General features: G+C 73.9%; 56 protein-coding genes (2 of these 56 cut by a window edge). 21 read left to right on the top strand and 35 right to left on the bottom strand.

Annotated features, from left to right (window positions below):
* Positions 1-872: the 5' portion of a cell wall metabolism sensor histidine kinase WalK gene (locus IRY44_RS27035; RefSeq protein WP_194803014.1), read on the bottom strand. Its footprint begins 295 nt before the window's first position; only the first 872 of its 1,167 coding nucleotides appear in the window; it begins with the start codon at positions 870-872; its stop codon lies beyond the left edge, outside the window.
* The gene (locus IRY44_RS27030) at positions 869-1,537 is read right to left on the bottom strand and encodes a response regulator transcription factor (RefSeq protein ID WP_194803013.1); all 669 of its coding nucleotides are present in this window, start codon (positions 1,535-1,537) and stop codon (positions 869-871) included. Before IRY44_RS27030 ends, IRY44_RS27035 begins: the two co-directional genes overlap by 4 nt.
* A 419-nt stretch (positions 1,538-1,956) precedes the next feature.
* Between IRY44_RS27030 and IRY44_RS27025 the strand changes: the two genes are divergently transcribed.
* On the top strand, positions 1,957-3,135 hold the full coding sequence (locus IRY44_RS27025; protein WP_228532876.1) for a peptidase C39 family protein: 1,179 nt from the start codon (positions 1,957-1,959) through the stop codon (positions 3,133-3,135).
* Here IRY44_RS27025 and IRY44_RS27020 read toward each other — a convergent pair whose 3' ends face one another.
* Complete coding sequence (locus tag IRY44_RS27020) at positions 3,136-4,428, bottom strand: PQQ-binding-like beta-propeller repeat protein (protein WP_194803012.1); 1,293 nt, start codon at positions 4,426-4,428, stop codon at positions 3,136-3,138.
* On the bottom strand, positions 4,425-5,687 hold the full coding sequence (locus IRY44_RS27015; RefSeq protein WP_228532875.1) for a PQQ-binding-like beta-propeller repeat protein: 1,263 nt from the start codon (positions 5,685-5,687) through the stop codon (positions 4,425-4,427). Before IRY44_RS27015 ends, IRY44_RS27020 begins: the two co-directional genes overlap by 4 nt.
* 72 nt (positions 5,688-5,759) lie before the next feature.
* Here IRY44_RS27015 and IRY44_RS27010 point away from each other — a divergent pair, with 72 nt between their 5' ends.
* Complete coding sequence (locus IRY44_RS27010) at positions 5,760-7,646, top strand: hypothetical protein (protein ID WP_370585023.1); 1,887 nt, start codon at positions 5,760-5,762, stop codon at positions 7,644-7,646.
* Between the two features lie 11 nt (positions 7,647-7,657).
* Here the strand turns inward: IRY44_RS27010 and IRY44_RS27005 are convergent, their stop codons facing one another.
* Both IRY44_RS27005 and IRY44_RS27000 read right to left on the bottom strand, forming a co-directional pair.
* A complete protein-coding gene (locus tag IRY44_RS27005) occupies positions 7,658-9,442 on the bottom strand; it encodes a hypothetical protein (RefSeq protein ID WP_194803010.1) in 1,785 nt (594 codons plus the stop codon).
* Entirely contained in the window at positions 9,400-11,229 is a 1,830-nt protein-coding gene (locus IRY44_RS27000) for a hypothetical protein (protein WP_370585025.1), read from the bottom strand. The genes IRY44_RS27005 and IRY44_RS27000 overlap by 43 nt, the downstream gene beginning before the upstream one ends.
* Positions 11,230-11,478: 249 nt before the next feature.
* Between IRY44_RS27000 and IRY44_RS26995 the strand changes: the two genes are divergently transcribed.
* Complete coding sequence (locus IRY44_RS26995; RefSeq protein WP_194803008.1) at positions 11,479-12,669, top strand: hypothetical protein; 1,191 nt, start codon at positions 11,479-11,481, stop codon at positions 12,667-12,669.
* Between the two features lie 94 nt (positions 12,670-12,763).
* Here IRY44_RS26995 and IRY44_RS26990 read toward each other — a convergent pair whose 3' ends face one another.
* The 5 genes from IRY44_RS26990 to IRY44_RS26970 form a co-directional block, all read right to left on the bottom strand.
* Positions 12,764-13,270 (bottom strand): N-acetyltransferase family protein, encoded by a 507-nt coding sequence (locus IRY44_RS26990; protein WP_370585022.1) that lies wholly within the window; start codon positions 13,268-13,270, stop codon positions 12,764-12,766.
* 120 nt (positions 13,271-13,390) lie between these two features.
* Entirely contained in the window at positions 13,391-15,334 is a 1,944-nt protein-coding gene (gene dxs / locus IRY44_RS26985) for a 1-deoxy-D-xylulose-5-phosphate synthase (protein WP_194803007.1), read from the bottom strand.
* A gap of 58 nt (positions 15,335-15,392) precedes the next feature.
* Positions 15,393-16,559, bottom strand: a complete 1,167-nt coding sequence (locus IRY44_RS26980) for an anhydro-N-acetylmuramic acid kinase (RefSeq protein WP_194803006.1) — start codon at positions 16,557-16,559, stop codon at positions 15,393-15,395.
* 9 nt (positions 16,560-16,568) lie between these two features.
* Positions 16,569-17,828, bottom strand: coding sequence for a class I SAM-dependent RNA methyltransferase (locus IRY44_RS26975; RefSeq protein ID WP_269696353.1), 1,260 nt, complete (start codon positions 17,826-17,828; stop codon positions 16,569-16,571).
* The gene (locus tag IRY44_RS26970) at positions 17,825-19,885 is read right to left on the bottom strand and encodes an APC family permease (RefSeq protein WP_194803005.1); all 2,061 of its coding nucleotides are present in this window, start codon (positions 19,883-19,885) and stop codon (positions 17,825-17,827) included. Before IRY44_RS26970 ends, IRY44_RS26975 begins: the two co-directional genes overlap by 4 nt.
* Positions 19,886-20,037: 152 nt before the next feature.
* Between IRY44_RS26970 and IRY44_RS26965 the strand changes: the two genes are divergently transcribed.
* Complete coding sequence (locus tag IRY44_RS26965) at positions 20,038-20,703, top strand: TrkA family potassium uptake protein (RefSeq protein WP_194803004.1); 666 nt, start codon at positions 20,038-20,040, stop codon at positions 20,701-20,703.
* 3 nt (positions 20,704-20,706) lie between these two features.
* Positions 20,707-21,396, top strand: coding sequence for a TrkA family potassium uptake protein (locus tag IRY44_RS26960; protein WP_194803003.1), 690 nt, complete (start codon positions 20,707-20,709; stop codon positions 21,394-21,396).
* A 7-nt stretch (positions 21,397-21,403) separates the two neighbouring features.
* On the opposite strand, the gene IRY44_RS26955 is transcribed toward IRY44_RS26960, so the two are convergent.
* The 4 genes from IRY44_RS26955 to dut form a co-directional block, all read right to left on the bottom strand.
* Complete coding sequence (locus IRY44_RS26955) at positions 21,404-22,084, bottom strand: DUF3159 domain-containing protein (protein WP_194803002.1); 681 nt, start codon at positions 22,082-22,084, stop codon at positions 21,404-21,406.
* Positions 22,081-22,461, bottom strand: a complete 381-nt coding sequence (locus IRY44_RS26950; RefSeq protein WP_013284795.1) for an OB-fold nucleic acid binding domain-containing protein — start codon at positions 22,459-22,461, stop codon at positions 22,081-22,083. Before IRY44_RS26950 ends, IRY44_RS26955 begins: the two co-directional genes overlap by 4 nt.
* 172 nt (positions 22,462-22,633) lie before the next feature.
* On the bottom strand, positions 22,634-23,254 hold the full coding sequence (locus IRY44_RS26945) for a DUF3710 domain-containing protein (RefSeq protein ID WP_194803001.1): 621 nt from the start codon (positions 23,252-23,254) through the stop codon (positions 22,634-22,636).
* A 25-nt stretch (positions 23,255-23,279) separates the two neighbouring features.
* The gene (gene dut, locus IRY44_RS26940) at positions 23,280-23,777 is read right to left on the bottom strand and encodes a dUTP diphosphatase (protein ID WP_181726802.1); all 498 of its coding nucleotides are present in this window, start codon (positions 23,775-23,777) and stop codon (positions 23,280-23,282) included.
* A gap of 85 nt (positions 23,778-23,862) precedes the next feature.
* On the opposite strand from dut, the gene IRY44_RS26935 reads away from it, so the two are divergent.
* Positions 23,863-24,354, top strand: coding sequence for a DUF3093 domain-containing protein (locus IRY44_RS26935; protein WP_194803000.1), 492 nt, complete (start codon positions 23,863-23,865; stop codon positions 24,352-24,354).
* A gap of 51 nt (positions 24,355-24,405) precedes the next feature.
* Here the strand turns inward: IRY44_RS26935 and IRY44_RS26930 are convergent, their stop codons facing one another.
* Positions 24,406-25,134: a hypothetical protein gene (locus IRY44_RS26930; RefSeq protein ID WP_194803039.1), complete on the bottom strand. Its 729-nt coding sequence runs from the start codon at positions 25,132-25,134 to the stop codon at positions 24,406-24,408.
* Positions 25,135-25,350: 216 nt separating this feature from the next.
* Complete coding sequence (locus IRY44_RS26925; RefSeq protein WP_013284790.1) at positions 25,351-25,647, bottom strand: DUF4193 domain-containing protein; 297 nt, start codon at positions 25,645-25,647, stop codon at positions 25,351-25,353.
* A gap of 438 nt (positions 25,648-26,085) precedes the next feature.
* Here IRY44_RS26925 and IRY44_RS26920 point away from each other — a divergent pair, with 438 nt between their 5' ends.
* A complete protein-coding gene (locus IRY44_RS26920) occupies positions 26,086-26,601 on the top strand; it encodes a LytR C-terminal domain-containing protein (RefSeq protein ID WP_194803038.1) in 516 nt (171 codons plus the stop codon).
* Between the two features lie 71 nt (positions 26,602-26,672).
* On the opposite strand, the gene IRY44_RS26915 is transcribed toward IRY44_RS26920, so the two are convergent.
* Complete coding sequence (locus IRY44_RS26915; protein ID WP_194802999.1) at positions 26,673-27,494, bottom strand: inositol monophosphatase family protein; 822 nt, start codon at positions 27,492-27,494, stop codon at positions 26,673-26,675.
* A 286-nt stretch (positions 27,495-27,780) separates the two neighbouring features.
* Here IRY44_RS26915 and IRY44_RS26910 point away from each other — a divergent pair, with 286 nt between their 5' ends.
* Positions 27,781-29,382, top strand: coding sequence for an RNA polymerase sigma factor (locus tag IRY44_RS26910; RefSeq protein WP_194802998.1), 1,602 nt, complete (start codon positions 27,781-27,783; stop codon positions 29,380-29,382).
* Between the two features lie 244 nt (positions 29,383-29,626).
* Positions 29,627-29,860 (top strand): hypothetical protein, encoded by a 234-nt coding sequence (locus IRY44_RS26905; protein WP_013284786.1) that lies wholly within the window; start codon positions 29,627-29,629, stop codon positions 29,858-29,860.
* A gap of 99 nt (positions 29,861-29,959) precedes the next feature.
* Here the strand turns inward: IRY44_RS26905 and IRY44_RS26900 are convergent, their stop codons facing one another.
* The 3 genes from IRY44_RS26900 to IRY44_RS26890 all read right to left on the bottom strand — a co-directional run bounded on the left by IRY44_RS26900 (position 29,960) and on the right by IRY44_RS26890 (position 32,782).
* The gene (locus IRY44_RS26900; protein ID WP_194803037.1) at positions 29,960-31,681 is read right to left on the bottom strand and encodes a DEAD/DEAH box helicase; all 1,722 of its coding nucleotides are present in this window, start codon (positions 31,679-31,681) and stop codon (positions 29,960-29,962) included.
* Between the two features lie 191 nt (positions 31,682-31,872).
* Complete coding sequence (locus IRY44_RS26895) at positions 31,873-32,523, bottom strand: trimeric intracellular cation channel family protein (RefSeq protein WP_194802997.1); 651 nt, start codon at positions 32,521-32,523, stop codon at positions 31,873-31,875.
* 40 nt (positions 32,524-32,563) lie between these two features.
* Complete coding sequence (locus tag IRY44_RS26890) at positions 32,564-32,782, bottom strand: DUF3039 domain-containing protein (RefSeq protein ID WP_013284783.1); 219 nt, start codon at positions 32,780-32,782, stop codon at positions 32,564-32,566.
* A gap of 88 nt (positions 32,783-32,870) precedes the next feature.
* On the opposite strand from IRY44_RS26890, the gene IRY44_RS26885 reads away from it, so the two are divergent.
* Together IRY44_RS26885 and IRY44_RS26880 are read left to right on the top strand one after the other, a co-directional pair.
* Positions 32,871-33,797 (top strand): pseudouridine-5'-phosphate glycosidase, encoded by a 927-nt coding sequence (locus IRY44_RS26885; protein ID WP_194802996.1) that lies wholly within the window; start codon positions 32,871-32,873, stop codon positions 33,795-33,797.
* Complete coding sequence (locus IRY44_RS26880) at positions 33,794-34,690, top strand: carbohydrate kinase family protein (RefSeq protein WP_194802995.1); 897 nt, start codon at positions 33,794-33,796, stop codon at positions 34,688-34,690. Before IRY44_RS26885 ends, IRY44_RS26880 begins: the two co-directional genes overlap by 4 nt.
* Positions 34,691-34,729: 39 nt before the next feature.
* Here the strand turns inward: IRY44_RS26880 and IRY44_RS26875 are convergent, their stop codons facing one another.
* Positions 34,730-35,086, bottom strand: coding sequence for a DUF3099 domain-containing protein (locus tag IRY44_RS26875; RefSeq protein ID WP_194803036.1), 357 nt, complete (start codon positions 35,084-35,086; stop codon positions 34,730-34,732).
* Between the two features lie 106 nt (positions 35,087-35,192).
* On the opposite strand from IRY44_RS26875, the gene IRY44_RS26870 reads away from it, so the two are divergent.
* Both IRY44_RS26870 and IRY44_RS26865 read left to right on the top strand, forming a co-directional pair.
* Positions 35,193-35,504, top strand: a complete 312-nt coding sequence (locus IRY44_RS26870) for a hypothetical protein (protein ID WP_269696350.1) — start codon at positions 35,193-35,195, stop codon at positions 35,502-35,504.
* Positions 35,494-35,805, top strand: a complete 312-nt coding sequence (locus IRY44_RS26865; protein WP_013284778.1) for a hypothetical protein — start codon at positions 35,494-35,496, stop codon at positions 35,803-35,805. Before IRY44_RS26870 ends, IRY44_RS26865 begins: the two co-directional genes overlap by 11 nt.
* A gap of 4 nt (positions 35,806-35,809) precedes the next feature.
* Here IRY44_RS26865 and IRY44_RS26860 read toward each other — a convergent pair whose 3' ends face one another.
* From IRY44_RS26860 to IRY44_RS26850, 3 genes are all read right to left on the bottom strand, one after another.
* On the bottom strand, positions 35,810-37,042 hold the full coding sequence (locus IRY44_RS26860) for a low temperature requirement protein A (protein ID WP_194802993.1): 1,233 nt from the start codon (positions 37,040-37,042) through the stop codon (positions 35,810-35,812).
* 72 nt (positions 37,043-37,114) lie between these two features.
* A complete protein-coding gene (locus IRY44_RS26855; protein ID WP_194802992.1) occupies positions 37,115-37,699 on the bottom strand; it encodes an HhH-GPD-type base excision DNA repair protein in 585 nt (194 codons plus the stop codon).
* A 118-nt stretch (positions 37,700-37,817) separates the two neighbouring features.
* Positions 37,818-39,038, bottom strand: a complete 1,221-nt coding sequence (locus IRY44_RS26850; protein ID WP_194802991.1) for a S8 family peptidase — start codon at positions 39,036-39,038, stop codon at positions 37,818-37,820.
* Positions 39,039-39,218: 180 nt separating this feature from the next.
* Between IRY44_RS26850 and IRY44_RS26845 the strand changes: the two genes are divergently transcribed.
* Complete coding sequence (locus IRY44_RS26845; protein WP_194802990.1) at positions 39,219-40,703, top strand: methyltransferase; 1,485 nt, start codon at positions 39,219-39,221, stop codon at positions 40,701-40,703.
* The gene (dtd, locus tag IRY44_RS26840) at positions 40,703-41,125 is read left to right on the top strand and encodes a D-aminoacyl-tRNA deacylase (RefSeq protein ID WP_194802989.1); all 423 of its coding nucleotides are present in this window, start codon (positions 40,703-40,705) and stop codon (positions 41,123-41,125) included. Before IRY44_RS26845 ends, dtd begins: the two co-directional genes overlap by 1 nt.
* Here the strand turns inward: dtd and IRY44_RS26835 are convergent.
* On the bottom strand, positions 41,122-41,910 hold the full coding sequence (locus tag IRY44_RS26835; RefSeq protein WP_194803035.1) for a sporulation protein: 789 nt from the start codon (positions 41,908-41,910) through the stop codon (positions 41,122-41,124). The two genes, dtd and IRY44_RS26835, sit on opposite strands and share 4 nt — an antisense overlap.
* Positions 41,911-42,130: 220 nt before the next feature.
* On the opposite strand from IRY44_RS26835, the gene sigB reads away from it, so the two are divergent.
* From sigB to IRY44_RS26815, 4 genes are all read left to right on the top strand, one after another.
* On the top strand, positions 42,131-43,117 hold the full coding sequence (gene sigB / locus IRY44_RS26830) for an RNA polymerase sigma factor SigB (protein WP_194802988.1): 987 nt from the start codon (positions 42,131-42,133) through the stop codon (positions 43,115-43,117).
* Positions 43,118-43,220: 103 nt separating this feature from the next.
* On the top strand, positions 43,221-43,562 hold the full coding sequence (locus tag IRY44_RS26825; RefSeq protein WP_370585021.1) for an ArsR/SmtB family transcription factor: 342 nt from the start codon (positions 43,221-43,223) through the stop codon (positions 43,560-43,562).
* Positions 43,559-44,050: an SRPBCC family protein gene (locus tag IRY44_RS26820; RefSeq protein WP_194802986.1), complete on the top strand. Its 492-nt coding sequence runs from the start codon at positions 43,559-43,561 to the stop codon at positions 44,048-44,050. The genes IRY44_RS26825 and IRY44_RS26820 overlap by 4 nt, the downstream gene beginning before the upstream one ends.
* On the top strand, positions 44,047-44,454 hold the full coding sequence (locus IRY44_RS26815) for a VOC family protein (protein WP_194802985.1): 408 nt from the start codon (positions 44,047-44,049) through the stop codon (positions 44,452-44,454). Before IRY44_RS26820 ends, IRY44_RS26815 begins: the two co-directional genes overlap by 4 nt.
* A 3-nt stretch (positions 44,455-44,457) precedes the next feature.
* On the opposite strand, the gene IRY44_RS26810 is transcribed toward IRY44_RS26815, so the two are convergent.
* The 3 genes from IRY44_RS26810 to IRY44_RS26800 are packed head-to-tail and all read right to left on the bottom strand — an operon-like array spanning position 44,458 to position 49,125.
* The gene (locus tag IRY44_RS26810) at positions 44,458-47,013 is read right to left on the bottom strand and encodes a bifunctional GNAT family N-acetyltransferase/acetate--CoA ligase family protein (RefSeq protein ID WP_194802984.1); all 2,556 of its coding nucleotides are present in this window, start codon (positions 47,011-47,013) and stop codon (positions 44,458-44,460) included.
* A 25-nt stretch (positions 47,014-47,038) separates the two neighbouring features.
* Complete coding sequence (locus IRY44_RS26805) at positions 47,039-48,220, bottom strand: acetoin utilization protein AcuC (RefSeq protein WP_194802983.1); 1,182 nt, start codon at positions 48,218-48,220, stop codon at positions 47,039-47,041.
* A gap of 47 nt (positions 48,221-48,267) precedes the next feature.
* Complete coding sequence (locus IRY44_RS26800; RefSeq protein ID WP_194802982.1) at positions 48,268-49,125, bottom strand: sulfurtransferase; 858 nt, start codon at positions 49,123-49,125, stop codon at positions 48,268-48,270.
* Between the two features lie 97 nt (positions 49,126-49,222).
* Between IRY44_RS26800 and IRY44_RS26795 the strand changes: the two genes are divergently transcribed.
* A complete protein-coding gene (locus IRY44_RS26795) occupies positions 49,223-49,909 on the top strand; it encodes a metal-dependent transcriptional regulator (RefSeq protein ID WP_135238925.1) in 687 nt (228 codons plus the stop codon).
* Between the two features lie 12 nt (positions 49,910-49,921).
* On the opposite strand, the gene IRY44_RS26790 is transcribed toward IRY44_RS26795, so the two are convergent.
* From IRY44_RS26790 to IRY44_RS26770, 5 genes are all read right to left on the bottom strand, one after another.
* Positions 49,922-50,470, bottom strand: a complete 549-nt coding sequence (locus IRY44_RS26790) for a hypothetical protein (protein ID WP_135238924.1) — start codon at positions 50,468-50,470, stop codon at positions 49,922-49,924.
* Between the two features lie 87 nt (positions 50,471-50,557).
* Positions 50,558-50,791, bottom strand: coding sequence for a DUF5522 domain-containing protein (locus tag IRY44_RS26785; protein ID WP_366620828.1), 234 nt, complete (start codon positions 50,789-50,791; stop codon positions 50,558-50,560).
* 29 nt (positions 50,792-50,820) lie between these two features.
* Positions 50,821-52,263 (bottom strand): alpha/beta hydrolase, encoded by a 1,443-nt coding sequence (locus IRY44_RS26780; protein ID WP_194802981.1) that lies wholly within the window; start codon positions 52,261-52,263, stop codon positions 50,821-50,823.
* A gap of 102 nt (positions 52,264-52,365) precedes the next feature.
* Complete coding sequence (locus tag IRY44_RS26775; protein ID WP_194802980.1) at positions 52,366-53,007, bottom strand: class I SAM-dependent methyltransferase; 642 nt, start codon at positions 53,005-53,007, stop codon at positions 52,366-52,368.
* Positions 53,008-53,154: 147 nt separating this feature from the next.
* Positions 53,155-54,090: a DUF2332 domain-containing protein gene (locus IRY44_RS26770; protein WP_194802979.1), complete on the bottom strand. Its 936-nt coding sequence runs from the start codon at positions 54,088-54,090 to the stop codon at positions 53,155-53,157.
* A gap of 113 nt (positions 54,091-54,203) precedes the next feature.
* Here IRY44_RS26770 and IRY44_RS26765 point away from each other — a divergent pair, with 113 nt between their 5' ends.
* Positions 54,204-55,004, top strand: a complete 801-nt coding sequence (locus IRY44_RS26765; protein ID WP_194802978.1) for a maleylpyruvate isomerase N-terminal domain-containing protein — start codon at positions 54,204-54,206, stop codon at positions 55,002-55,004.
* 92 nt (positions 55,005-55,096) lie between these two features.
* Here IRY44_RS26765 and IRY44_RS26760 read toward each other — a convergent pair whose 3' ends face one another.
* On the bottom strand, positions 55,097-56,717 hold the 3' portion of the coding sequence (locus IRY44_RS26760) for a vitamin B12-dependent ribonucleotide reductase (RefSeq protein WP_194802977.1). The gene runs 1,274 nt beyond the window's last position; the window shows 1,621 of its 2,895 coding nt (coding positions 1,275-2,895); its start codon lies beyond the right edge, outside the window; its stop codon occupies positions 55,097-55,099.

Raw genomic sequence — 56,717 nt, 5'->3', positions numbered from 1 at the left:
TAGCGGACCGCGTTCTCCACCAGGTTGCCGGCGAGCCGGTCCAGCAGGCCCGGGTCGCCGACCACCGGCGCCGGGCGCAGCGAGGTGTGCACCTTCAGGCCGATGCGCTCGACCTCCCGGGAGACCGCGGAGAGGGCGTTGGCGGTGCCGATGGCGAGGTCCGACTCGGCGCGCCGGCCCAGCCGCCGGCCGGTCTGTGCCTCGCTGCGCGCCAGGACCAGCAGCGCGTCGACCAGGCCGTTGGCGCGCTCCGAGGCGTCGCGCACCACGCCGGCCATGCGGCGGTACTCGGCGAGGTCGGCGTCGTCGTCGCTGAGCGTCACGTCGATTTCGGTACGCATCACCGCCAGCGGCGTCCGCAGCTCGTGCGAGGCGTTCGCGACGAACCGTTTCTGCGCCTCGAAGGCGCCGCTGATCCGGTCGAGCATCGCGTCGAACGTCTCGGCCAGCTCGGCCACCTCGTCGTCGGCGCCGGACCAGCCGATCCGCTCGTCGAGCGTGGCCTCGCCGAGCCGGCGGGCGGTGGCGGTGACCTGGTGCAGCGGGCGCAGCGCCCGCCCGGCCACCAGGTACGCCCCGGCCACCCCGACCACGCTGATCGCCGCCAGCGCGAGCAGCCCCTTGACCAGCAGTTCCTGCGACGCCGCGTCGACGAGCTGCCGCTGCCACTCCCCGGCGTCGAGGGTGCGCCCGTCGCTGAGCACCACTGTGGTGCCGGGTAGCAGCTCGTCGGTGGGGCGCAGCGCGTCGCGGACCAGCAGCCAGGCCAGCAGCACCAGGATCGCCCCGGCGCCGACCAGCAGCACGCCGTTGAGCAGGGTCAGCCGCAGCCGCAGCGTCGGCCGTACCCGGCGCGTGGCCGGCGCGCTCACTGCCGTACCCCACCGATGCGGTACCCCGCGCCCACGACCGTGTCGATGAGCGGCGGATCGCCGAGCTTCTTGCGCAGTGTCATCACGGTGACCCGGACGATAGTGGTGAACGGGTCGGTGTTGGCGTCCCACACCCGTTCCAGCAGTTCCTCGCTGGACACCACCGCGCCGCGCGCCTTGAGCAGTTCGGCGAGCACGCCGAACTCCTTGTTGGTGAGGTCGAGCGGCACGTCGCCCCGGCTCACCACCCGGCGGGCCGGGTCGAGCACCAGATCGGCCACCTCCAGCACCGGCGGCGCGGCCGGGGTGGCGCGGCGGCCGAGCGCCTGCACCCGGGCCACCAGCTCGTCGAACGCGAAGGGCTTGGCCAGGTAGTCGTCGGCGCCGAGCTGCAGCCCCTCCACCCGGTCGGCGACGGTGCCGCTGGCGGTCAGCATCAGCACCCGGGTCAGCGCGCCGGAGGTGGCCAGGTCGGCGCAGATCCGGTCGCCGTGCACGCCGGGCAGGTCACGGTCCAGGATCACCACGTCGTAGCGGGTGACGAACGCCGCCTCGTGCCCGGCGTCGCCGTCGTAGGCGACGTCCACAGCCATGCCGCGCTTGCGCAGCCCGCGCGCGATCGCGTCGGCGAGGTTGCGCTCGTCCTCGACCACCAGTACCCGCATCCCGGCCTCCCACCTCGTGACCCCTGACAACCTAGTGCGGCAGGCAAAACCGGCAGCCGCAGGAGCCGACGGCCACCGGCACGCGGATCACGATTGTCACTCGCCGTAACACCGAGGACGATTCGGCGTGGTATCACGCACCGTGATGTAGGCCCACAGGGCACATCGAACGCCCCGTCGATTCGAATCGCCTTGACCAGGGGAAACAGCCGACCGCTCCGCAGCGCCGGAGATACCGCTGCGCGGTGACTCTGCCGGGGTCGGGCTGCAACCACGGTCCGTGACCGCGGGGCGGGTCGGTGGGTTACGGCCCACGGCGCGTGCGGCCGTTGCAGAAAACCTTCGGGTACGCGATGCTCGGCGGCGATGATCGACACGCACTCCAGCCGGCTGCCACGTCCGTGCCGGGCGGGTTCCCGATGACCGGCCGCGACATCGCGTACCGCCGGTTCCGCTTCCCGGCGGACCGCGACCTGGGTCGTGTGGACGGGCTGCGCGACGGGCCGGACGGGCTCACGCCCGACGGCGCGGCCGGCCCGGTCGCGCACACCGACCCGCACTCCGGGACCACAGCCGAGTACGCGGCCGGCACCTGGACCTCCCCAGTGACGTCCGCCGGCTTCGGCGTCACCGAGCTGGTGCCCTCGTGGACCGCCGACACCCCGCCCGGCTGCTGGCTGCGGGTCGAGCTGCGCGGCTGGGCCGGCGGCACTGCCACCACCGGCTGGTACGACCTGGGCCACTGGGGGGCCGACGACAGCGCCGTGCACCGCGCCTCGGTACCCGGGCAGGAGGACGACCGGGCGCGGGTCGCCGCGGACACGCTGCGGGTGACCGGCGCGACGGTGACCGGCTGGCAGGTCCGGGTGACCCTGCTGCGCCGCCTCGACGCGCCCGACGGCCCGGTGCTGCGCACGGTGGGCGTGGTCGCCTCGGCCGACCCGCCCACCGGCACGGAGGCCACGGGCGCCGGGGATGCGCGCGCGTGGGGGCGGGTGCTGGACGTGCCGCGTTACGCGCAGCGGCTGCACGCCGCCGGGGAGACCCGCTGGGGTGGCGGCGGCGACTCCTGGTGCAGCCCCACCTGCGTGTCGATGGTGCTCGACTTCTGGGACGCCGGCCCCGCCCCGGACCGGTACGCCTGGGTGGCGCCGCCCGGCCCCCGCCCGCAGGTGGTGCACGCCGCCCGGCACTGCTACGACCACGCCTACGGCGGGCCGGGCAACTGGCCGTTCAACACCGCGTACGCGGCGACGCACGGGGTGGACGCCTTCGTCACCCGGCTGCGCTCGCTGGCCGAGGCGGAACTGTTCGTGGCCGCCGGCATCCCGCTGATCGTCTCGGCCGCGTTCACCGCCGGTCAGGTACCCGGACTGGACTACGACACCCGGGGACACCTCATGGTGCTGGCCGGTTTCACCGCCGACGGCGACCCGGTACTGAACGACCCGTACGCGCCGGACGACGAGCGGGTCCGCCGCACCGTGCCGCGCGCGCCGTTCGAGCGCGCCTGGCAGGTGGGCAGCGGCGGGATCGCGTACGTGCTGCGGCCCGAGTCGACGCCGCTGCCGCCGGCCCCGGCGCAGGCCAACTGGTGATCAGCGCCCGGCCGGCCAGATCGCCATGCCACCGGTCGGGCGCAGGCACACCAGTTGCGTACCCGTGTCCGCGCACTCGGACCAGGCGCCGGGCAGGATCCCCCGGATCCGCACCTGCCCGGCCGCCACGTCGAGCGCGCCGACCAGCGTGCGGTCCTCGGTGAGCGTGCGCAGCCCGAGCAGCGGCCCGGACGGGAGGTCGTTGCCGGAGACGCGCCAGCGGCCCAGCCGGGCCAGCACGCGGCCGGTCGGCGGGTCCAGCGCCGACAGTTCCAGTTCCTCCCCGACGCCGCGTTCGGCCGCGATGAGCCGGTCGCCGACCGGTCCCATCCCCAGCCAGCGCTCGTCCGTCCAGGCCGGACGGCCGGTGGCCGGGTCGAGGGCCTGCGCGCCGCCCACCTGGTCGCGCAGGCACACCATCCCGGCGCAGTCGGCGAACCAGAGCCCGGCGCGGGAGCCGACCGGCAGGCTCCACCGCTCGTCGAGCCGGTCCAGGCCGTACCCGGTGACAGTGCCCCGGGCGTCCTCGACCAGCAGGAGGTCGGCCACGACCTGCGCGTACCGGTAGGCGGCGCGATCGGCCGCGGGCGCCACCCGGCCGGTGTGCGCGACCGCGCCGGAGTCCGCGTCGTACACGGTCACCCGGCCCTGCGGGGTGACCAGCACGAGTTGCGTCACCCCGTGGTCGTCGCGGCGGTACCCCACCTCCTGGCCGGGTACGGGCAGCGTCCACCGCACCTCGCCGGAGGCCGGGTCCACGGCCCGCACTGTGCCCGCACCGGGCGGGCGGGGGTTCTCCAGCAGCAGCCCGCCTGACGCGGTCCGGACCGGGTAGCCGGGTTGCCGCCAGCGCAGCGTGCCGGTGGCCGGGTCGAGCATCGCCGACACGGAGTCGCCGTCCCCGGCCGGGCTGCTCGTCACCAGCAGTCCCCCGGCCACTGCGGTGAGGCCGAGCACGTGGTCGCCGTCGGTCAGCGCGAACCGCCACGCCGGGTCCCCACCGGGCAGCCGGTACGCGGCGACCACCCGCCCACCCCGGCCGATCGCGCCCGGGCCGTCGGCCACCACCACGCGGTCCGGCAGGACCACGAACGCCGCGCCCTGCGGGGCGGGCACCCGGATCGGCTCGGGCCGTCGCGGCGGCCCGGCGGCAGCGGTGACCACGAGCAGCACCAGGCAGCCGAGCAGCGCCACCCGCGCGGTGGGGCCCGGCGGCCGGCGGGGCGGTGCGGCGACCGGCTCGTCGGCGGACTCGCCGTGCCGCATCTCCCCCAGCTCGATCACCGGGCTCACGTCAGCCGCCGCACCATGTAGTCGCCACCGGGCCGGCGGCAGACCAGAAGCGTCACGCCGGTGGTGCAGTCGGTGCCGGTGAGCGCGCCCCGGATCGAGGGCGCATCGCCGGACAGTCCCACCTCGGCCAGGGGCCGTCTGCCGCCGCCCAGCGGCCGTGTCGCCAGCAGCGGCCCGCCCGACTCGTGCTGCGGGACCGGTCTCCAGCCGCCCAGGTCGGCGATCAGCCGCCCGTCGTCCTGGTCGAGCACCGCCAGGCCGTCGTCGCTGGCGGTGTCGGGGACGCCGACGAGCAGCCGCCCGCCACGCTCCGCCGCCACGCCCGCCCACCGGTCCACGTTCCAGCGCACGGCGCCGGTCGCCGGGTCGAGCGCGGTCATCCCGCCGGCCGGCCCGACGGCGCAGAGCAGGGCGCCGCAACCCTCGACGTGGCCGACGAGCTTCCGCGCGACGGTCCAGCGCGACCGGAGCGTGCCCAGGTCGTACGCCTCGATGGCCCCGTCGCCGTCGCGGAACTCCAGCAGCAGCCCGCGGGCGATCTGCAACCGGCGCGGGCCGGGCCGTCGTACCGGGTACAGGTCGCGGGCCACGAGCCGCGCGCCGGTGCGCACGTCCACGACCACCGTCTCCCCGGTCGCCGGGGACAACACCATGCGTACCGGCCCGGCCGGCTCGGCGTCGAACCCCAGCGCGCCCGTCATGGGCGCCGTCCACACCGTACGGCCGTCGGCCGGGTCCAGCCCTCCGATCGACGTCGTGGTGTCGGATGCGGCCGACTGGATCAGCAGCACCCGGCCCACCGCGAACGCGATCCCGGGCCGGCGCCAGACGTCCGCGCCGGTGGCCGCGTCGTACGTGATTGTCTGCCAGTCCGTGTCGTCGACGCCCCGGCCGGCCACGATCACCCGGTCGTCCTGCTCCCACACCGACACGGCGGTGCCCACGCCGGGTAGCGGGCTGCGCCACCGCTCCCGGTCGCCCCGGTACGCGAGGAGTTCCCGCCCGCCGCCGGCGCCTGCGCGGTCCGGCCGTACCACGTACACCACGTCGCCGGAGACGAACACGGCCGATCCCAGCCCGCCGGGCAGCGTCCACTCGGCCGGACCTCGCGGCGGCGTCGCGGCGGTGAGCGTGAGCAACGCCACCAACAGCACCACGAGAAGGCGGAACGGCCGTCCGACGGCACGCGGGGGGCGGGGCACCGGGCCGGGCGGTGCGTCGTCGCGCAGCTCCCCCAGATCGATGACGGTCACGACCATCCTCTCCCGCGCGCCGAGCCGCCGCCCGACCGTGACCGGCCGTGTGACGAACCGCCTGTACGATGGCGCGTCGTGGCCGTGCCCGTGGTGGACCCCTCGTTGAACCCCTCGCCCGTCGAGGCGGACGCCGTCGTGGCCGACCCGCCACGCCGAGCACGTCGCCGGCCGGCCCGCGCCGACGTGCTGGCCATCGGAGCCTATGTGTTGCTCGGCGTTCTCGTCTGCCTCAACTACTGGGGCGACGTCGAGAACCGGGTCTCCTCGCACCTGCCCACCGACCACAGCTGGTTCGAGTGGCTGTTCGCGCACGGCGCGTACTCGGTGCAGCACCTGGAGAACCCGCTTTTCACCACCCGGCAGAACGCGCCGGACGGGGTGAACATGATGGCGAACACCTCGCTGCTCGGGGTGACGCTGCCGCTGGCGCCGCTGACGCTGCTGCTCGGCCCGCAGGTGATGTACGCGCTCTACCTGGGCGCCGCGCTGTCCGCGACCGCGGCAACGTCGTACTGGGTGCTGTCCCGGCACCTGGTCCGGTCCCGGGCCGGGGCGTTCGTCGGCGGCGCGTTCCTCGGTTTCGCGCCGGGCATCGTGCACCACGCCAACGGCCAGCCCAACTTCGTGTCGAACTTCCTGCTGCCGCTGATCGTGGCCCGGGTGCTGCGGCTGGGCGAGCCGGGCCGCTGGCGGCGCAACGGGCCGGCGCTCGGGTTGCTGGTCGCGTACCAGATCTTCATCAACGAGGAGATGCTGCTGCTGACCGCGCTGGCCTGCCTGGTCGTCGTGGTGGCGTACGCGGTGCAGCGGCCCCGCGCGGCCCGCGAGCGGGCCGGGTCGTTCGTGGCCGCGCTCGGTCTCGGCGGCGGCCTGGCGCTGCTGCTGACCGCGTACCCGATCTGGTTCCAGTTCAACGGCCCGCAGTCCTACCGCGGGTTGCAGGGCGGCGTCTTCCACAACTGGGGCGAGGACCTGGTCGCCTTCGTCACGTTCGCCCGGGACACGATCGCCGGTGACGAGGCGGTGGAGAAGACCATCGGGCTGACCGAGCAGAACACCTGGTTCGGCTGGCCGCTGGTGCTGGTGGCGCTGGCCGCGCTGGTGCTGCTGGTCCGCCGGTCGGTGCCGGCGCGGATCCTGGCCGTGCTGGTGGTGCTGTTCACGATCGCCTCGATCGGCCCGGTCGTCCGGTTCAACGGCGCGGAGACCGACATCGACGGCCCGTGGGCGTACGTGCCGGACGACCTGCCGCTGGTCGAGATGATGATGCCGACGCGGTTGAGCCTGGTCGTGGTGGCCGCCGTCGGTGTCCTGCTCGCCCTGGCGTGGGACGCGCTGGCCGGTGCCGGCCGCCCGCCGGTGCCCGCCCCCCGCTCCGGCGCCGACGACGGCGGAGACGACGACGGTGACGGCGGGACGGCCGCGCGCGAAACGCGCCGCCGGGTGCTGCGCCTGGCCGGGCTCGTGGCCATCGCCGCCGCCGTGCTGCCGCTGATCCCGCGTCCGCTGCCGGCCGAGCGGATCGACCCGCCGCCGCACTTCATCACCGCGGGCGGCTGGCGGCCGTACGTGCCGGAGGGCCGTACGCTCGTGCCGGTGCCGATCCCGAGCAACGTCCACGGGCTGCACACGCTGCGCTGGAGCGCGCTGACCGGGCACGAGTTCCCGATCCCGGGTGGCTACTTCATCGGCCCGAACGAGCGCGGCGAGGGCGTGTTCGGCGCTCCGAACCGGCCCACCAGCACGCTCATCTACTCCACGATGGACGCGAACGAGGTTCCGGAGATCACCGAGGAGAACCGCCGCCAAGCCGTGGACGACCTGCGCTTCTGGCGGGCCTCGGTGGTGGTGCTCGGGGCCGGCCCGCGTGAGGCGGTGCTGCGCGACCTGATGGCCGAGCTGCTCGGCCCGCCGCAGCGGGTCGACGACGTGTGGATCTGGGACGTCCGCGACCGGGTGTGACTCCGCGCCGGTCAGCCGACGAGCGGGCGGACGTCCCACAGGTGTCCGCCGGGCACGTCCCGGCCGGGGCCGACCAACAGGTCCACTGTGGCGCGTACCGGGTCGCCGGGTGACGAGTCGCCCTGCACGAGTGCCGCCGCGCGCCAGTGCCGCAGGTCGTCGACCGCCTGCCGGCGTTCCGTCTCGCCGACCGGCGGCACCCGGCCGGTCTCGGCGGCCCGGCGCAGCAGCAGCGACGTGGGCCGGTCCGGCGCGCCCCAGCGGGCCGCCGGGTCGCCGGCCGAGCGCGGGCCGATGAAGTAGCCGCCCGGCGCGTCGAACGCCAGCCCGGTGCGCGCCGACCAGAACATGGCGGGGCTGACCGCCGCCCCGGTCACCGGCGGCACCGGCACCAGCGTCCGGCCCGCCGGCACGTACTCCCGCCAGCCGCCGCCGGACACCACGGCCGGGACCGGCGCGACCGGCACCGTGCGGATCGGCGTCGGCGCCAGCGGCAGCAGCGCCGCGGCGACCGCGCCGGCCCACGGCGCCCAGGTGCGGACGCCGCCGTGCCGGACCCGGTCCAGCGCGAGCGCCAGCAGCACCCCGAGCACCGGTACGCAGACCAGCGCGAACCGCGCCGGCACCACCAGGTCCAGCAGCGGCACCCCGGCGAGCAGACGGTACGGGCCGGGCAGCCCGGTGTCGTGCCGGTTCACCACCATCGGGGAACCGAGCGACAGCAGCGCGAACAGCAGGCCGCACGCGGCGAGCGCGCGCACCAGCGGCCGCCGCCACAGCCGCACCACCACGAGGACGGCCAGCAGCGGCAGGAACGGGCCGAAGAACGAGTTCTGCTCGGTCGGGTTCGGCGACAGCAGCCCGGCCCGGCGGGCGTCCCCGACGACGCTCTGCCGGGCGGTGGTGACGAACGAGACCACGTCCAGCCGGTAGCCCTCGGTGTGGAACGGCATCCCCCGGTAGTGGCCCGGCCCGGCGAACTGGAACCACAGGGGGTACGCCAGCAGCACGCCCGCCACCAGCGCGCCGACGCCCAGCCGGCGGGCCACCACCGGTGCCAGGCGGCGGGCGGCGGCCCGGTCGGCGAGCGCGTACGCCCCGGCGAACACCCCGGCTGCGAGCGCCAGGAAGACCAGCACCTCCTCGCCGAGGAACACCTGGTACGCGACGGCGAGCCCGAGCAGCACGCCGTCGCGCCGGACCCGATCGCCGGCCGGGCGGAACACCAGCGCGAGGATCACCGGCACCAGGAACTGCGCGGCCATGTGCAGGTGCGCCCCGGCCTGCGCCACCATGCCCGGGGCGAAGCCGCAGAACAGGCCGCCCACCGCGGCGGCGGCCCGGGAGCGGACCAGCCGGCGGGCGAGCAGCGCGTACCAGGCGGTGGCGGTGCCGGCGAGGCTGAGCGTCACGGCGACGAGGAAGGCCGCCTGGGAGCCGAAGACGACGGTGACCGGGGTGAGCGGCACGCCCAGTCCGAGCACCGACGTGTTCGCCATCAGGTTCACCCCGTCCGGGGCGTTCAGCGCGCCGCTGTACAGCGGGTTCTCGCCGCCGGTGACCGCGCGGGCGGCCCGGGCCAGCATCCACTCGAACAGCATCTGGTCGCCGGCCTGGTGGAACAGCCGTTCCGGCCGGCGCCACTGGCCGGTGGTGAGCAGGACGGCGAGACCGAGGTAGCCGGCCACCACCAGCACGTCGACCGGGCGGGGCCGGCGGCGGCGGGGCGCGGGGGCGGGGACCGCCGGTTCGGTCAGGCGGACCGGCTGGTCAGTTTCCGCACGTCCCACAGCCACACGTCCAGCTCCTGCCGTCCGGGGCCGACCAGCTGCTCCACGGTGCGGCGCAGCGGCTCGGCGTTCTGCTCGTCGCGCGGCAGCACCACCACCGCCGCGTTCCAGTGCCGCAGCTCGTCCAGGTAGCGGCGCCGCTGGCGGTCGTCCAGCTTCGGCGTGCGGCCGGTGGACGATACCTCCCGCAGCATCTCGCCGATGCCGCTGGGGCGGCCGCCGAAGCGCCCGGGGTCGCCGGTGACGCCGTTGCGCGGCGCGAGGAAGTAGCCGCCGGGGATCTTGAAGTCGAGGTTGGTGCTGGCCGCCCAGCGCATCGGGTCGGTGTTGCCCATCGCGGGCACCGGCACGGAGACGAGCGTCTGATCCGGACCGACGTACTTGCGCCACCTGTCGGCGGTGATGAACTCCGGCACCGGCTCCCGCGTGGTGACCTGCAACGGCATCGGCGCGATCGGCAGCAGCGCGAGGACCAGGCCCGCGGCGGTGAGCTTGCGGGCGGTCCGCCGGTCCACGCCGCGCAGCGCCCAGGCGCGCCGGACCGCGTACGCGAGCAGGATCGCCACCGTCACGCCGGTGATCAGGCCGAATCGGGTCGGCACCACGGCGTCGAGCAGCGGCAGCCGTACCAGCAGCTCCCACGGGCCGGTGGCGATCTCCCGGTCCCACCAGGAGATCCGCTCGCCGAGGGAGAGCACGGCGAAGAACAGCCCGGTGGCGGCGAGCGCGCGGACGATCACGTCCCGCCGCAGCCACACCACGATGCCCACGACGAGCAGCGACAGGCTCCAGCCGAAGAACGCGTTCTCCTCCGAGTAGTTCGGCGCGAGGTTGACGTTGGCGCGCTCGTTGCCGCCGAACGTGGGCGAGCCGGGGGCGAAGAACGCGGCGATGTCGTTGCCGTAGTCGCGCACCGCGTCGCTGAGCCCGTGGTACGCCATCGGGCCGGCGAACTGCACCCACAGCGGGTACGCCAGCAGCGCCCCGGCCAGCGCCGCGCAGACCGCCAGCCCGGCGCCGAGCGGTCGCCACGCGGTGCTCCACCGCTCCCGCTGCTGCACCACCACGGCGATCAGGAACACGCCCAGCGCGAGCGCGGTGAAGAGCAGGATCTCCTCGTTGATGAACGCCTGCGCGGTGACCAGCAGCGCCAGCAGCACGCCGTCGCGGACCGGCCGGGCTGACCGGGTCAGCACCAGCACCCGCCACACGATGAACGGCAGCAGGAACTGGCTGATGATGTTCGGGTGCCAGTTGGCGTGCGACAGCATGGCCGGTGAGAAGCCGCAGAACCAGGCCGCCACGGCGGCGGCCGGGCGGTGCCGGATCAGGTGCCGGGACAGCACCCGGTACCAGGCGGCGGCGGTGCCGGCCAGGCCGAGCGTGACCAGCGTGACGAAGGAGACCGCCGGTCCGAACAGGAGGGTCACCGGCACCATCGGGATGCCGAGCGCCAGGATGGCGGTGTTCGCCATCAGGTTCACGCCGTCGGGGTAGTTGAACTGCTCGGTGAAGAACGGGAACTCGCCGTGCAGCACCACCCGTACCGAGTGGGCCAGGAAGAACTGCACCTGCGCCGGGTCGCTGCTGTAGAGCGCGGCGACCCGCCCGGCCGGGTCGACCCAGATGCCGCTGGTGACCCAGATCGCGGCGAGCAGGAATCCGCCGTACACGGTGAGGTCGATCCGGCGGCGCGTCCACCGCCACCGGCGCGCGCGCCGTGCGCCCGGCGCCTCCGGCTCGGCCGGCGCTTCGGGCGGGGTGGTGGTCGCCGGCTCCGGCTCGGCGGTGATGGTGACCGATGGTGGGTCCAGGGTGACGGCGCGGTGGCCCGTCGGTGCGGCGGCGTCCGGCGTCGAGGCGCCGCGGGTCTCGGCAGGCGTCACAGTCGGCGGAGTCTACCGGAGCCGGATATTGGTACCCGAATCGCCCGTCACGTTCCGCAGTGGCCGATCGGCCGAAAGGGTGAGCCGGGCGCGGCCGGGTGACCGGCCGTCTCGTACCATGTGGGCTTCCGACCGACGACCGGCGAGGGGATCAGGGTGCTTTCAGCCCGCCGAGGCGCTACGACGGGCATCGCACTGGCAGCTCTGCTGCTGGTCACGGCCGGTTGCGGACCGGTCGCCGAGCGGCGGCCGGCGGACCTGCGGGTCGGCTACGACAGTCTGGACGGCACCCTCGCGGTGTGGCCGCCGCGCGGCAGCCTGGCCCGCGACGCCGCGGCCACCGCCGCGATCACCACAGCGGTACGCGACTGGCGCTCCCCGGTGGACGACCGGGTGCACGTGCCCACGTCCGGCATCCTCTTCTCCGGTCAGGTCGCCGGGTCGGCGCTCGCGCTGGTCGCCGCCGACGTGCCCGGTGACGCCGCCTCGTGGCTGCTGCAACTCGACCGGGACGGGCAGCGCTGGCGGGTCGTCCACGCCACCGAGTACACCGACCCCGGCTACCTGGTCTACTCCGACGTGCTGCCGGTGCGGGAGCCGTCCGGCCGCCGCTACCTCACCTCGGCCCGCGTCGAACGCCTGACCGGCCCCGACGGCAAGGTGCTCGGCGGCACCGACGGCGTCAGCGACCCGGTCGCCGTACCGGCCTGCCGGGCCGTCGAACTGACCGCGACGCTGCGGGCCACGCCGTCGCTGCCGCGCGGCCGGGCCGCGGACCGCGTCCTCGACCTGGGTACGGCCACCGAAGCGCCCCGCTACCCCCTGGTACGCGACGAGACGGGTGCCGGGAAGCGCGCGCTGACCGGGCTGGACACCTGTGTGCTCGCCGGTGAGCGGGGCCCGTTCGGCAGTGTGCCGCGCCGCATCGGCGACCGGGAGGCGCCCCGCTCCGCGCCGGAGTCCTGGCCGATGGCGAAGATCGCGACGCGTTCGCTCGGTTCGGTGGCCCTCGGTGACGGGGAGCCGGGCGAGTTGGAGCAGCTCAGCTGGGAGACGCCGGGCGCGACCATGACGGCGGTGGTCTACCGGCCCGCCGACGGCGGCACCCCGGTGGTCTCCCCCGCCGACCGGTCCACCACGCTTCAGGCGTACCACCTGCCGATGCCGGGCCGGCCGCTGGCGGTGCTGTCCTGGCGTACCCGGGACGCCTCGTTCTCCGCCCCGCCCGGCACGACGCGTCTGGTGGACCGTCCCGGCCTGGTGGTGGTGGAGCACACCGACCAGAGGCAGACGTTCAGCCTGGCCGGCACCGAGAAGACCTGGTACCGCTCCCTCCCCACCCCCTGACCGGCCCCCGTGGTCGGCCCACCCCGTCGATCATGAAGTTGACCGCGACAAACCGGACACGAACCACCGCCAACCTCATGATCACCCCACCGGGTCAACGGGGGCTGAGTTGCATGCCCAGGTAGGGGGTCTCGGCTGGGCCGGGGCGGGAGGTGCCGTCGGGGCGCCAGCCGTGGCGGGTGTAGAACGCGCGAGCCCGGGTGTTGCGCTCCCACACCTCCAGCACGCCCAGCACCAGCCCCTCGTCCGCCAGGTGACGCACGAACTGCGCGTGCAGCGCACTGCCCACGCCTCGGCTCCAGCGCTGCGGGTCGACGTGGATCTGGTAGAGCTGCGCCGTCGTCCGCGGATCCAGGTCGGACGAGTGCGGCGGCCCCACGGCCAGCACACCGGCCAGGGCGCCGTCCACGATGGCGACTCGCACCCGCTTGTGCGCCGAGCTGATCGCCGCCGCCCAGCCCTCCCGCTGCTCCCGGGCCAGCTCCGGAGTGAGGATCTCCCCGACCGGCAGCCCACCGGCCCCGTAGTAGGCCACCCGCGCCCGGCTGTGCAGCCCGACGATCCCCGAGAGATCCCCCAACCCAGCCTCGCGAATCTCCACAACACCCTCCCTCGACCCCAGACACCCCGCGATCTTGCGGTTGCGGCCCTCCTTTATCGGGCGAAACCGACATCAGGAGGGCCGCAAGTGCAAGATCGACGAGTCAGGCGGGGCGGTGGCTCAGCTCTGGGCTCGGGCTCCGTTCGTGGCCGGGTCCACCGGGGCGGCGTCCAGGCCGGAGATCCAGCCGGTGACGTCGCGCGCCACGTCCTGCGCGGTCAGCCGCAGATCGGCCAGGATCTGCGCGCGGGTGCCGTGCGGGTGCCAGTCGGCCGGTACGCCCATGTCCTTGACCGGTACGCGGACGTCGGCGTCGCGCATCGCCTGGGCGAGCGCGGAACCGACGCCACCGATGCGTACGCCGTCCTCCACGGTGACCACGAGCCGGTGCGCGGACGCCAGCTCGACCAGTTCGGCCGGCACCGGGCGCACCCAGCGCGGGTCGACCACAGTCACGCCGTAGCCCTGCTCGGCGACCCGGGCGGCGACCTCGACGCCGAGGCCGGCGAACGAGCCGACCGCTACCAGCAGTACGTCGGTACGCGCCGACTCGGCCAGCACGTCGACCGGGCCGACCCGGCGTACCGCCGGCAGGTCGGCGGCGACGGTGCCGGTCGGGAAGCGCAGGATGGTCGGGCCGTCGTCCACGGCGACCGCCTCGCGCAGCTCCTCGCGCAGCGTGGCCGAGTCGCGGGGCGCGGCGATCCGCAGGCCGGGCACCACACCGAAGACCGACATGTCCCAGATGCCGTAGTGGCTGGGCCCATCCGGGCCGGTGATGCCGGCCCGGTCCAGCACGAACGTGACGGGCAGCTTGTGCATGGCCACGTCCAGCAGGACCTGGTCGAACGCGCGGTTGAGGAACGTGGCGTAGACCGCCACGACCGGGTGCAGCCCGCCCATCGCCAGGCCGGCGGCGGAGGTGGCGGCGTGCTGCTCGGCGATGCCCACGTCGTACACCCGCTCCGGGTACTTGCGGGCGAGCGTGGCGATGCCGGTGGGCTCGGCCATGGCGGCGGTGATGCCGACCACGTCGGGGCGCTCGTCGGCGATCGCGACCAGCTCGTCGGCGAAGACGTTCGTCCACTTCACCGACGGCACGGCGAGCAGCTTGCCGGTCTCGGCGTCGAACGCGCCGGGGCCGTGCAGGCAGTCGGCCTCGTCGTCCTCGGCGGGGCGGTAGCCGTAGCCCTTGCGGGTGACCGCGTGCACGATCACCGGGCCGCCGAAGTTCTTCGCGGCGCGCAGTGCCGCCTCGACCGCCGGCACGTCGTGGCCGTCGACCGGGCCGACGTACTTGATGCCGAGGTCCTCGAACATGGCCTGCGGGGCGACCGCGTCCTTGATGCCCTTCTTGACCGCATGCAGCACCTCGTACATCGGCTTGCCGACGAACGGCGTGTTGCCCAGCGCGTCCTTGACCGTGTCGAGCACCTTCTCGTAGCCGGGGTTGAGCCGCAGCGACGACAGGTGGTCGGCGAGGCCGCCGATGGTCGGCGAGTAGGACCGGCCGTTGTCGTTGACGACGATCACCAGCGGGTTGCCGGCGGTCGCGATGTTGTTCAACGCCTCCCAGCACATGCCGCCGGTGAGCGCGCCGTCGCCGACCACGGCGACCACCGAGCGCTTCTCGCCGCGCAGCGCGTACGCCTTCGCGAGGCCGTCGGCGTACGACAGGGCGGTCGAGGCGTGCGAGTTCTCGATCAGGTCGTGCTCGCTCTCCGCCTGGCTGGGGTAGCCGGAGAGGCCACCACGCTGGCGGAGCTTGTCGAAGCCCTCCTGCCGGCCGGTGAGGATCTTGTGCACGTACGCCTGGTGGCCGGTGTCGAAGAGGAGCCGGTCACGCGGGGAGTCGAAGACCCGGTGCATCGCCAGGGTCAGCTCGACCACACCGAGGTTGGGGCCGACGTGGCCGCCGGTGCGGGAGACCTTGGCGATCAGGAAGTCACGGATCTCGGCGGCGAGGATGTCCAGCTGCTCGGCGGTCATCCGCTTCACGTCCTGCGGGCCGCGGACGGTGCCCAGCAGCCGACCGTGGTTGGCCGTGCCCTCTTCAACACTCATGACCGGAGAGTCTATCGGCCGCGGAACAGTCCGCAGCCCGGCCGTGCATCGACCCAGGTCAGGCGTCGACCACCAGCCGCCGGGGCGCGGGTGGGCGGGGCGCTGTGACGGACGGGCCCGCCGGGGTCCAGGAGCCGAGCACGGCGGCCCGGGACGCCCCGGTCACCGAGGGCACCGCGCCCGGCAGCCCGTGCCAGGACAGCCAGCCCAGCAGCGCGAACGCGTACGCCTCCTTGGCCTGGGCCGGTACGCCCAGCTCGTCGGTGGTGCGCAGCCGCCAGCGTCCCGCACCCAGGGCGGCCAGCCGTGCCCGGAGTGTGGGATTGCGCACTCCCCCGCCGGCGGCCACCACCTCGGTGACCCGGTGCCGGTCGCAGGCGTCGGCCACCGTGCGGGCGGTCAGCTCGGTGAGCGTGGCCAGCACGTCGTCGGCGGCCACCGGCTCGCCCAGCCCGGTCAGCGCGGCGTCCAGGTAGCCACCGTGGAACAGCTCCTTACCGGTCGACTTGGGCGGCGGCGCGGCGTAGTACGGCTCGGCGAGCAGCCGGGCCAGCAGCGCCTCGTGCACCCGCCCGGCAGCGGCGCGGGCGCCGTCGGCGTCGCACGGCCGGTCCAGGAAACGCCGGGCGGCGGCGTCCAGCAGCGCGTTGGCCGGGCCCACGTCGTACCCGAGGACGGGGGCGCCGGGCGCGACCACCGTCAGGTTCGCGATCCCGCCGAGGTTCAACGCGGCGCGGGGTGCAGCACCAGCGGCCGGGTCGAGCAGCAGCGCGTCGAACGCCGGGACCAGCGGCGCGCCCTGGCCGCCTGCGGCGACGTCCGCCGAGCGCAGGTCGTGCAGCACCGGTACGCCCACCCGGGCGGCCACCCGGGCCGGCGCGCCGAGCTGGAGCGTGCCGCGCACCCGGCCGTCCTCGACCCAGTGGAAGACCGTCTGCCCGGGCGACACGACCGCGTCGGCGGTGCCCCCGGCCAGCTCGACGCCGGCCGCGGCCGCCTCGGCGAACACCTCGCCGAGCCGGTTGTCCAGCCGGCAGACCGCCTCGATCGTGGTGGCCGCCGGGGGCAGCAGCGCGGCGATCTCGGCCCGCAGGTCGTCCGGGTACGCCAGCTCGCGGTGCCCGAGCGGGCGCAGCCGCAGCGTGTCGCCGTCGGCGGTGAACTCGGCGGCCACCACGTCCACCCCGTCGTAGGAGGTGCCCGACATCAGCCCGACGATCTTCATCGGGTCAGGCTAGCCAGGCAGGAACAGGCCCACCAGCTCCACGTGCTGGGTCATCGGGAACAGGTCGAAGCCGCGCAGCGCGGCCAGCCGCCAGCCCTCCTGGGCGAACGTGCGCACGTCCCGGGCGAACGCGGCCGGGTCGCAGGCCACGTAGGCGACAGCGCGCGGCCCGGCGCCCGCCACCGCACGGACCACCGGCGCGCCCGCGCCGGAGCGCGGCGGGTCGAGCACCACGAGGTCGACCGGTCCGGTGATCCGGCGCCGGGACAGCGCCGCCTCCACCCGCGCGGCGACCACCTCGACGGCGCGCAGGTCGGCCAGGTTCTGCCGGGCCGCGGCCACCCCGTCCGGCGCCGACTCGACGAGCGTCACTCGGGCCCCGTCGACCCGTTCGGCGAGCGCGGCGGCGAACAGGCCGGCCCCGCCGTACAGGTCCCAGGCCGTCTCACCGGGCCGCGGGTCGAGCAGGTCGAGGACCGCGCCGGTCAGCGCGTCCGCCGCGGCCGGGTGCACCTGCCAGAACCCGGAGGCGGGCAGCGTGAAGGACCGCCCGGCCGCCGTCTCCCGGACCCGCTCCGGCCCGCTCACCGCCGTCGGAACCCCATCGGTGTACGCGACCACGGCGACGTCCCCGCCGGTGCTGGCGACCGTCTCCACCGCGTCGGCGTCGGGCCAGCGGGCACCGGTGGGCGGTAGCACCGGCAGGTCCTGGATCGCCGGGTGTGCGATCAGGCACCTGTCGATCGGCACCACCTCGTGCGAGCGGTGCTTGAGCAGCCCGGCCCGGCCGGCCGCGTCGACCGCGTAGCGGACCCGGGAGCGCCAGCCCAGCGGCCCGCCGGGCAGCGCCTCGACGTGGACGCCGAGCGCGTCGATCTGCTCCGCGGTGAGTCCCCCCAGCCGGGTGAGCTGCTCACGCACCACTGCGAGCTTCCAGTCGAGCTGGGCGGCCGGGGCGACGTGCTGGAGGTCGCAGCCGCCGCACCGGCCCGGCCGGGCGTACGGGCACGGCGGGGTGACCCGGTCCGGTGCGGCGTCCAGGATCTCCACCGCGTCGGCGCGGGCGAAGCCCCGGTGCAGCTCGGTCACCTCGGCGACCACCCGCTCGCCGGGCAGCGCGTGCCGGACGAAGACCACCTGCCCGCCGACGCGGGCCACGCAGTGCCCGCCCGGCGCGACCGCGTCGACTGTCAGCTCGACCCGCTCGGCCTCCTCCAGCCCGGGCCGCTGCGCCGTCGGCACAGGAACGGGACGCTCGTCGGCGCTCACGATCGCTCCTCCCGTTCGGCGGAGGGCGCGGACGGCGTGGACGCCACCGGCGGCGGCAGCGTGCTCTGCGGTGCCACCCGGGGGCCGCGCGCCGGTCCCCGGCTCAACGTGGCGTCCAGCCGGTCCAGGTTCTTGCTGGCGGTGGACGCGAGCTGCCACGGCACGCTGGTCACCATCACGCCCGGCTCGAACAGCAGCCGCCCCTTGAGCCGCAGCGCGCTCTGGTTGTGCAGAAGGTTCTCCCACCAGCGGCCCACCACGTACTCGGGGATGAAGACGGTGACCACGTCGCGCGGCGACTCCCGGCGCACCGACGCGACGAAGTTGAGGATCGGGCGGGTGATCTCCCGGTACGGGGAGTCGATCACGGTGAGCGGCACCGGCAGCTCGCGGCGCTCCCAGTCGGCCTGGAGATCGCGGGTGTCCTGCTCGTCCACGTTCACGGTGACGGCGGTGAGCGTGTCCGGCCGGGTGGCCCGGGCGTACGCGACGGCCCGCAGCGTCGGCTTGTGCAGCTTGCTGACCAGCACGATGGCGTGGTTGCGGGCCGGCAGGACGCCGCGCTGCTCGGTCGGTTCCAGTTCCTCGGCGATCCGGTCGTAGTGCCGGCGGATGCCGAGCATCACCACGTACATCACGGCCATCGCGACGATCGCGATCCACGCCCCGAGCAGGAACTTCGTGGCCAGCACGATGATCAGCACGACGCCGGTCATGACCATGCCGAACGTGTTGATCGCCCGGGAGCGGACCATCCGCCGGCGCGCCTCCGGGTCGCGCTCGCGGCGCAGGTGCCGGTTCCAGTGCCGGATCATGCCGGCCTGGGAGAGCGTGAACGAGACGAACACCCCGACGATGTAGAGCTGGATGAGCTTCGTCACCTCGGCCTGGAAACCGACGATCAGCACGATCGCGAAGACGGCCAGGAAGAGGATGCCGTTGGAGAACGCCAGCCGGTCGCCGCGGGTGTGCAGCTGGCGGGGCAGGTAGCGGTCCTGCGCGAGGATCGAGCCGAGCACCGGGAAGCCGTTGAAGGCGGTGTTGGCGGCCAGGAACAGGATCAGCGCGGTCATCCCGGCGACCACGTAGAGCAGCACCGAGCCGCCGCCGAACACGGTCTCGCCGAGCTGGGTGGTGACCGTCTTCTGCACGTACCCGTCCGGGCCGGAGACGATCTGCCTGCCCGGGTCCTCGACGAACTGCAGGCCGGTGAGGCGGGCCAGCCAGATGATGCCGACCAGCATCGCCACCGCGATGCCGCCGAGCAGCAGCAGCGTGGTCGCCGCGTTCTTCGACTTCGGGCTCTTGAACGCCGGTACGCCGTTGGAGATCGCCTCCACGCCGGTGAGCGCGGCGCAGCCGGAGGAGAACGTGCGCAGCAGCAGGAACACCAGCGCGAACCCGGTGACGCTGTGCTCGGCCTGGATCTCCAGGCCGGCGCTCGGCGCGCGCAGGTCGTCGCCGAGCACGAAGATGCGGACCAGGCCGGTCAGCAGCATGCCGCCGATGACGATCACGAAGCCGTACGTGGGGATGGCGAAGGCGGTGCCGGACTCGCGCAGGCCGCGCAGGTTGATCGCGGTGAGCAGCACCACCGCGCTGACCGCGATGAGCACCTTGTGGGTCGCCACGAACGGCACCACCGAGCCGAGGTTCGCCACGCCGGAGGAGACCGAGACGGCGACGGTGAGCACGTAGTCGACGAGCAGCGCGCTCGCCACCGCCAGGCCGGCCTTGGGACCGAGGTTGACCGTCGCCACCTCGTAGTCGCCGCCGCCGGAGGGGTAGGCGTGCACGTTCTGCCGGTAGCTCGCCACCACGGTCAGCATGACCACGACGACCGCGAGCGCCACCCACGGCGAGAAGAAGAACGCCGAGGCACCGGCGATGGACAGCGTCAGGAGGATCTCGTCCGGGGCGTACGCCACGCTGGAGAGCGCATCCGAGGCGAAGACCGGCAGCGCGATGCGCTTCGGCAGCAGGGTGTGCTGGAGGCGGTCGGACCGGAACGGTCGACCGAGGAGGAGTCGCTTCAGCAGCGAGGTGGGTCGGGCCACAACCGCCAAGCGTACGACCACCGGGTCCGGGGCGCGGGGGTGGTCGATCTCCCCCGCGTGCGGCCGCGCGGTACGGTTCGGTCCCCCGTCCCGTGGGAGGACGTGGCAGGCTCGCAGGGTCGGCGGGCGGCGCCGTGGGAGGAGCGGACACCGTGCATGTGGTGATCATGGGCTGCGGCCGGGTCGGGTCGACCCTGGCCCACAGCCTGGAGTCGCGTGGGCACTCGGTGGCGGTGATCGACCAGGACGCGGACGCGTTCCGCCGTCTCGGGCCGGACTTCGCCGGCATCACGGTCACCGGTGCGGGCTTCGACGGCGAGGTGCTGCGCCAGGCCGGCATCGAGCGGGCCGACGCGTTCGCGGCGGTGTCCAGCGGCGACAACTCCAACATCATCTCGGCCCGGCTGGCGCGGGAGACGTTCGGCGTGTCCCGGGTCGCCGCCCGCATCTACGACCAGCGCCGCGCCCAGGTCTACGAGCGGCTCGGCATCCCGACCGTGGCGACCGTCCGGTGGACCGCCGACCGGATGCTGCGCCACCTGGTCCCCGAGGGCAACGTGGAGATCTTCCGCGACCCGACGAGCACCGTCTCGATCATCGAGGTTCCGGTGCACAAGGACTGGATCGGCCGGCCGCTGCGGCAGCTGGAGCAGGCCGTCGGCGCCCGGGTGGCCTACCTGAACCGGTTCGGGATCGGCACCCTGCCCACCACCTCCACGGTGATCCAGGAGGGCGACCAGGTCTACATGCTGGTGACCGACGACATCAACGGCCCGGTCACGTCGGTGGCGGCGGCGCCGCCGGAAGGGGGGCACTGAGCCATGCGGATCGCCATCGCCGGCGCCGGCAACGTCGGCCGCTCGATCGCCCAGGAGCTGATCGACAACGGCCACCAGGTGATGCTGATCGAGCGGCAGCCGAAGATGCTGCGGCCCGACCGGGTGCCGGCCGCCGACTGGGTGCTCGCCGACGCGTGCGAGCTGGCCAGCCTGGAGGAGGCCGACGTGGCCGGGTGCGACGTGGTGGTGGCCGCCACCGGCGACGACAAGGTCAACCTGGTGGTGTCGCTGCTGGCCAAGACCGAGTTCGCGGTGCCCCGCGTGGTCGCCCGGGTCAACCGGGCGGAGAACGAGTGGCTGTTCACCGAGCAGTGGGGCGTGGACGTCGCGGTGAGCAAGCCGCGGGTGATGGCGGCGCTGGTCGAGGAGGCGGTCACCGTCGGCGACCTGGTCCGGCTGATGACGTTCCGCCAGGGCGAGGCGAACCTGGTCGAGATCACGTTGCCGCCGACAGCGCCCTACGTGGGGCAGCCGATCCACGCGGTGCCGATCCCCCGGGACGCGGCGCTGGTGGCGATCGTGCGCGGCAAGCGGGTGCTGGTGCCCACCCCGGACGACCCGATCGAGGCCGGCGACGAGCTGGTGTTCGTCTGCACCACCGCGGTGGAGGACGACGTGCGGACGGTCATCCTCGGCCCGGCCAGCGCGGACCGGCACCGCGACCGCGCCTGAGGCGGCCTCAGGAGCCGGGTAGCGGGGTGGGCGCGGTCTCCCGGGTGACCCGGCGCACCACCCACACCGTGATCAGCAGCAGCAGCGCGTACGGCGGGTAGCCCAGGGCGAGCCGGGCCACGCCGAGCGCGGTGTCCTGGTGGGCCAGGTAGAGCCCGGCCTGTACGCCGACCTTGGCCAGCCAGACCACGCCCCAGAGCACGGTGAGCTGGGTGAAGGTGCGGACCAGCTTGGGGTCGTCGCGCCACTCGGAGCGGCCCTTGGCCACCAGCACCGACCAGATCCAGCCGACCAACGGCTGCCGGATCGCGGCCGACAGCAGCAGCGCCAGGCCGTACCCGATGCCGTAGAGGATGCCCGGCAGGTAGAAGTCGCGCTCGTCGCCGGTGCGCAGCGCCAGCAACGCGCCGATGCCGACGCCGAACAGCCCGTTGACGGCGTGCCGCACCGGCTTGCGCTGGGCCAGCCGCAGCCCGGCGATCAGCAGCGCCACCGCCACCGAGGCGTACACCGCGGGGCGCAGCTCGCCGATCACGTTGGCGATCACGAAGACCACCACCGGGATGCTCGACTCGACCAGCCCGCGCCATCCGCCGAGCTGGTCGGCCATCTGCTCGGCGAGGCTGGGCAGCCGCTCCTCGTCCTGCGGGCCGAGGCCCGACGGGGTGTGCTGCTGTCCGGTCGTCACTTCGGCGACTCCAGCTCGTAGTACGGGTTGTAGATCACCTTGCGGTCGTCACGCACCGCCACCCGGCCGCGCGCGGTCAGGTGCCGGCCCGGCTCGATCCCGGCGATGTGCCGGCGGCCCAGCCAGACCAGCGTCACCACGTCGTTGCCGTCGTAGAGGTCGGCCTCCAGCGTGGGCAGGTTCGTGCGGGGCGTGTAGACGACGGTACGCAGCCTTCCGGCCACCGACACCACCTGACCCCTGTTGCACTGGTGGGCGGGCGTGCCGCCGGACTCGGCGCTCTCCCGGCGCAGCTCCTGCGCCTCGATCTCGGCCTCGCTCGCGGTGAGCCGGTGCAGGAGCCGCCGCAGCGACCCCCGGCTCTCGTCGGTCGTCATGACCTCCGCGTCACCCTCTCCACAGCGGGGCCCCGCGGGCGGCGGAACCGTCCCGCCAGCGTACGCCGGTGTGGCCCGCCGGCGGGAGCGGCGTGTCGCGCGTACCGCCGCCGGCGAACCGGACACGGCGCGGGCCCGGCGCCGATCGGCGCCGGGCCCGGGCACGTGTGGCTCAGACCTCCTGCTGGTCGGCGGCCTGCTGCTCGGCGACCTCGCGGGGCAGCCGCAGCGGCAGCGGCTCGCGCACCGGCTTGGCCTCCTGCCCGCGGTCGACGACCAGGCCGTCCAGGCAGGCCGCGAGCGGGCCGGCCGCGGCCGGGTCGGTGGCGGCCGCGCCCTGGAAGACGCCACGCACCATCCAGCGCGGGCCGTCGATGCCGACGAACCGCAGGTCGGTCGGCCCGTCCGGGGTACCCACGCGGGCGCGCAGCTCGGGCCCGTGCTCGCCCTCGACCTCCCGGGCGGTCGCGCCGTCGTTCACGAGCGACTGGCGGATCTCCTCGCGCACCTCGTCCCAGATGCCCTCGGACCGGGGCGCGGCGAAGACGCCGAGCTGGAGCGCGTTCTGCCCGTGCACGAGCACGACCTGCTGGATCACGCCCTGCGGGTCGGCCTGGACCCGCACCTCGACGTCCGGCACCGCCGGGATCTGCAGGCTGCCCAGGTCGAGGCGAGGCGCGTCCGGCGCCTCGCTGACGTCGTACGGGCCGCGGTCCGGCGCCGACGGGGTCTCCTCGGCGTCGAGGACCCCATTGTCACGCGCCTCGTCGGCCCGCTTCCGGGAGAAGATCACTGCGCCCACCCTCCGCTGTTCACACTCACCCTGCCACCTCTTCGCTCTGCCCGCCGGACGGCGCCGGGACCAACCCGGCGTGCCCGCCGGTGGATCCGTGCCCGCCCGTGCCACGCCGGGACCCGGGCAGCTCGGCCACCGGCCGGAACTCGGCCCGGGCGACCCGCTGGACCACGAGCTGCGCGATGCGGTCACCCCGGCTGATCCTGGCCGGTGTGTCCCGGTCGTGGTTGATCAGGTTGACCAGGATCTCACCCCGGTAGCCGGCGTCGACCGTACCGGGCGCGTTGAGCACCGTCACGCCGAGTCTGGCCGCGAGTCCGGATCGGGGGTGCACCAGCCCGACGTAGCCGTCCGGCAGCGCCACCGCCACGCCGGTGGGGACCAGGGCCCGGCCGCCGGGGGGCAGCTCGACGTCTGCGGCGGCCACCAGGTCCGCCCCGGCGTCGCCGGGATGGGCGTACGCCGGCAGTGGCAGCTCCGGGTCGAGCAGCCGCACGGGCACGGGTACGACATCTGTCACGGTCATCCTCTTCCGTCCGGTCCTGCGGGGTGCCCCTGCCATCCTGCCGGTTGCCGGGCCGCCTGCGCGCCGTACCCTCGTCTGTGTGCGTCAGTCGTCATCTCCGGCCGCCCCGACGGCCACCGCCGCGCCGTACGCGGAGCGCCTCGGGCTGCCCTGGTGGGCCTGGCCGGCCGGGCTGGCCGCGGCCGTCCTGCTCGCGGTCGAGCTGTGGATGGGCGCGACCGGGGTACGCGCCTGGCTGCCGTTCGTCCTGCTGATCCCCGCCGCCGTGGCCGGCCTGTGGTGGCTGGGCCGGATCCGGGTCGAGGTGCGTGACGGCGAGCTGCGGGTGGACGACGCCCACCTGCCGGTGCGGTACGTCGCGGATGTGGTGCCGCTGGACGCGGCCGGCCGGCGCGAGGTGCTCGGTGTCGGCTCCGACCCGCTGGCCTTCGTGGTGCAGCGGCCGTGGATCGGCGGTGCGGTGCAGGTGGTGCTGGACGACCCGGCCGACCCGACTCCGTTCTGGGTGGTCAGCACCCGGCATCCGGTCCAGCTGGCGACCGCCCTGCTGGCCGCCCGCGACGCGGCCTGACGGTCCTTCGCGGCCCGGCCCGGCGCTGCCGCCGAGGCTCGGCGCCGCCGGTCAGGACGGCTTGTCCGGCAGGGCCCGCGCGGTCCGCCGCAGGTCCTTGCGCAGCTGCTCGCCGAGCGCGCGGGTGGCCCGGCGGTTGAGGTAGCCGGCCACGGCGGCGCCGGTCAGGAACGGCCCGAGCGTGGTGAGGTTGCGCCCGAAACGGCGCATCAGGCTGTCGCGTAGTTCGCGGCGGGCGGCGGTGCCGAGCACCGCGCTGACCCCGACACCGGGCATCATCGGGTTGATCCCCCGCTGGGTGGCCCAGGACTGCACGAGCGCCACGGCACGGCCGGTGCCGCCGGCCGGCAGCGCCACCCGGTGGACCTCGTGCAGCTCGCCGATCAGCTTCAGCTCGATCGCCACCACTGCCACCGTCTCGGCGGCCAGCAGCACGGGTGCGGAGAGCAGGGTGGGCGTCACCGCCCACTCGACGGCGGCGACCCCGCCGCCCGCGGCGCCGACCCCGGCGGTGGCGCGGGACGCGTTGCGGACCAGCCGGTCGGCGAGCGCCTCGTCGTCCAGGCCGGGGAAGTGCCGCCGCAGCGTGGCGAGGTCACGGATCGGCACGTGCGGTGCGACCTCGGCGACCGTGTCGGTCATCCAGCGCACCGCGGCACGGGGCTTGAACAGGTCGCTGATCCCGCGGGCGCGTGCCTGTCCGACCAGCCGGGTGAGCAGCTGCCGCCGGCGGGCGGGCGCGATGTCGTCGGCGGTCAGGGCGGCGACGGTGGCGCCCAGCTCCTCGGTGTCCGGGCTGTCCGGGCCGGGTACCTCCGGGCCGGGCGTGTCCGGGCCGACTTGTTCGCTGCGCTCGCTCACCCGTCCGCCCTCCTGCTCCGCGCGGCGTGGCAGCCGCCCGTACGAGTCAAGCAGCTCCCGGCCACGCGCGCACGGCGGCGGCTCGAACAGCGGCGGCCCCGTCGAGGAGGCCGCCGCTGGTGTCCCCGGTCGGGATCAGACGCACTCGCGGCAGATCAGGTCGCCGTTGCGCTCGACCGCCAGCTGGCTGCGGTGGTGGACCAGGAAGCAGCGGGCGCACCGGAACTCGTCCTGCTGCATCGGGAGGACCTTGACCGTGAGCTCCTCGTCGGCCAGATCGGCGCCGGGCAGCTCGAAGCTCTCGGCCACCTCGGCCTCGTCGACGTCCACGGCGCCCGACTGTGAGTCGACCCGCCGGGCCTTGAGCTCTTCCAGGCTGTCCTCGCCGAGGTCGACCTCGTCGCGACGCGGGGCGTCGTAGTCGGTGGCCATCGGTTTCACTCTCCAATATCGATATTGTCGCTGCCGGTTGTAACGCCGGACGACGCCGTTTCGGTTCCCCTGACCGGCCACCATCTCTGTCGGGCACCCGACCCGACGAGCGGTGGGCCGGGCCCGCCGGTGCGAAATGCCCCCGGTGAGCGCGGAACCTTACCCCCCCTGTGGGCGAGGCATGTATACCGCCCTCGCGGGAGAGATGTACGCCTCTGCGCCCGAAGTTGTTCCCAATGTGACTCAGGCGACACGAAGATAGGGGTAGTCCTACCGGTTCACCGCCCGGCGCGCCGGTATGTCGGACTGTTTCCACGCCTGAGCCGGACAAGCGTTAACCTCAGCGGCGTACTGACGGCCGACCGGTCGCGGCCCGGCCGCGTCGCCCGCCACCACCCAATCACTGTCCGGGGAGCGCCCAGGATGAGTTTTGCGCGAGTGCGAGCACTCGTTGTCGTCGGACTGCTGGCGGCTGTCGCCCTGGTCGTCGTGGTCGTCGCCGTGCTGAAGGACAGCCAGGGCACAGCCGGTACGGCGGCCGCCTGCCCGGACGGCTGGCCGCTGGTCGACCTGCGGCTGCGGGAGCAGAAGGACGTCAAGATCAACGTCTACAACGCCACCGACGAGGCCGGCCGGGCCGGCAGCGTCGCGGACGACTTCCGCAACCGCAAGTTCCAGGTCAAGAAGGTCGGCAACGAGAAGAAGGCGTTCGACGGCGTGGCCCAGTTGCGGTTCGGGCCCAAGGCCGTCGGCTCGGCGCACCTGCTGCGCGCGTACTTCCTGAACGAGGCCAACCAGGACTTCGACGCGAACCGCAAGGACGACGTGGTCGACGTGGTCCTGGGCAACCAGTTCCAGCAGCTCGCCACCACCACCGAGGTCAACCAGTCGCTCGGCGACCTGGGCGCGCCGCAGGCGCCGCCCGAGACCTGCCCGATGCCGATCGAGAAGTAGCCGACGGCGGCCCGGCGACGCGGGGCGGTCTCCCTGCGGGGGAGGCCGCCCCGTCGCGTGCCTGGTGCCGGTCACGGCCCGCCGGAGGCGTCCAGGTCGGCCAGCCGGTCGTGCAGCGGCCCGTGCAGCGCCGGCGGTGCCGCGAGCACCATGTCCGGTCCGGCCGGGCGGCCGGACAGGCCGGTCACCAGCAGCCCGGCCTCCCGGGCGACCAGCCCGCCGGCGGCCAGGTCCCAGTCGGCCAGCCCCTTCTCGTAGTACGCGTCCACCCGCCCCTCGGCGGCCAGGCAGAGATCGAGCGCGGCGGCGCCCATCCGGCGGATGTCCCGGATGTGCGGGATCAGCTCGGTCACCACCCGCGCCTGGTGCGCCCGGCGGCCGGCGTCGTAGCCGAACCCGGTGGCGACGAGCGCCTGCCCGAGATCGGTCGCGGTGGAACCCTGCAGCCGCTGACCGTCGCGCCACGCGCCGCCGCCGAGCGTCGCGGTCCACTCCTCGCCGGTGACGACGTTGCGAACCACCCCGGCGACCACCTCACCGGCCACCTCGGCGGCCAGCGAGACGGCGCAGTAGGGCAGCCCGTACAGGTAGTTCACGGTTCCGTCGATCGGGTCGAGGATCCAGCGCACGCCGTCGTCGCCGGCCGGGCCGGTCTCCCCCGCGCCGTACTCCTCGCCCAGCACCGCGTCGCCGGGCCGCCGCTGCCGCAGCGCGGCGACCACCTGCCGCTCCACCGCCCGGTCGGCGGCGGTGACCACGTCGGTCACCGTGCTCTTGGTCGCGGCCACCGAGACACCCTCGACCCGCATCCGGTACGCGGTGGCGGCGGCCTCCCGGGCCACGTCGACAGCGATCGTGAGCAACTCCCGCGCCGTGGGCGTCGAGGTGATCATGTTTCTCCCCTTCCCGCACGATCGGGACCGGCCGTCTCGCGCGCGGGTATCATCCTTACAAAGTCCACATCTGCGCCGAATCTGCGGTCCCGGACCGCGGGTCCGCCGTGCGGCGCGGGATGATCGCGGCAGACGGCGTTACAATTCACCCTGCCCACGCGCCACGGACCGCCAGCGACCGGACGGGCCGGGACACGGGGGTCCTCAACGACTCGCCCGGCGCGGCCGTCCCATGCTGCGCCGGACGACCCGGCCGTGCTCGCTCTTTCGCCTCCGGAAGGTCTTCGTGACAGATCCCCGCCAGACCGGCGCCGACGTTCGCTCGCTCACCGACACCCTGATCGCCCACGCGCAGAGCGCCGGCGGCCAGCTCACGTCGGCCCAGCTCGCGCGCACCGTCGAGTCCGCTGAGGTGACCCCGGCCCAGGCCAAGAAGATCCTCCGCGCACTCTCCGAGGCGGGCGTGACGGTGGTGGTGGACGGCTCGGCGAGCACCCGCCGCCGCGTCGCCGCCGCCCGGTCCGCCACCCCGGCCTCCCGCGCGACCACCGCCAAGACCACCAAGAAGGCCGCCGCGCCCGCCCCGAAGCAGGCTCCGGCCGCCGAGGAGTCGCCCGCACCGGCCCCCCGGAAGGCGACCGCGCGCAAGGCCACCACCGCCGACGTGGCGAAGGCCGCGGCCCCGGCGAAGGCCACCAAGGCGACCCGCGCCACCAAGGCCACGGTGGCGGCGAAGACCGCCGCGGCCAAGCCGGCCAAGGCCGGTGGCAAGGCCGAGGGCCCCGACGGTGAGATCGACCCGGAGGAACTGGCTGCCGCGATCGAGGACGTGGTGGTCGAGGAGCCGGCCGAGCTGACCCAGGCCGCCGAGGCCGACGCGGCCAGCTCCGCCACCGACAACGACTTCGAGTGGGACGACGAGGAGTCCGAGGCGCTCAAGCAGGCGCGCCGGGACGCCGAGCTGACCGCCTCCGCCGACTCCGTGCGGGCGTACCTGAAGCAGATCGGCAAGGTGCCGCTGCTCAACGCCGAGCAGGAGGTCGAGCTGGCCAAGCGGATCGAGGCCGGCCTCTACGCCGCCGAGCGGCTGCGCGCCGCCGACGAGGGCGAGGAGAAGCTGGTCCGCGATCTCCAGCGCGACCTGATGTGGATCTCCCGGGACGGCGAGCGCGCCAAGAACCACCTGCTGGAGGCCAACCTCCGCCTGGTGGTCTCCCTGGCCAAGCGCTACACCGGTCGCGGCATGGCCTTCCTCGACCTCATCCAGGAGGGCAACCTCGGCCTCATCCGCGCCGTCGAGAAGTTCGACTACACCAAGGGCTACAAGTTCTCCACCTACGCCACCTGGTGGATCCGCCAGGCCATCACCCGCGCCATGGCCGACCAGGCCCGCACCATCCGCATCCCGGTGCACATGGTCGAGGTGATCAACAAGCTCGGCCGCATCCAGCGTGAGCTGCTCCAGGACCTGGGCCGCGAGCCCACCCCGGAGGAGCTGGCCAAGGAGATGGACATCACACCGGAGAAGGTGCTGGAGATCCAGCAGTACGCCCGGGAGCCCATCTCGCTCGACCAGACCATCGGCGACGAGGGTGACAGCCAGCTCGGCGACTTCATCGAGGACTCCGAGGCGGTCGTCGCCGTCGACGCGGTGTCGTTCTCGCTGCTGCAGGACCAGCTCCAGCAGGTCCTGCAGACGCTGTCCGAGCGTGAGGCGGGCGTGGTGCGCCTGCGTTTCGGCCTCACCGACGGCCAGCCGCGCACTCTGGACGAGATCGGCCAGGTGTACGGCGTGACCCGGGAACGCATCCGGCAGATCGAATCCAAGACCATGTCCAAGTTGCGGCACCCCTCGCGTTCCCAGGTGCTCCGCGACTACCTGGACTGACCGCGCACGTCAACAAATCGTGCCGGTTTGATCACCAGCCGTAGAACACTCTTTGGTGATCGTTCGGTTGCCTGTTTGTGATCGTTGACGTGGCACCCTTGGTGCACGGCACACTGTCCTCCACGCCAGGTGTGACCTCGGTCCCCCGCGGGCACACAGGGAAGGCAGGGCCCGAGATGGGTGTTGCACGATAGGTGAGCAACCGAAGAGAGTGTTCATCGGTGACGACCAGAGGAGGAAGGCGATGACCCCGACCCTCACGCCGCCGCCCGAGACGGTGAGCCCCCCGGCCGCCGATGAACGGTGCGACCGCTGCAATGCTGCCGGCAAGCTCCGCATCACTCTGGCGGGTGGGAGCGAGCTGGTGTTCTGTGGGCACCACGCGAACAAGTACGCGGAGGATCTCGTCAAGATCACCGTGCGCTACGCGTCGGACCCGGAGTTCAGCTGGCGAGGCGCCGATCTGATGGCGAACTGAGGTCCGACAACAAGTCCACAACCCGACATGACCGGCCGGAGGCACCCGCAAGGGGAGCCTCCGGCCGGTTTTTCGTGCCCGGTCGTCCCGGCCGACCCGTCAGAGGGTCTGCACGGTGGCGATGCGCTCCTCGAGCTGCTCGATCGTGGCCTGCGCGCTGGGCGGGCCGCCGCAGATCCGGCGCAGCTCGGCGTGGATCTTGCCGTGCGGCTGGCCGGTGTGGTGGTGCCGCGCGGCCACCAGGGCGTTCAGTTGCCGCCGTAACGCCACCCGGCGCTGGGCGGCACTCATCGGTGGGGGCGCCGCCGCCGGGACCGCAGCGGCCGGCTCAGCGGTCCGCTGGGCGGCCCGGCGCTTCTGCGCGGCGAGTTGCTCGGCCTGCCGCTTGGTCAGCAGCAGCGAGACCTGGTCGGCGGTGAGCAGACCGGGCAGACCGAGGTATTCCTCCTCCTCGGGCGTGCCGGCCTGGGCGGCGGTGCCGAACGAGGCGCCGTCGAAGATCACCTGGTCCAGCTCGGCGGTCGCGGAGAGCGCCGCGAAACGCTTCTCCAGCTCCCCGCTGGCGCCGTCGTCGCGCTGGGCGCGCTCCAGCAGGTCGTCGTCGAAACCCTCGCGGTCCTTCGGCTTGCCGAGCACGTGGTCCCGCTCGGCCTCCATCTCGCTGGCGAGCCCGAGCAGGTGCGGCACGCTGGGCAGGAAGACCGACGCGGTCTCGCCGGAACGGCGGGCCCGGACGAACCGGCCGATCGCCTGCGCGAAGTACAGCGGGGTGCTGGCACTCGTCGCGTACACGCCGACGGCGAGCCGGGGGATGTCGACGCCCTCGGAGACCATCCGCACCGCGACCAGCCACCGCTGCCGGGAGGCGGCGAACGTCGCGATCCGCGCGGACGCGCCCTGGTCGTCCGAGAGCACCACGGCGGCCTTCTCACCGGTCACCTGCTCCAGCAGCTTCGCGTACGAGCGGGCCACCTGCTGGTCGCTGGCGATGACCAGGCCGCCCGCATCAGGCATGCCGTTGGCGCGCAGCACGCTCAGCCGGGCGTCGGCGGCGCGCAGCACCTGCGGCATCCAGTCGCCGGCCGGGTCCAGCGCGGTACGCCACGCCTGGGCGATCAGGTCCTGCGTCATCGGCTCGCCGAGGCGGGCGGCCAGTTCCTCACCGGCGTTCGTGCGCCAGCGGGTCTCCCCCGAGTACGCCAGGAACAGCACCGGCCGGACCACACCCTCGCGCAGCGCGTCGGAGTAGCCGTAGACCGAGTCGGCACGGGAGCGCAGCAGCCCGTCGCCGCCGCGCTCGTAGCTGACGAACGGGATCGGGTTGTCGTCGGAGCGGAACGGCGTACCGGTGAGCATCAGCCGGCGTACCGCGGGCTCGAACGCCGCCTTCACACCGTCGCCCCAGGTACGCGAGTCGCCGGCGTGGTGGATCTCGTCCAGGATGACGAGCGTGCGGCGGGTCATGGTGCGCCGGCGGTGCACCTGCGGCGCCATGCCCACCTGGGCGTAGGTGACCACCGCGCCGTGGAAGTCGGCGGCGGAGTGCAGGTCGGCGTTGCGGAACGCGGCGTCGAGCTGGATGCCGACCCGGGCGGCGGCCTGCGCCCACTGGGTCTTCAGGTGCTCGGTCGGCGCGACCACGGTGACCGCCTCGACGGTGCCGTCGGCGAGCAGCTCGGCGGCGATGCGCAGCGCGAACGTGGTCTTACCGGCGCCGGGCGTGGCGACCGCGGTGAAGTCCTCGGTCCGGCGGCGCAGGTATTCCACGAGCGCCTTGCGTTGCCACGCGCGCAGGGGCGGGAACGTGTCGAGCGCCGGCATCCGCGGTGGCACGCGTAGCTCCTCTCCGCCGCGGACGGCGGCGGGCCCGACCGGGGCCACGGGAGCCGCCGCCCATGAAAACGCCCTCGCGCATCCGGTGCCGCGAAGGCCGGTTCAGCATAACCAGCGCGGGCCGTACGCCCCACTCGACGCCACGCCTGTCACATCCGCCCACCCCGGCGGGAGGCGGGTCAGGTCAGTGGTCCCCGGGTGCCGGTGCGTGGCGGCCGCATCGTCGCCACCGGGGCGGACCAGCGCCGGCGCAGCGCGATCAGGCGCAGCCCGAACACGAACAGCGCGGCGCCGGTGAGCGGCACGGCGGTGGCCTGTCCGCACGCCGACAGCAGCGCCACCGCGATCGAACCGGCGAGCGCGGCCAGGGCGTAGATCTCGCGGCGCAGCACCACCGGGATCTCGCCGGTGAGCAGGTCCCGGCCGAGCCCGCCGCCGATCGCGGTGAGCATGCCGATCATGCAGGCGCCCACGGCCGGCACGGCGGCGTCGAGGGCCTTGAGCGTGCCGGTGACGGTGAACAGGCCGAGGCCCGCCGCGTCCAGCACCAGCACCGTGGTGCGCAGCCGGGCGAGCTGGGGGTGCAGCCAGAACACGGCGGTGGCGGTGACCGCCGCGGTGGCGGCGTAGCGCCAGTCGGCGAACGCCAGTGGGGGCACCTCGTCGATGGCCAGGTCGCGGAAGATGCCGCCGCCGAGCGCGGCGACCACGCCGACGAATACCACCCCGAACAGGTCGAGCCGTTTCGCCACCGCCGCGGAGGCGCCGGAGGCGGCGAAGACCGCCACGCCGGTCAGGTCGGCGAGGAGCAGGGCGGTGGAGGTGGTCACCGCCGCAGGTTACGTCCAGGGGCGGCGGAGCCGCCCGGGATCACTCGGCGTACGAGTCGTAGATCTCCTTGCACTTCGGGCACACGGGCGAGCCCGGCTTGGCCGCCTTGGTGACCGGGAACGTCTCGCCGCAGAGCGCGACCACGTAGGTGCCCATGACGGCACTCTCGGCGATCTTCTCCTTGCGGACGTAGTGGAACATCTCCGGACCAGTGTCCGCGTCCTTCAGCTCGGGACGCTCGAGAACCTCTGTGCTCACGACTCCACCTCCGGCGTTCCAGTTTTGCAGGTCGGTCCGCCCCGGTCCACCTGGGCCCCGGCCGGAAGCGGCCCGTACGGTAACCGACGTGACCAACTTTCACATCAGTCTCGGTAGTGAGGTGGCCGACGCCCTGCGGGACGGCCGCCCGGTCGTGGCGTTGGAGAGCACGATCGTCTCGCACGGGCTGCCCCGCCCGGACAACCTGCGGGTGGCGCGCGAGATCGAGCAGGCGGTACGGGACGCGGGGGCGGTGCCGGCCACCATCGGCATGGTCGCCGGCGAGCTGCGGGTGGGGCTGGACGACGCCCAGCTCACCCGGCTCGCCACCGTCGACGGCGTGAACAAGCTCTCGGTCCGTGATCTGGCCCCGGCGGCGGCGACCGGCGCCGACGGCGCCACCACGGTGGCGGCCACGAGCGCTGTCGCGGCGGCGGCCGGGATCGGCGTGTTCGCCACCGGTGGGCTCGGCGGCGTGCACCGGGAGGCGGCGCAGACCTTCGACGAGTCGGCCGACCTGGTCACGCTGGCCCGGACGCCGATCGCCGTGGTCTGCGCCGGGGTGAAGTCGATCCTCGACGTGGGCGCCACGCTGGAGCGGCTGGAGACGCTCGGGGTGGGCGTGGTCGGCTACCGCACCCGCCGCTTCCCCGGCTTCTACCTCACCGACGCGGGCTTCGACCTGGACTGGTCGGTCGAGTCGCCGGAGCAGGTGGCGGACGTGCTGGCCGCCCGCGCGGCGCACGGCGTGCACCACGGCGGCCTGGTGGTGGCCAACCCGTTGCCCGCCGACGAGCAGCTCGACCCGGCGCTGCACGACCGCACGCTCGCCGAGGGACTGGCCGCGCTGGCCCGCGAGGGGATCACCGGCAAGGCCGTCACCCCGTTCCTGCTGTCGCACTTCCACTCCGCGACAGAGGGCGCCAGCCTGGCGGTGAATGTCCGGATCATCCTGCGCAACGCCGACCTCGCGGCCCGGATCGCGGTCGCCGCGGCGACCCGCCGCGTCCCATGAGCGCCACGCCGCGGATAGTCGTCGTCGGCGACGTGATCACCGACGTGCTCGCGGTGCTGTCCGGGCCGCTCGCCACCGGCTCGGACACCCCGGCCGGGATCCGGTTCAGCGGCGGCGGGCAGGCGGCGAACACCGCGGCCTGGCTCGCCGGGCAGGGCGCCGCGGTGACGCTTGTCGCCGCCGTCGGCGACGACGAGACCGGCCGGGAGCGGGTGGCCGAGCTGACCCGCATCGGTGTCGACTGCGCGGTCGAGCGGCACGAGGGCTACCCGACCGGCACCGTCATCGTGCTCGCCCACGACGGGGAGCGCACGATGATCAGCCAGCGGGGCGCGAACCTGCGGCTGACCGCCGCGCACGTGGACGCGGCGCTGGCCGCCGCGCCCGACGCCGGGCATCTGCACCTGTCCGCGTACGCCCTGTTGGACGTCGGGTCGCGCGGCGCCGGCCTGCGCGCGCTGGCCACCGCCCGCGAGCGCGGGCTGACCGTCAGCGTCGACGCGGCGTCCGCGGCGCCGCTGCGGCGCGTCGGCGGGGCGTTCCTGACCTGGGTACGCGACGTCGACCTGCTGCTGGTCAACACGGACGAGGCGACGGTGCTGGCCGGCGGGCTGGACCCGGCGGCGCAGGCGCGGGCGCTGACCGCTGTGGCGCACCGGGTGGTGGTCAAGCGCGGCGCGGCGGGCGCGGTGTGGGTGGAGCGCGGCGGCGTGGTGGAGTTCGCGCCGGCGCCAGGCGTGGACGTGGTGGACGTGACCGGGGCCGGGGACGCGTTCGCGGCCGGGCTGCTCACCGCGTGGCTGGCCGGGGCCGACCCGCGGGCCGCGCTGGCCCGCGCCGGTGACCTGGGCGCGCTGGCCGTGACGACGGTGGGCGCCCGCCCGGCTCCCTGACGGCGGTGGCCGGTCCGGGCGGTGCTCCGCCCGGGCCGGTCAGGGCTCGGCGTCGATGATCTTGTGCGGGTTCTCCTCGGCGGTCAGAGCAGTGGGCGCGGGCTCCTCGCGGCGCCGCTTTTGGAACCGGTTCGCCAGCCGGTGCTCCTCCTTGGGCGGCCGGTCGTTGGCGAGCAGCACGGCGAGCCAGGGCACGAGCACCATGCCGAGCGCGCACAGCGGCAGCCAGAGCCAGAGCAGCGGGGCCTTCGCGCCGACCAGGATCGCGCCCGCCACCAGACACGCGACCCGGATGGCCATCATCAGCACGTATCGCTTCTGCCGGCTGTTGAGCTGGTCGTCCTGGCTGCGCGGGGCGTCGGTGATCAGTATCGGCTGGTACGCCTGACGCTTCACCACGGACCTCCTACGAGGGGATAGGGCCCATCCTGTCACTCCGGACGGATGATCGGCGAAATTCGTGACAGCCGGACGCGTGTTACGTGCGTGGTACGCTTCGCCCGTGGCCAACCGGTTCAGCTTCACCGACGAGGCGCTGGCTAACCTGCGGGTCTACGACGTCACGCCCGGGGAAGTCTGGGAGGCCCTGCACAGCAACCGCCGGGTCATCCGGCACCTCGGTGACGACGTGATGGTGGTCTACGCCACCGACCACCGGGGCCGGCGGCTCGCCGTGCTGCTGGCCGAGGCCGACAGCACCGACAACGACTGGGACATCCTCTCCGCCCGCGAGCTGAGCGACGTCGAGGCCAAGCGCTACGACGAGGTGGTGCGGAGATCACGCCGACGAGGAGGCGGTCACGATGCACCGTGACGAGGCGACCAAGCGGTTCCACGCCGGAGGCGACGCGTTCGCCGACCTGATCGACGACACGTCACCGGCGCAGCTGCCCACCCCGGACACCGACGTGCCGATGGTCAGCCGGTCGGTCCGGCTCCCGCTGGAGACGTACGAGCGGGTCCGTGCCGCCGCCGACGCGCGCGGCATCGGCGTGACCACGCTGATGCGGCAGTGGATCGAGGCCGGCCTGGCCGACCTGGACGACTCGGCCACCGTCTCGCTGGCCGACGTACGCCGCGCGCTGGCGTCGCTGTCCCGCCCGACCGCCGCCTGACGGCTCACGCCTCGGGGCCGGCCTCGTCGAGCGCCTCCCGCCCGATCGGCGAGGCGGAGGGCTCCGGCGGCCGGTGCCAGGCCCGGCGGGCGTCGGCGAACGCGACGAGCGCCAGCACGAGGGCCACCGCGCCGAGCGCGAACATCGCCGGCACGGTCGCCAGCGCGGGCAGGAGCAGCACCAGGACCAGCAGCCCGGCCAGCCGGGGTCGGGACACCCGGCCGAAGATCTCGTACTCGAACCGGGAGCGGGCGGCCAGGAACAGCGCCGGGCCGCCCACCACGAAGACCAGCCAGTTCGGCCGGGCCGTGTCGTACGGGTGGGTGATGACCAGTTCGTAGCCGACCGCGGCACTGAGCACGCCGAGCACCATGAACAGGTGGGTCTGCGCCGCCGACTCGGCCAGCCGCCCCGGCGTGCCGGCCATCCGCAGCGCCTCCGCCAGCAGGTGACCGGCCCGGTAGAAGTAGATCCGCCAGAGCAACGCCGTGATCACGAACGAGATCGCGAACGCCACCGCCGCTTCGCCGGAGAACTCCTTCCCGCTGTAGGTCACGCCGATCACCAGAATCGACTCACCGAGCGCGATGAGGAAGATCTGCTGGTAGCGCTCGGCGAGGTGCTCCCCGGTGACCTGCCACCGGCGAACCCGCGACGCCCCGAGCCGGGGCAGCGGCCAGCCCAGCAACGTGCCCGCCTGGTCCACGGCGAGCGCGAAGACCCACAGCGCGAGGCGCGGGCCGGGCAACAGCGCGCCGGCGATCCAGAGCGGGGCGCTGAATCCGGCCCAGGCGGCCAGCCGCAGCGGAACCATCCGGCGCGGATGCCTCCGCAGCGCCGCCGCGATCAGCAGCGGCCGGCCGACCATCACCGCCACGTACGCGAGCGCGAACGGCAGCGCCCGCTCCTCAAGCGCCCGGGGCAGCGTCACCCCCAGCACCAGGCTGCCGAACATGGTGCCGACCACCACGAACTGGATGACCATGCGCTCCGGCTCGTACCGGCTGGTCACCCAGGTGGTGAGGGTCCAGACCTGCCAGAGCACCAGGAACAGCAGCAGGGTCTTGCCCACCTCGGCGGCGACCGCCCCGGCGGAGCCCTCGATGCCGTTGATCAGGCGCTGCGAGACCCGGGTCAGCGCGAACACGAAGACCAGGTCGAAGAAGAGTTCCAGGAACGTGGCCCGCCCCGGGCTGGACCCGGTACGCAGCAGCGCCCCGCCCCGCTGCTCGGTCATCGTCCGCCCCCGTCCCCCGTCCTGGCGACAAACGACAGGGACGGCGGGCCGGTTGCGGCGGCGGGCGGCGGATCAGCCCTTCGCGGCCTTCGCCTCCGCCTTCATCCGCTGCTTGAACTCGCGTACGCGGCGCAGCGAGTCCGGATCGGTCACGTCGGCCACGGACCGGTGGGCGTCCGCGTCGCCGTAGTCGCCGGCCGCCTCGCGCCAGCCGTCCGGGGTGATCCCGAACCGCTTGCCGAGCAGCGCGACGAAGATCTGTGCCTTCTGCCGGCCGAACCCGGGCAGCTCACCCACCCGGCGCAGCAGCTCCCGGCCGTCGGTCACGTCGGACCAGAGCCGGGCCGGGTCACCGTCGTAGCGCTCGACGAGCGCCCGGCACACCTCCTGCACCCGGGCCGCCATCGCCTTGGGGAAGCGGTGCAGCGCGGGCGGCCGGGCGAAGATCTCCACCAGGGCCTCGGGGTCGTACCCGGCCAGCTCCGCGGCGTCGGGCTCGTGGCCGAGCCGCTGTGCCAGCACGTACGGGGAGGAGAACGCCTTCTCCATCGGCACCTGCTGGTCCAGCACCATGCCGAGGAGCAGGGCCAGCGGGCTGCGTGCCAGCAGCTCGCTCGCCTGCGGGTCGATGGGCAGTGACAGCGTCATGGGGACCATAGTGCCGCGCCGTACGCCGGTCGGGGGCGGCGACTCCCCGGCGACGTGACGCGGCCCGGCGGACCCCTGGGAGGTCCACCGGGCCGCGGCCCACGGTGTGGTCAGGTCACCGGTGCCGTCAGTTGACGACGAAGAGCAGCCGGTTCGGCGAGCCCGAGCCCGGGCTGGTCACCTTGCCGGTGGTGGCGTTGCTGGTCAGGTAGCTGGCCACCTGAGCCGGGGTGTAGGAGGTGTTGGCGGACAGGACGAGCGCCGCCGCGCCGGCCACGTGCGGGGACGCCATCGAGGTGCCGCTGATCGTGTTGGTGGCGGTGTCGCTGGTACGCCACGCCGAGGTGATCGACGAACCCGGGGCGAAGATGTCCACGCAGGAGCCGTAGTTGGAGTAGGAGGCACGGGCGTCGGTGCTGGTGGTGGCGCCCACCGTGATCGCCGAGGCGACCCGGGCCGGCGACGAGTTGCACGCGTTGGCGCTGGAGTTGCCGGCCGCGAGCGCGTACGTGATGCCGGAGTTGATCGAGTTGGCCACCGCGTTGTCCAGCGTGGTGCTGGCGCCGCCGCCGAGGCTCATGTTCGCCACGGCGGGCTTCACCGCGTTCGAGGTGACCCAGTTGACGCCGCTGATCACGCCGGCGGTGGTGCCGCTGCCGGAGCAGTTGAGCACCTTGACGGCCACCAGGCGCACGCCCTTGGCCACGCCGTACTTGGTGCCGCCGACAGTGCCGGCGACGTGGGTGCCGTGGCCGTTGCAGTCGGTGTTGTTGGTGTCGACCGTGTTGGTGCCCCAGGTGGCCCGGCCGCCGAAGTCGCTGTGCGTGGTGCGGATGCCCGTGTCGATGATGTAGGCGCGCACGTTGCTGGCGGTGTTCGGGTAGGTGAAGGTGCTGTTCAGCGGCAGGTTGCGCTGGTCGATCCGGTCCAGGCCCCAGGTGGCGCCGGTCTGGGTGCCCTGGGTGGTCATGACGCGGTCCTGCTCGACGTACGCGACGGACGGGTCGGCGGCGAGCCGGCGCGCCTGGGCGGGGGTCATCTTCGCGCTGTAGCCGGTGAGAGCGGAGCTCCACACCGTGCCGACGTTGCCACCGTAGCGCTTGGCCAGGCCGGCGGCCCGGTCCGGCACGGCGGTACGGGCGGCGAGGGTGTTCGCGGTGCCGACCGCGTCGCCCTTGAGCACGACCACGTAGCTGCCGCTGACGGCGTCGGCGGCACCGGCGTACCGGATCTCCCCGGTGGGCGCGGCGAGAGCGGGCGTGGAGGCGGCGGCGGCGAAGGCCGCGGCGGCGGCCGTGACGGCGAGCGCACGCAGCGCGCGGCGCCGGGGAAGGGACACGTCGGGCATCGTCTGGCTCCCTACCGGGGCAGCCCGGTTTGTGGCCGGATCACCCCATCGACGGATGTTGGCAGGAATGCTAACCAGAGATCGACAAACATGAAAGAGATAGTTGCCGATAGATACGGTCCACGTTATGGATCGGCGGGTGCTCGCCACGCCGGACGACGCCCGAGGCAGGATGAGCACGTGGACCGTCACGACATGCTGCTCTCCCCCGCCGGGGTCGACGCGCTGCGCACCGCGCTGACGCTCGCCCGCTTCACCGCCAACGGGATCGCCGACCGCCTGGGCCCGCAGACCACCGGCGCGGTGGCCCGCAACGACTACCGGGCCGCGCTGCGCGCCACCGAGGACCGGGACCGGCTGGCCACGCTGATCCGCGTCTTCATCTGCGACCAGACCGAGCCGGAGGCGGCGCTCGCCGACGCGCTGGCTCCGCTGGCGCTGGACGAGGCGCTGGCCGGGGGCATCGTGGAGCGGCACGGCGACGGCCTGCGCGCCGGGGTCGACCTGGAGCCGTACGGCGACGACTGGTGGGTGCTCGCCGACGTGCCCGCAAGTGCCCGGCCCGGGCGCCCGCTGCACTCCGAGCACGTACTGGGCATCGGCGGCGCCACCCAGACGCTGATCTCGGCCGCCGTGCGGCCGGTCGTGGACACCGCGCTCGACCTGGGTACCGGTTCCGGCGTGCAGGCGCTGCACCTGGGCACCCACGCCCGCCGGGTCACCGCCACCGACGTCTCCGAGCGGGCGCTGCGGTTCGCCGCCACCACCGCCGCGCTCAACGGCCAGGACTGGGAGCTGCTGCGCGGCGACATGGTCGCCCCGGTGGCCGGGCGCCGCTTCGACCTGGTGGTCAGCAACCCGCCGTTCGTGGTCGGCCCGGGCACCACCACGCACGTCTACCGGGACTCCGGGCGGGTCGGCGACGCGATCGGCGCGGAACTGGCCGCTGCCGCGCCGGACCTGCTCACCGAGGGCGGCACCATGCAGTACCTGGCGAACTGGGTGCACGTCACCGGCGAGGACTGGGCCGAGCGGGTCACCGGCTGGTTCGCCGGCACCGGCCTGGACGCCTGGGTCATCCAGCGCGAGGTGGCCGACCCGATGGCGTACGTGAACCTGTGGCTGACCGACGTGGGCGAGAGCGCCGACCCGCAGCGGATGGCGGCCTGGCTGGACTGGTTCGACGCGCACAAGGTCGAGGCGATCGGCTTCGGCATCGTCTCGCTGCGCCGCTCCGGCCACGACCAGCCGGTCGTGCGGGTGGAGGACCTGCGCCAGCGGGTCGAGCCGCCGCTGGGCGACCGGATCGGCGAGTGGTTCACCAGGCAGAACTGGCTGCGCGCCCGGGACACCGAGGGCCTGCTCGCCGCCCGCTACCGTGCCGCCGAAGGGCTCCAGCTCCGGCAGGAGGCCACCATGTGCGACGACGGCTGGGCGGTGGACCGGCAGGTCCTGGCCATGCCTCGCGGCCTGCGCTGGTCGGAGGAGATCGACCCGCTGGTGCTCGCCCTGGTCGGCGGCGCCGACGGCCGGCTGCCGCTGCGCGACCAGCTCGCCCTGCTCGCCGCCGCGCACGACGTGGCACCGGACGAGCTGGCCGAGGCGGCCGGACCGATCGTGGCGCACCTGGTCGAGCGCGGCATCGTCGAGCCGGTGACCGACTGATGCGGGCGGTGGTGCAGACCGTCGGCCGGGCCCGGGTGACTGTCGGCGACGAGGTGACCGGCGAGATCTCCGACGGGCTGCTGGTGCTGCTCGGCGTCACCCACACCGACACCCCGCAGGTGGCCGCCACGATGGCCCGCAAGCTGCACGAGCTGCGCATCCTCGACGACGAGCGCAGCGCCGCCGACGTCGGGGCGCCGCTGCTCGTGGTCAGCCAGTTCACGCTCTACGGCGACGCGCGCAAGGGCCGGCGGCCGAGCTGGACCGCCGCCGCGCCCGCCGAGGTGGCCGAACCCCTGGTGGACGCCGTGGTCGAGCAGTTGCGCGCCCGGGGCGCGAAGGTGGAGACCGGCCGGTTCCGCGCCCACATGCTGGTGGAGAGCGTCAACGTCGGTCCCCGGACCCTCGTACTCGACCTCTAGAAGAACAGGCCCCGGCGGGACAGCGACTGCCGCAGCCAGCCGTCGAGCTGGGCGGCCCAGTCCGTGTGGTCCGCGGTCGCGTGGTCCACGGTGAACCGGCCGAACGCGTCCCGGCCCTCGGTGAACAGGCCGCCCCGCTTGTCCAGCTCCAGCACCACGTGGACCTGGCGCGGATCGGTCACGAAGGTGACCTCCAGCTGGTTCATCGCGCCCGCGTACTGCGGCGCCGGGTAGAACTCGATCTCCTGGTAGAACGGCAACTGCTGGTGCAGGCCGTAGATGTGTCCGCGCTCGACGTCGGCACGGGCGAAGCGGAAGCCCAGCCGCAGCAGCGCCTCCAGCAGCCGCTCGTGGGCCGGCAGCGGGTGCACCGACACGGCGTCCATGTCACCCTTGTCCACCGCCCGGGCCACCTCCAGCTCGGTACGCAGACCCATCGTCATGCCGTGCAGGTGCTGGCCGTACAGGTCGGTCAGCGGGGTCTCCCAGGGCACCTGGAAGCGGAACGGCACGTCGTGACGCTGCCCCGGCTCCAGCCGGAACGGGCCGGTCATCTGAGCCCGGCCGAACTCCTGGTTGACGTCGTACTCGCTGTCGGAGCTCTCCACCTCGACCCGCGTGACCAGGCCGAGTGCGACGTAGCTCACGTCCACCGGGTGGTCACCGCCGACCACCTGGATCCGGCCCTCCAGAACGCCGCCCGGGCGGCAGTTCGGGTTGGCCAGCACCGTCTCCACCGACGGTCCGCCCACACCCATCGCCTGCATGAGCCGCTTGAAGACCACCACGTTCTCCGATCATCAGTGCCGGGCCGGCCCCGACGGCCGGTCGGTGGCACGGTAACCGCGCCGGGCAAGGGAATGCCGGATTCCCACGTGGATTCCTGTCGGGTCCCCGATCGCCTCACTCCCGTCTCACGCCCCGACCGCCAAGCTGTGTGTCATCGGCCACCACCGCGTGGGCGGCACGGGACCGGTAGGCACGTCGGACACGGGGAGAACAGAGATGACCCAGCAGATGATCGAGCACCAGGACATGGACGTCACCCTCACGGACCTCGACGCCACCGACGAGCGCGGCGTCTCCACCGACCTGGTCCGGGCGTACCTGAACGGCATCGGCCGCACCAAGCTGCTCACCGCGGCGCAGGAGGTCGAGCTGAGCAAGCGGATCGAGGCCGGCCTCTTCGCCGAGGAGAAGCTGGCCACCTGCACCCCCGTCTCCGCCGAGCTGCGCGCGGACCTGGCGCTGATCGCGGCCGAGGGCCGCGCCGCCAAGGACCACCTGCTGGAGGCCAACCTGCGGCTGGTGGTGAGCATCGCCAAGCGCTACACCGGTCGCGGCATGGCCTTCCTCGACCTCATCCAGGAAGGCAACCTCGGCCTCATCCGCGCCGTCGAGAAGTTCGACTACACCAAGGGCTACAAGTTCTCCACCTACGCCACCTGGTGGATCCGCCAGGCCATCACCCGCGCCATGGCCGACCAGGCCCGCACCATCCGCATCCCGGTGCACATGGTCGAGCAGGTCAACCGGATGGTCCGGGTACGCCGCGAGCTGTCGGTGACGCTGGGCCGCGAGCCCACGGTGAGCGAGGTGGCGGTGGCGCTGGAGATCCCGGAGTTCCAGGTGATCGAGCTGATCTCCTACGACCGGGAGCCGGTCAGCCTGGACCAGGCCGTCGGCGAGGACGGCGAGAGCGCGCTCGGCGACTTCGTCGCCGCCGTCGACCCGCGTACCGAGCCGGGCGACGCCGCCACCAACGGCGAGCTGCGCAACGAGGTCCGCATCGTGCTGGCCACGCTGTCCCAGCGGGAGCAGGCGGTGATCCGGCTGCGCTTCGGCCTGGACGACGGCCGGCAGCGCACGCTGGACGAGGTCGGCCGCGAGTTCGGTCTGTCCCGGGAGCGGATCCGGCAGATCGAGAAGGTCACGCTGCTCAAGCTGCGCGACCCGGAGCGGGCGAACCGGCTGGAGGCCTACGCCTGCTGATCCACCCCTGCCCCGACAGGCCCCGGCGGTTCGCCGGGGCCTGTCGTGCTTGACCCGGGCGCTCCCACGATATAGAACCGACTGGTTACACAACCAGGAGGTTATGAAAGTGCCCCCGGATCTGCTCGACGCCACCTTCGCCGCGCTCGCCGACCCCACCCGGCGCGCCATCCTCACCCGGCTGGCCGCCGGGGAGGCGACTGTCACCGAGCTGGCCGAGCCGTTCGCGATGAGCCAGCCGGCCGTCTCCAAGCACCTCAAGGTGCTCGAACGCGCCGGCCTGGTCACCCGGGGCCGGGACGCGCAACGCCGTCCCTGCCGGCTCGACGCCCGGCCGCTGCGGGAGGCGGTCGCGTGGCTGGCGGACTACCGGGACTACTGGGCCGAGAGCTACGCGCGGCTGGACGAGGTGCTCGCCGAACTGACCGCCGAGGAGCAGCGGTGACCGGCCTGACCGTCAGCCTGCCCGGCGACCGGGAGATCCGGCTCAGCCGCGACTTCGCCGCTCCGCGCCACCTCGTGTTCGCCGCCTTCACCCGCCCCGAGCTGCTGGTCCGCTGGTGGGGCGCCCGGGGCTGGCACCTCGTCGAGTGCGAGGTGGACCTGCGGGTGGGCGGGCGCTGGCGGTTCGTCTCCCGGGGGCCGGACGGCGACCTGATGGGTCAGGGCGGCACGTACCGGGAGGTCGACCCGCCCTCACGGCTGGTCTGCACCGAACTCTTCGACGACCAGTCCTATCCGGGCGAGACGCTCGTCCGCCACGACTTCACCGGCCCGTCGGACCGGACCACGGTCGTCACCCATCTGCGGTACGCCACCGCGCAGGGGCGCGACACCGTCCTGCGCTATCCGATGACCCGCGGCCTGAGCGAGGCGTTCGACCGGCTCGCGGCAGTGCTGCACACCGATTCGACGACAGGAGCGACGACATGAACTGGACGCTGGAAGTGGTGGTCGTACCGGTCTCCGACGTGGACCGGGCCAAGGAGTTCTACGCGCAACGGCTCGGCTTCGTCGTCGACCACGACACGGACCTGGGCGGCGCGGGGCGGATCGTCCAGCTCACTCCCCCGGGCTCCGGCTGCTCGATCGTCCTCGGCCGGGGCGTCGTACCGGAGATGCCGCCGGGCTCACTCAAGGGCGTGCAACTGGTCGTACCGGACCTGGAGCGGGCGCGCACCGAACTGGTCGAGCGGGGCGTCGAGGTGAGCGAGATCCAGGTGATGGGCCAGAACCCGTACCCGGTGCCGCACCCGCTGGACAACGTCGGCTTCCTGTTCCTCCGCGACCCGGACGGCAACGAGTGGTCGGTGCAGCAGATCTCCGACCGCGGCTGAGGTCTACAACCTTCGCGGGCCGGTGTCGGGGCGGGCGGCCTCGGCGCCGGTGCGCACGGTGGCGTGCAGCACCGAGATGCCGTCCGGCCGGGCCAGCACCGGATTCAGCGTGAGCGACCGCACCCGGGGCTGCTCGTCGGCGAGCCGACCGACCCGCACCAGCAGGTCGACAAGGGCCGCCCGGTCCACCGGCGCGGCACCCCGGTGCCCGCGCAGCAGCGGCGCCGCGCGGGGTTCGTCGACCAGCTCGGCGGCGTCCCGGTCGGTGAGCGGGACCGCTCGCCAGGCCCGGTCGCCGAGCAGCTCGGTCGCCACGCCGCCGAGCCCGAACCCGACCACCGGCCCGAACGCCGGATCCTCCACCAGTTCCACCACGCACGCCACGCCGGGCGCGACCATCGGCTGGACCAGCACCTCCGCGCCGAACACCGGGGCCATCTCGGCGTACGCGCGGCGCAGCGCGGCGGCGTCGGCCAGGTCGAGACGTACCGCGCCGAGGTCGAGGCGGTGCCGCAGCCCGGGGGCGGCGGCCTTGAGCGCCACCGGCCAGCCGAGCCGCTCCCCCACCGCCGCCGCTTCCTCGGCCGAGCGGGCCGGCACCGAGTCCACCACGTCGATCCCGTACGCGCGCAGCAACGCCGCCGAGTCGGCCCCGTCCGGGCGCAGCGCGGCATGCCCGGCCGCCCGGTCCACGTCGGCCAGTTCCGGCAGCACGCCCGGTGGCCGGCGCAGCCAGTCCGCGTACGCGGTCACCCGGCCCAGCGCGCGTACCGCCTCCTCCACGCTCGGGTACGCCGGCACCCCGGCCGGCACCAGCCCGGCCAGGAACGTCGCCACCACCGGCTTGCCGGTGACCCGCGCGTCGGGCAGCGCCGAGGCGAAGTCGGCCACCGGGTCGGCGAGCTGGCCCGGCAGCGGCGGCGCGAACACCGCCACCACGGCGTCCACCCGCTCGTCGGCGACCGCGTCACCGAGCGCGGCGGCGTACGCGGCGGCCCCGGCGCTCGGCCCCACGTCCTGCGGGTAGCCGTCGGCGACTGCCAGTCCCTGGGCGGCGCAGGCGGTCGCGGCCAGCCCGGTCAGCGCCGACGAGTTGCCCACCACGGCGACCCGCCGCCCGGCCGGCAGCGGCTGGTGGGCCAGCAGCACGCCCACGTCGAGCAGCTCGGACACGGTGTCCACCCGGATCACCCCGGACTGGGCGAACAGCGCGCTCACCGCCGCCGCGTCCAGCGCGGGTGCCTCCCCCACGCCCGGCGGCCGGGCCAGCGAGGCGAGTGCCACCACCGGCTTGCTGCGGCCGATGCGCCGAGCCAGCCGGGCGAACTTGCGCGGGTTGCCGAACGTCTCCAGGTAGAGCGTGATGACGTCGGTGGCCGGGTCGTCCTGCCAGTACTGCAGCAGGTCGTTGCCGGACACGTCGGCCCGGTTGCCGGCCGAGACGAAGCTGGACAGGCCGAGCCCGCGCCGGGACGCCTCGGCCAGCAGCGCCACCCCGAACGCGCCGGACTGGCTGAACACGCCGACCCGGCCCGCCGCCGGCAGCACCGGGGCGAGCGTGGCGTTGAGGCGTACCGCCGGGTCCGTGTTGGCGACGCCGAGGCAGTTCGGGCCGACCACCCGCATGCCGGCCAGGTGCGCGGCACGGACCAGCGCGCGCTGCGCCGCCGCGCCGGCCGGGCCGGACTCGGCGAACCCGGCCGAGATCACCACCAGCCCGTGCGCGCCCGCGCGTGCCGCGTCGCGGACCACGTCGGTCACCGCGTCCGGCGGGACCGCCACCACGGCGAGATCGACGTCCTGGCCCGCGTCGGCGGCCGACGGGTACGCGGGCAGCCCCGCCACCGTCGACGCGCTCGGGTGCACGGGCACGATCGCCCCGGCGAAGCCGCCGTCGCGCAGGTGCCCGAGCAGCGCCGCGCCGACGCCCTGGCCGGTGGTGCTGGCGCCGTACACGGCGATGCCGCGCGGCGCGAGCAGCCGGGCGATCGACCGCGCCTCCGTGCGGTGCTCCCGGCCGCGTTGCACCTCGAGAGTCGCCTCGGTGGGCGCGATCGGGAAGCTCAGGTGCACCACGCCGTCGGCGTACTGGCGCTGGACCTGGTAGCCGAAGTCGGCGAAGACCCGCAGCATCGTCCCGTTTGCGGGGAGCACCTCGGCGACGAAGTGCACGATCCCGTGGCGCCCGGCCGCGTCGGCCAGGTGCTCCAGCAGCACCGAGCCGATGCCCCGGCCCTGGTAGGCGTCCTCGACCACGAACGCCACCTCGGCCTCCGGCGAGGCGGGGCCGAGCCGCTCGTAGCGGCCGACCGCGACGATCCGCTCGCCGGCCAGCACCACGAACGCCTCCCGGTCGCGGTGGTCGACGTTGACGAAACGCTTCAGGTCGCGTTCCGGGATACGCGGGTACGGCGAGAAGTACCGCAGGTATCGGGTGCGCTCCGAGAAACGGCCGTGCATGGCCACGATCTCGGGCGCGTCCTCCGGACGGATCTGTCGCAGCTGGACGGTCGTGCCGTCGCTGAGCAGCACGTCCAGCGGTTGTTCGACTGTGGTCACCGGTCGGTCCTCCCCTGCCGCCGGCTCAGTCGCGCGGATCGTGCGGATCGAGCCCGAGCAGCGGGAAGACGGCCTTGCGGGTGGCTGCGACGGCCCGGTCCACCGCGTTCGGCTCGCCGCTGGGCTGCCACGGCAGGTACGCCGGGTCCACGTCGTCGGTCATCCGCAACGGCACGTCGTGCCCGGGTAGCCGCCGCGCGGCCAGCTCCCGCCAGCCGGGCGGGGTCAGCGTCGCCGGGTCGACCGGCTCACCGGTGGCGATCGCGAGCAGGTGCGTCCACGCCCGGGGCACCACCTCGACCAGCGCGTACCCGCCGCCGCCGGTGGCGACCCAGCGGCCGTCGCACAGCTCGTCGGCGAGCGCCCGCAGCGAGCGGTACGTGGCCCGCTGCCCGTCCACCGACAGGTGCAGGTCGGCCAGCGGATCCTTGCGGTGCCCGTCGGCGCCGCACTGGGTGACGAGCACCTGCGGCCGGAACGCGCGCAGCACCGACGGCACGATCGCGTGGAACGCCCGCTGCCAGCCCGCGTCACCCACACCCGGCGGCAGCGGCACGTTGACGGCGGTGCCCTCCGCGCCCGGTCCGCCGGTCTCGTCCGGGAACCCGGTGCCGGGGAACAGCGCGAGCGGCGTCTCGTGCAGGCTGATCGTGAGCACCCGCGGGTCGCGGTAGAAGATCTCCTGCACGCCGTCGCCGTGGTGCACGTCCACGTCCACGTACGCGATCCGCTCCGCGCCGAGGTCGAGCAGCCGCGCGACGGCCACGGCCGGGTCGTTGTAGACGCAGAACCCGGCGGCCCGGGCGGGCATGGCGTGGTGCAGCCCGCCGGCGACGCTCACCGCGCGCCGGGCCTCGCCACGCCACACCGCCTCGGCCGCGGCCGTCGTGGCGCCGGCGATCAGCGCACTCGCCTCGTGCATCCCGTCGAAGACCGGATTGTCCGAGGTGCCCAGACCGAAGCCGGCGAACAGCGGGTCACGCGGCGCGGACCGGACCGCGTCCAGGTAGGCCGGATCGTGTACGCGGGTGAGCAGCGCGTCGTCGGCCGGCTCGGGCTTGACCAGCCGTACGCCGGGCCGGTCCAGCACACCCAGTTCACGGGCGAGCGCCATCGTCAGCTCGACCCGGACCGGGTCGAGGGGATGGTCGCCCATGTCGTAGGCGAGGAGAGCCTCGTCCCACACCACCACCGTGTCGTCGGCCATGCGGCCATCGTCGCACGTGGTCCGGGGCGCGCCCACCAGTCGTACGCTCACCGGCCGGACGTGCCACCTGTCGCGACCGGACGGTCCCTGTCGGCCACCCACTCGCTCCACGAGCCGACGTACAACGCGGCGTCCGGGCGACCGGCCAGGTGCAACGCGAGCACGGCCTGCGCGGCGGTCACCCCGGAGCCGCAGTACGCACCGACCGGCGCGTCCGCGTCCACCCCGGCGGCGGCGAACCGCTCCCGCAGCGCCCCGGCGTCGGGGAACCGGCCCTGCGTGACGTACTTCGGGGCGGGCAGGTTGACCGCGCCCGGCACGTGCCCGGCGACCGGGTCGACCGGCTCGTGCTCGCCCCGGTAGCGCGGCGCGGTCCGGACGTCGATCAGCACGCCGGGCTCGGCGGCGGCGAGCCGGGCGGCCTGCGCGGCGTCCAGCACCGGCAGCGCGCCGGGCGCCACTGTCACGTCACCCGGCGCCGGGGCGGGCACGCTGGTGCCGACCGGCAGCCCGGCGGCCGTCCAGGCCGGGAAGCCGCCGTGCAGCACCCGCACCTGCCGGTGCCCGGCCCAGCGCAGCGTCCACCAGGCGCGGGCGGCGGACATGCCGTCGCCGCCGTCGTACACGACCACCGGATGACCGGCGCGGACGCCCGCCGCCCGCAGCGCGGCCTGCAACGCCGCCGGGTCCGGAAGCGGGTGCCGCCCGGCGGCGCCGGGCGGCCCGCACAGCTCGGTGTCCAGGTCGACGAAGACGGCGCCGGGCAGGTGACCCGCGGCGTAGTCGTCACGCCCGGGCGGGCCGGTCAGCCGCCAGCGGACGTCGAGCAGGGTCGGCGGGTCGGCGTGATCGAGTTCGGCGGCGAGCCGGTCGGGCTCGACCAGCAGGTCTGCGGTGGCGGACATACGGTCCAGTCAACACCATTCGGCGCGCCACCTCCGGCTTCGCCTCCGTCGATGGTCGGTGGTAACGGGTACCATCGGAGCCCAGGAGGCCGCAGACGTGAAGCACGACCTTGTTGACACCACCGAGATGTACCTGCGCACCATCCTCGAACTCGAGGAGGAGGGGGTGCCGCCGCTTCGTGCCCGCATCGCCGAGCGGCTGAAGCAGAGTGGCCCGACCGTCAGCCAGACCGTCGCCCGGATGGAGCGCGACGGCCTGCTCACCGTCGAGGGCGACCGGCACCTGACCCTCACGCCGCAGGGCCGCAACACCGCCGTGTCCGTGATGCGCAAGCACCGGCTGGCCGAGCTGCTGCTGGTGAACGTGATCGGGATGCCCTACGAGGAGGCCCACGAGGAGGCCTGCCGGTGGGAGCACGTGATGAGCGACGCGGTGGAGAAGCGGGTCTTCGACCTGCTCAACCGCCCGACCCGCTCGCCGTACGGCAACCCGATCCCGGGCCTGGAGGAGCTGGGCGACCCGGGCCAGGTGCCCGCCGACGCGGTCGAGGGTGAGCGCAACCTGGCGTTCCCCGGCCTGTCCGGCACTGTCGTGGTGCGGCGGATCTGCGAGAGCGTGCAGACCGACTCGGACGTGCTCCGGCAGTTGCACGCCGCCGGCGTCGACCCGGGCGCGACGGTGACTGTGGCGCAGGAACGCGACGCCGTCTCCATCGACCGCTCCGGTGACCGTGTCCGGCTGCCCCGCGAGGTGGCGTCCCGGGTGTTCGTCGCGGCCCGCTGACGCGGCTCCCGGTCAGAGCTGCCGGGTGTCGATCACCTTGGCCAGCGTGACCAGCTTGCCGGCCGTCTTGTCCGCCTCCGCTTTCGCGGTGCCGGTCGGGGCGGTCCAGCGCAGCGTGGCGAGCCGCCCCTCGGTGGCCAGCCAGCCGACCTCGGCGGCCGGCCCGGACTTCGCGGTCTTGGGCAGCGTGCGCCGGTAGGCGGCCTTGCCCAGCTTGCTGATCTTCGCCGCGCCGCTGGGCTGCACGTCCAGGGCGAACGTGGCGGCGTCGATCGACGTCTCGGTCACCGACAGCGTCAGCTCCGGCAGCACCGCCCCGGCGGCGCGGACCACGCAGGTGTGGGTGTCGCCCCGCTCGGTGGCCGCCGCCACGTCGAACGTGCCGCCGGTGTGCTCGGCGATCACCGCGAAGTCGAGCAGCCGGCACGCCCCGCCCGAGGACGCCGCCGCGACCGGGACCGGCGGAGGCGGGGGCGGGGGCCCGGCCGCTGTGGGCGCCTCGTCGGCGCAGCCGGCGGCGAGCAGGACGGCCGGAACGGCCAGCCAGAATCGGGCACGCACGGGAGACCTCCGCGGTCGGCGGCGGGTCCGACCCGCCGGAGTTCCGTCGGACACCGTACGGCGTGCCCCAGCGGGGACGGAAGCCCCCTAATCGGCCACGTACGGACAGTGCCGGCAGCCTCGCCCGCAGCACGTGCCGCGCCGGGCGAGGAATCCCGCGCTGAGCACGAACAGCCCGGTCTCCGGGTCCAGGTAGCCCGCCTCCCCGGCGGCCAGGGCGGCGGCGTGCGCGGCGAGGATGCGTTCCCGCCCCGGGTGGTCCGGCGACAGCCGCGACGGGTGCGGTTCGGTAAGGGCCCGGTCCGCCAGCTCGTCACGCACCGCTGAAGTCTACGGACGCCACGGCCGCCCTAGTTTCCGCCCGGACCGCCGTCGCTCCGGAGGCGTTCCAGGTACGGCACGAACGCCTCGGGCCGCTCGAACATCGAACGGTGCCCGGCGCGCGGGATCACCAGATGGTCCTTGCGCGGTGCCTGGAGCTGCGCGTACCACTCGTCGAACAGGCGCAGCCGGCCCGGCACCTCCTGCGCGCCGTCCACGAAGTACGCCGGCACCGCGAGCTGCCGCACGTCCCGCCGGAAGTCGATGTCCTGCAACCGGGGGTACAGCACGTCCCAGCCGTCGAGGAAACCGAACAGGTGCACCTTCTCCAGCAGGCTGTACTCGGACACGCCCAGGTTGCCGACCGTCCCGGTCTCGTCCTCGCTCGCGCCTTCCCGGTCGACCGGGAAGGCCCCGGCCTCGTTTGTCAGCAACGGCTCGTACTCCCAGACGTCGCGGTAGGGCGGCGGGCCCTGCGCGGTCATCCGGTCCGCGAGCGCCGTCCGGCCGGTGCGGCGGGCCCAGGCCACGGTGTCGGCGTACTGGCTGCGGTCGGCCTCGCGCAGGCTCACCACCTGCCCGACGCCGACGTACGCGGCGAACAGTTCCGGGTGCTGCCGCACGGCGAGCAGGCCGGCGATGGTGCCGCCGGAGTGCGCGACCAGGTGGATCCGCTCCCGGCCCAGCCGTTCCCGCAGGTGCCGGGTCACGGCGACCAGGTCGTCCACCTCGTCGTCCAGGTGCCAGCCCGACGGGGCACGGAACCCCGACCAGGAGCGTGGCCCGCCGGCGCGGTCCCAGACGGCCACCACGAATCGGCGCTCCAACTCGGGCAGGTGGCGACGGACCGCGCCGATCTCCGAGCCGCCGGGCGGACCGGGCACCACGAGCAGCACCGGAGCGCTGCGGTCCGTACCCCGGATCAGCAGGCCCAGCTCGCGCCCGGAGGAGTCGACGGTGTCGAAGCGGGCGATGCCGCCGGGGATCGGGTCGGTGCGGCCCGGCACGGCCGCGCCGACGGTGACGAGCGCGAGCAGCGCAGCCAGCAGGCCGACGCCGACCCGGCCCGCCCAGCGCGGCACCGGCCGGCGCGGCGGCACCGCGCCGAGGCGACGGGCCAGGCCGGCGCCGTGGGCGGCGCCGACCAGCAGCGGCAACAAGGCCAGGAGTCCGTGGACGCCCCGGCCGGCGAGCAGCGCCACGACGCCGAAGCCGGACAGGTGCGGACGGTCGACGGTGGGCCCGCGCAGCCGCAGCCGGACCAGCTCGACAGCCACCGCGAAGGCCACCGGCGCGACGAGCATGAACCAGCGGGACCGGCTCAGCCACCCGGCGGCCAGCCCGACGGCGAGGCTCACCGCGACGGAGGCGAGTGCCGCGCCCACCGTGCCGGGTCCGCGTGGGGTCCACCAGCCGACGACAGCGCCCCAGAGCAACGGCAGCGTCGACGCGAGGAGCATCCGGGTGCGCATGACGTCTCCCTCCGCCGAGATCGTCAACCCTAGCCAGAGCGGCCACTCTGCGCTGTCCCGTTCTCACGTGCGGTACGGATCGGGTGTCGGCCGTGGGGATGTTCAGTCGGCCGGACGCTGCGCGAGCAGGAACGCCTGGGGCTGCCGCTCCCCGCCGACCGGCGCGCGGACCGTCGTCGCCGACACCACGAACCCGGCCGCCGTGAGCTGCGCGGCCAGCCGATCCGGCGACAGCCAGTAGACGTCGAAGGCGACGGAATGGCCGTATGCCTGCTCCCGTCGGTCGAGCCGGTCGCCTGCCTTCACCGCGAGCAGCAGGTGACCGCCCGGGACGAGCACCCGGTGGAAACCGGCGAACACCTCGGGCAGCAGCTCCGGTGGCAGGTGGATGACCGAGTACCAGGAGACCAGCCCGGCCAGCGATCCGTCCGGCACGGCCAGCTCGGTCAGCGAGCCGACCTCGAAGCGCAGGTCCGGGTACGCGCGGCGGGCCACCGCCACCATGCCGGGCGACAGATCGACGCCGCTGATGTCGAGGCCGAGCCGGTGCAGGTGGGCGGTGACGCGGCCGGTGCCGCAGCCCACCTCCAGCACGGGCCGCCCCGGCCCGACCGTCTCGGCGAACGCGGCGAGTATGGCGCGGTCCAGCGGCGGCTCGACCACGTCGGGCAGCAGCCGCGCGTAGTCCTCGGCAACGGCGTCGTAGGCGGCGCGCGTCTCGACCAGCCAGGCAGGTTCGGTCACGCCCGCCGACCCTAGTCCAACACCTGCCCGCCCTCACCCGGCCCGCCCAGCCTCCGTCGATCATGAAGTTGGCGGCCGTCGCTCCGGCGTGTCGCGCCGTCAACTTCATGATCGACGAAGACGGCGGGCCGGGCGGGCGTGGGTGGGTCAGCCGAACCAGGTGAGGGACTGGCCGTGGCCGGTCGTCCAGGCCACGGGACGGCCGTCGAGGGCCAGGACGTTGTGGAAGCCTTGGGCGGGCGGCTCGGGCAGGTCGGCGTGGGGCAGCACCGACGGGTCCTCGTTGGCGATCCAGTGGCCGGGCAGGGTCCGCACCAGCTCGGTGAAGGCGTTCCGGCGCGGCGGTGGCACCTGGTAGAGCACCGAACTGTGGAACACCACGAGCGTCGCCCCGGCCGGGGCCTGCGCCGCCAGCGCCGGCAGGTCGTCGACCAGATCACCGCGTACCAGTAGGGGCGGATCGGCCGCCGCAACAGCCGCCGCGGCGCGCAGCCGTTCCCGGCGGTGCCGGTGTTCCGGCCAGATCAGCGCCTCCAGCCAGGCCACGTCGGCCGGGTCGGTGACGTCGAGCGGATTCACGTCCAGCCCGGCCCGCCACACCACCTCCGGCAACCGCTCCGGCGGCTCGGCGCCGGTCAGGTCACAGTCGAGTATCGGCTCGCCGTCGCCGACCCGCCGGTCGCCGTAGCGGTAGGCGTACCGGTCCGGGTAGAGGCACAGCCCGGCGGACGCGCCCACCTCCAGCATCGCCAGCGGCTGCGGCAACGCGGCGAGCACCGGCAGCAGAGCCGCGCAGCGTCCCGCCTCGTTCGTCTGCGTCGCCCGCACCCGCATCTGCGCCGCCACGTCCGGCCAGTGCCCCATCACGTACGCGCGGAACGCCGCCGGGTCGTCCACCGGCCCGCCGAGCAGCCGCACCACCCCGAACAGCAGGTTCGGCTGACGCTTGGCCGGCGGCAGCGTGTCGAGCAGGGCGAGCAGCTCCGGGTCACCGGCGACCGCCCGCGACAACCGCTCGTACGCCGGGGACACGCCGCGCGTCTCACGGTCGGCGAAGACCCGATAGATGTCGATCGTGCTCATCTCCCGAGCATGCCAGCTCGCGTACGCGGTGAGGTATGACCGCCGGCACCGCCCGCCGAGTGCGCGGCGAATATCGCTGTCCATCTGTCGAAGAACACTGATAGACAGCCCGGGTGCACACGATTCTCACGTTTTCCGATCACCTGCGGCTGATCGACGACCGGTCGGCTGCTTTCCACGCCGCGGTCGCTGCGGCGCCCAGCCTCGACACGCCGGTGCCGAGCTGTCCGGAGTGGACGCTGTTCGATCTCGTACAGCACCTGGGCATGGGCCGCCGCAGGTCGGCCGCCATCGTCGCCGCAGGGCCGGCCGACGGCCCCCCGGACAAGTCCGTGTGGGACGACGGCACGGGTGCGCCTCGGGAACGCGAGGGTCTCCTGGCCTGGTGGACCGAGTCCGTCGAGCGGCTGACGAGCGCGCTGCGCGAGGCCGGCCCGGACCGCCGGTGTTGGACGTGGTGGGGTGATTCGCAGTCACCGGAAACCTCCGGCGCGTGGGCTCGGCGCCAGGTCGCCGAGATCGCTGTGCACACCCACGACGCTCAGCTCGCCGTGGGGAACCCGGAGCCGCTGCCGGACGAGGTCGCCCTCGACGCTTTCGACGACTGCCAGTTCACCCTCTGCTCGACGGATGTCGCCTGGCCGCACGAACCCGCCGTCGTCGAATACCACGCCACCGAGGGCCGCTCGTGGCGCCTTCGCCTGTCCGGCGACGGCGCACAGGCCAGCCGGCTCGGCGAGCCGGCCGCCGGTGAGGACCCGGACCGGGACACGGCCTTCGTCTCCGCCCGGGGCACTGCCAGTGACCTGGTCCTGTTCTTCTACGGCCGCATCACGCCGGATTCCCCGAAGCTGGAGCTGGACGGCGACCGCCGCATCTTCGACCAGCTCATCGCCTGGGACCCGTCCGTCTGACGATCGACGACATCTCGTCCCTGCCGCAGCGACCGCCCGGCCCCTGGAGGACCGGGCGGTCGCTGTCGCAGCAGATGCGACTCAGCTCGATGTCAGCTGCAGCCGCTGGTGGAGCCGCAGCCCTCGCAGACGTAGCAGCTACCGGCGGGCCGCATCTTCGTGCCGCAGGTGAAGCAGAGCGGCGCGTCCGCGGCCTTGCCGATCACGGCCTCCAGCAGTTCGGTGCTGGAACCCACAGACGGCGCGGGCTTGACGGCCGCGGCGTCGGCCATCTCCTGCGCCGGCTGCGCGATCGGGCCGGTCTTCGGCTCCGGCGCCTCGACCGGGGCGGAGGCGGCCATCGCGGTGAGGTCCGCACCGCTCGCCTCCGCCTCCGCCTCGGCCGCGAGCTGGGCGGCCCGCTCCTTGGCGGTGAAGATGCCCAGCTCGGCGCGGCGGTCGTACGGCAGGAAGTCCAGCGCCAGGCGACGGAAGATGTAGTCCATCACCGAGGCGGCCATGCGCACGTCCGGGTCGTCGGTCATGCCGGCCGGCTCGAAGCGCATGTTTGTGAACTTGCTGACGTACGTCTCCAGCGGGACGCCGTACTGGAGACCGATGGAGATGGCCACCGAGAAGGCGTCCATCACGCCGGCCAGGGTCGAGCCCTGCTTCGACATCTTGAGGAAGACCTCGCCGAGGCCGTCGTCCGGGTAGGACGAGGCGGTGAGGTAGCCCTCCGCGCCGCCGACCGAGAACGAGATGGTCTCCGACGGGCGCTTCTTCGGCAGCCGCTTGCGCACCGGGCGGTACTCGACGACCTTCTCCACGACCTTCTCCGGCGTGGCGGCCGGGGCCTGGGCCTCGACGGCGCCCTTGCTCGGCTTGGCCGCCGACAGCGGCTGGCCGACCTTGCAGTTGTCGCGGTAGATCGCCAGCGCCTTGAGGCCGAGCTTCCAGCCCTCGAAGTAGATCTTCTCGACGTCCTCGACGGTGGCCTGCTCCGGCATGTTGACCGTCTTGGAGATGGCGCCGGAGATGAACGGCTGGACGGCCGCCATCATCCGCACGTGACCCATCGGCGCGATCGAGCGCTCGCCCATCGCGCAGTCGAAGACCGGGTAGTGCTCCGGCTTGAGGCCCGGGGCGTCCACCACGTGGCCGTGGTCGGCGATGTGCTCGACGATCGCCTCGACCTGCTCCTCGGGGTAGCCGAGGCTGCGCAGGGCGCGCGGCACGGTCTGGTTGACGATCTGCATCGAGCCGCCGCCGACCAGCTTCTTGAACTTCACCAGTGCCAGGTCCGGCTCGACACCCGTGGTGTCGCAGTCCATCATCAGGCCGATGGTGCCGGTCGGGGCGAGCACGCTGGCCTGCGAGTTGCGCCAGCCGAACTTGTCACCGAGCTTGTTGCCGAGCGTCCACTGCTTGGTGGCCTCGCGCTGCACGGCGGTCGCCACGGTGCCGGTCGCCTTGATCGCGTCGTTTGCGGCGGCGTGCTTGCGCATGACCCGCTTGTGCGGCTCGGCGTTGCGGGCGTAGCCGTCGTACGGGCCGACGATGCCGGCCAGCTCGGCGGAACGGCGGTAGGCGGTGCCGGTCATCAGCGAGGTGATCGCGGCGGACACCTCCCGGCCCTGCTCCGAGTCGTACGGCAGGCCGGAGGCCATCAGCAGCGCGCCCAGGTTGGCGTACCCGATGCCGAGCTGCCGGTAGGCGCGGGTGGTCTCACCG

Origin of the sequence: Micromonospora sp. ANENR4 (assembly GCF_015354395.1) — a bacterium.
GTDB lineage: Bacteria > Actinomycetota > Actinomycetes > Mycobacteriales > Micromonosporaceae > Micromonospora > Micromonospora aurantiaca.
The sequence above is the reverse complement of the archived record's forward strand: the minus strand, read 5'-3'. Positions and strand labels throughout refer to the sequence as shown.

What these genes read in the sequence shown, in the direction of transcription:
- dxs (WP_194803007.1), bottom strand. Translation starts at nt 15,334, where the DNA reads ATGAGTGTTGAAGAGGGCACGGCCAACCACGGTCGGCTGCTGGGCACC.
- IRY44_RS27025 (WP_228532876.1), top strand. Translation starts at nt 1,957, where the DNA reads ATGACCGGCCGCGACATCGCGTACCGCCGGTTCCGCTTCCCGGCGGAC.
- IRY44_RS26800 (WP_194802982.1), bottom strand. Translation starts at nt 49,125, where the DNA reads ATGTCCGCCACCGCAGACCTGCTGGTCGAGCCCGACCGGCTCGCCGCC.
- IRY44_RS27030 (WP_194803013.1), bottom strand. Translation starts at nt 1,537, where the DNA reads ATGCGGGTACTGGTGGTCGAGGACGAGCGCAACCTCGCCGACGCGATC.
- IRY44_RS26865 (WP_013284778.1), top strand. Translation starts at nt 35,494, where the DNA reads ATGCACCGTGACGAGGCGACCAAGCGGTTCCACGCCGGAGGCGACGCG.
- IRY44_RS26915 (WP_194802999.1), bottom strand. Translation starts at nt 27,494, where the DNA reads ATGATCACCTCGACGCCCACGGCGCGGGAGTTGCTCACGATCGCTGTC.
- IRY44_RS26855 (WP_194802992.1), bottom strand. Translation starts at nt 37,699, where the DNA reads ATGGTCCCCATGACGCTGTCACTGCCCATCGACCCGCAGGCGAGCGAG.
- IRY44_RS26850 (WP_194802991.1), bottom strand. Translation starts at nt 39,038, where the DNA reads ATGCCCGACGTGTCCCTTCCCCGGCGCCGCGCGCTGCGTGCGCTCGCC.
- dtd (WP_194802989.1), top strand. Translation starts at nt 40,703, where the DNA reads ATGCGGGCGGTGGTGCAGACCGTCGGCCGGGCCCGGGTGACTGTCGGC.
- IRY44_RS27015 (WP_228532875.1), bottom strand. Translation starts at nt 5,687, where the DNA reads ATGGTCGTGACCGTCATCGATCTGGGGGAGCTGCGCGACGACGCACCG.
- IRY44_RS26980 (WP_194803006.1), bottom strand. Translation starts at nt 16,559, where the DNA reads ATGAAGATCGTCGGGCTGATGTCGGGCACCTCCTACGACGGGGTGGAC.
- IRY44_RS26805 (WP_194802983.1), bottom strand. Translation starts at nt 48,220, where the DNA reads ATGGCCGACGACACGGTGGTGGTGTGGGACGAGGCTCTCCTCGCCTAC.
- IRY44_RS26880 (WP_194802995.1), top strand. Translation starts at nt 33,794, where the DNA reads ATGAGCGCCACGCCGCGGATAGTCGTCGTCGGCGACGTGATCACCGAC.
- IRY44_RS26780 (WP_194802981.1), bottom strand. Translation starts at nt 52,263, where the DNA reads ATGCGCACCCGGATGCTCCTCGCGTCGACGCTGCCGTTGCTCTGGGGC.
- IRY44_RS26905 (WP_013284786.1), top strand. Translation starts at nt 29,627, where the DNA reads ATGACCCCGACCCTCACGCCGCCGCCCGAGACGGTGAGCCCCCCGGCC.
- IRY44_RS26925 (WP_013284790.1), bottom strand. Translation starts at nt 25,647, where the DNA reads ATGGCCACCGACTACGACGCCCCGCGTCGCGACGAGGTCGACCTCGGC.
- IRY44_RS26860 (WP_194802993.1), bottom strand. Translation starts at nt 37,042, where the DNA reads ATGACCGAGCAGCGGGGCGGGGCGCTGCTGCGTACCGGGTCCAGCCCG.
- IRY44_RS26900 (WP_194803037.1), bottom strand. Translation starts at nt 31,681, where the DNA reads ATGCCGGCGCTCGACACGTTCCCGCCCCTGCGCGCGTGGCAACGCAAG.
- IRY44_RS26815 (WP_194802985.1), top strand. Translation starts at nt 44,047, where the DNA reads ATGAACTGGACGCTGGAAGTGGTGGTCGTACCGGTCTCCGACGTGGAC.
- IRY44_RS26825 (WP_370585021.1), top strand. Translation starts at nt 43,221, where the DNA reads ATGAAAGTGCCCCCGGATCTGCTCGACGCCACCTTCGCCGCGCTCGCC.
- IRY44_RS26950 (WP_013284795.1), bottom strand. Translation starts at nt 22,461, where the DNA reads ATGACGACCGACGAGAGCCGGGGGTCGCTGCGGCGGCTCCTGCACCGG.
- IRY44_RS26960 (WP_194803003.1), top strand. Translation starts at nt 20,707, where the DNA reads ATGCGGATCGCCATCGCCGGCGCCGGCAACGTCGGCCGCTCGATCGCC.
- sigB (WP_194802988.1), top strand. Translation starts at nt 42,131, where the DNA reads ATGACCCAGCAGATGATCGAGCACCAGGACATGGACGTCACCCTCACG.
- IRY44_RS26770 (WP_194802979.1), bottom strand. Translation starts at nt 54,090, where the DNA reads ATGAGCACGATCGACATCTATCGGGTCTTCGCCGACCGTGAGACGCGC.